The organism is Thermodesulfobacteriota bacterium (genome assembly GCA_035325995.1).
Classification (GTDB): domain Bacteria; phylum Desulfobacterota_D; class UBA1144; order Nemesobacterales; family UBA2774; genus JADLGH01.
The window spans coordinates 57672-115342 of record DAOKYU010000008.1; the positions used below are offsets into that span (position 1 = coordinate 57672).

Annotated in this window: 50 protein-coding genes and 2 tRNA genes (2 of these 52 cut by a window edge); 27 read left to right on the forward strand and 25 right to left on the reverse strand. The window is 57.0% G+C overall.

Annotation, left to right across the window (positions count from 1 at the left end; translation table 11 throughout):
• From ppdK to glyQ, 3 genes are all read right to left on the reverse strand, one after another.
• A protein-coding gene (gene ppdK, locus PKC29_11300) for a pyruvate, phosphate dikinase (protein ID HML96005.1) crosses the window boundary here: on the reverse strand, positions 1-2242 show its 5' portion. The gene continues 488 nt to the left of window position 1, outside the view; only the first 2242 of its 2730 coding nucleotides appear in the window; its start codon is at positions 2240-2242; its stop codon lies off the left edge, out of view.
• Between the two features lie 63 nt (positions 2243-2305).
• Positions 2306-4393, reverse strand: coding sequence for a glycine--tRNA ligase subunit beta (glyS, locus tag PKC29_11305; protein ID HML96006.1), 2088 nt, complete (start codon positions 4391-4393; stop codon positions 2306-2308).
• The gene (gene glyQ, locus PKC29_11310; GenBank protein ID HML96007.1) at positions 4378-5265 is read right to left on the reverse strand and encodes a glycine--tRNA ligase subunit alpha; all 888 of its coding nucleotides are present in this window, start codon (positions 5263-5265) and stop codon (positions 4378-4380) included. Before glyQ ends, glyS begins: the two co-directional genes overlap by 16 nt.
• A gap of 221 nt (positions 5266-5486) precedes the next feature.
• On the opposite strand from glyQ, the gene purM reads away from it, so the two are divergent.
• Positions 5487-6527 carry a phosphoribosylformylglycinamidine cyclo-ligase gene (purM, locus tag PKC29_11315; GenBank protein HML96008.1) on the forward strand — a complete coding sequence of 347 codons (1041 nt, stop codon included), beginning with the start codon at positions 5487-5489 and terminating at the stop codon, positions 6525-6527.
• A 9-nt stretch (positions 6528-6536) separates the two neighbouring features.
• Here the strand turns inward: purM and PKC29_11320 are convergent, their stop codons facing one another.
• From PKC29_11320 to trmFO, 8 genes are all read right to left on the reverse strand, one after another.
• Positions 6537-7535 (reverse strand): energy transducer TonB, encoded by a 999-nt coding sequence (locus PKC29_11320; protein HML96009.1) that lies wholly within the window; start codon positions 7533-7535, stop codon positions 6537-6539.
• Positions 7536-7578: 43 nt separating this feature from the next.
• Positions 7579-8406 (reverse strand): HAD-IIB family hydrolase, encoded by an 828-nt coding sequence (locus PKC29_11325; protein HML96010.1) that lies wholly within the window; start codon positions 8404-8406, stop codon positions 7579-7581.
• A complete protein-coding gene (locus tag PKC29_11330) occupies positions 8399-9607 on the reverse strand; it encodes a glycosyl transferase (protein ID HML96011.1) in 1209 nt (402 codons plus the stop codon). Before PKC29_11330 ends, PKC29_11325 begins: the two co-directional genes overlap by 8 nt.
• 111 nt (positions 9608-9718) lie before the next feature.
• Complete coding sequence (locus tag PKC29_11335) at positions 9719-10300, reverse strand: YqaA family protein (GenBank protein HML96012.1); 582 nt, start codon at positions 10298-10300, stop codon at positions 9719-9721.
• 2 nt (positions 10301-10302) lie between these two features.
• Positions 10303-11061 carry a 5'/3'-nucleotidase SurE gene (gene surE, locus PKC29_11340; protein HML96013.1) on the reverse strand — a complete coding sequence of 253 codons (759 nt, stop codon included), beginning with the start codon at positions 11059-11061 and terminating at the stop codon, positions 10303-10305.
• A gap of 108 nt (positions 11062-11169) precedes the next feature.
• A tRNA-Pro gene (locus PKC29_11345) sits at positions 11170-11246 on the reverse strand.
• A gap of 46 nt (positions 11247-11292) precedes the next feature.
• Positions 11293-11637, reverse strand: coding sequence for a MerR family transcriptional regulator (locus PKC29_11350; protein ID HML96014.1), 345 nt, complete (start codon positions 11635-11637; stop codon positions 11293-11295).
• An 88-nt stretch (positions 11638-11725) separates the two neighbouring features.
• On the reverse strand, positions 11726-13108 hold the full coding sequence (gene trmFO, locus PKC29_11355) for a methylenetetrahydrofolate--tRNA-(uracil(54)-C(5))-methyltransferase (FADH(2)-oxidizing) TrmFO (GenBank protein ID HML96015.1): 1383 nt from the start codon (positions 13106-13108) through the stop codon (positions 11726-11728).
• Positions 13109-13693: 585 nt separating this feature from the next.
• Here trmFO and pilB point away from each other — a divergent pair.
• The 5 genes from pilB to PKC29_11380 all read left to right on the forward strand — a co-directional run bounded on the left by pilB (position 13694) and on the right by PKC29_11380 (position 21038).
• Positions 13694-15448 (forward strand): type IV-A pilus assembly ATPase PilB, encoded by a 1755-nt coding sequence (pilB, locus tag PKC29_11360; GenBank protein ID HML96016.1) that lies wholly within the window; start codon positions 13694-13696, stop codon positions 15446-15448.
• 15 nt (positions 15449-15463) lie between these two features.
• Positions 15464-16564 (forward strand): type IV pilus twitching motility protein PilT, encoded by a 1101-nt coding sequence (locus PKC29_11365; GenBank protein ID HML96017.1) that lies wholly within the window; start codon positions 15464-15466, stop codon positions 16562-16564.
• 73 nt (positions 16565-16637) lie between these two features.
• Positions 16638-17852 carry a type II secretion system F family protein gene (locus PKC29_11370; protein ID HML96018.1) on the forward strand — a complete coding sequence of 405 codons (1215 nt, stop codon included), beginning with the start codon at positions 16638-16640 and terminating at the stop codon, positions 17850-17852.
• 104 nt (positions 17853-17956) lie between these two features.
• Positions 17957-19597 (forward strand): ATP-binding protein, encoded by a 1641-nt coding sequence (locus PKC29_11375; protein HML96019.1) that lies wholly within the window; start codon positions 17957-17959, stop codon positions 19595-19597.
• A 19-nt stretch (positions 19598-19616) separates the two neighbouring features.
• Positions 19617-21038 carry a sigma-54 dependent transcriptional regulator gene (locus PKC29_11380; protein ID HML96020.1) on the forward strand — a complete coding sequence of 474 codons (1422 nt, stop codon included), beginning with the start codon at positions 19617-19619 and terminating at the stop codon, positions 21036-21038.
• 37 nt (positions 21039-21075) lie between these two features.
• Here the strand turns inward: PKC29_11380 and PKC29_11385 are convergent, their stop codons facing one another.
• Both PKC29_11385 and miaB read right to left on the reverse strand, forming a co-directional pair.
• The gene (locus PKC29_11385; GenBank protein HML96021.1) at positions 21076-21552 is read right to left on the reverse strand and encodes a bifunctional nuclease family protein; all 477 of its coding nucleotides are present in this window, start codon (positions 21550-21552) and stop codon (positions 21076-21078) included.
• A gap of 19 nt (positions 21553-21571) precedes the next feature.
• Positions 21572-22879, reverse strand: coding sequence for a tRNA (N6-isopentenyl adenosine(37)-C2)-methylthiotransferase MiaB (miaB, locus tag PKC29_11390; GenBank protein HML96022.1), 1308 nt, complete (start codon positions 22877-22879; stop codon positions 21572-21574).
• Positions 22880-23078: 199 nt separating this feature from the next.
• Here miaB and PKC29_11395 point away from each other — a divergent pair, with 199 nt between their 5' ends.
• From PKC29_11395 to PKC29_11415, 5 genes are all read left to right on the forward strand, one after another.
• Complete coding sequence (locus PKC29_11395; GenBank protein HML96023.1) at positions 23079-24413, forward strand: MFS transporter; 1335 nt, start codon at positions 23079-23081, stop codon at positions 24411-24413.
• Between the two features lie 636 nt (positions 24414-25049).
• Positions 25050-26390 carry an outer membrane beta-barrel protein gene (locus PKC29_11400; protein HML96024.1) on the forward strand — a complete coding sequence of 447 codons (1341 nt, stop codon included), beginning with the start codon at positions 25050-25052 and terminating at the stop codon, positions 26388-26390.
• Between the two features lie 230 nt (positions 26391-26620).
• A tRNA-Phe gene (locus PKC29_11405) sits at positions 26621-26693 on the forward strand.
• 296 nt (positions 26694-26989) lie between these two features.
• Complete coding sequence (locus PKC29_11410) at positions 26990-28711, forward strand: multiheme c-type cytochrome (protein ID HML96025.1); 1722 nt, start codon at positions 26990-26992, stop codon at positions 28709-28711.
• A 168-nt stretch (positions 28712-28879) separates the two neighbouring features.
• A complete protein-coding gene (locus tag PKC29_11415; protein ID HML96026.1) occupies positions 28880-29467 on the forward strand; it encodes an HPP family protein in 588 nt (195 codons plus the stop codon).
• Positions 29468-29750: 283 nt separating this feature from the next.
• On the opposite strand, the gene PKC29_11420 is transcribed toward PKC29_11415, so the two are convergent.
• The 4 genes from PKC29_11420 to PKC29_11435 form a co-directional block, all read right to left on the reverse strand.
• The gene (locus tag PKC29_11420) at positions 29751-29966 is read right to left on the reverse strand and encodes a DUF2945 domain-containing protein (protein ID HML96027.1); all 216 of its coding nucleotides are present in this window, start codon (positions 29964-29966) and stop codon (positions 29751-29753) included.
• 42 nt (positions 29967-30008) lie between these two features.
• Positions 30009-30587, reverse strand: a complete 579-nt coding sequence (locus PKC29_11425; GenBank protein ID HML96028.1) for a DUF488 domain-containing protein — start codon at positions 30585-30587, stop codon at positions 30009-30011.
• Between the two features lie 325 nt (positions 30588-30912).
• A complete protein-coding gene (locus tag PKC29_11430; protein HML96029.1) occupies positions 30913-31131 on the reverse strand; it encodes a PepSY-associated TM helix domain-containing protein in 219 nt (72 codons plus the stop codon).
• 375 nt (positions 31132-31506) lie between these two features.
• Positions 31507-32475 carry a CbiX/SirB N-terminal domain-containing protein gene (locus PKC29_11435; GenBank protein ID HML96030.1) on the reverse strand — a complete coding sequence of 323 codons (969 nt, stop codon included), beginning with the start codon at positions 32473-32475 and terminating at the stop codon, positions 31507-31509.
• Positions 32476-32909: 434 nt separating this feature from the next.
• Here PKC29_11435 and PKC29_11440 point away from each other — a divergent pair, with 434 nt between their 5' ends.
• The 15 genes from PKC29_11440 to PKC29_11510 all read left to right on the forward strand — a co-directional run bounded on the left by PKC29_11440 (position 32910) and on the right by PKC29_11510 (position 45162).
• Positions 32910-33323 carry a helix-turn-helix transcriptional regulator gene (locus PKC29_11440; GenBank protein HML96031.1) on the forward strand — a complete coding sequence of 138 codons (414 nt, stop codon included), beginning with the start codon at positions 32910-32912 and terminating at the stop codon, positions 33321-33323.
• Positions 33314-34081, forward strand: a complete 768-nt coding sequence (locus tag PKC29_11445; protein HML96032.1) for a hypothetical protein — start codon at positions 33314-33316, stop codon at positions 34079-34081. The genes PKC29_11440 and PKC29_11445 overlap by 10 nt, the downstream gene beginning before the upstream one ends.
• The gene (locus PKC29_11450; protein HML96033.1) at positions 34078-34467 is read left to right on the forward strand and encodes a hypothetical protein; all 390 of its coding nucleotides are present in this window, start codon (positions 34078-34080) and stop codon (positions 34465-34467) included. Before PKC29_11445 ends, PKC29_11450 begins: the two co-directional genes overlap by 4 nt.
• A 452-nt stretch (positions 34468-34919) precedes the next feature.
• Positions 34920-35969 carry a type IV pilus assembly protein PilM gene (pilM, locus tag PKC29_11455; protein HML96034.1) on the forward strand — a complete coding sequence of 350 codons (1050 nt, stop codon included), beginning with the start codon at positions 34920-34922 and terminating at the stop codon, positions 35967-35969.
• Positions 35966-36580: a PilN domain-containing protein gene (locus PKC29_11460; protein ID HML96035.1), complete on the forward strand. Its 615-nt coding sequence runs from the start codon at positions 35966-35968 to the stop codon at positions 36578-36580. The genes pilM and PKC29_11460 overlap by 4 nt, the downstream gene beginning before the upstream one ends.
• Before the next feature lie 3 nt (positions 36581-36583).
• Positions 36584-37234, forward strand: coding sequence for a type 4a pilus biogenesis protein PilO (gene pilO / locus PKC29_11465; protein ID HML96036.1), 651 nt, complete (start codon positions 36584-36586; stop codon positions 37232-37234).
• A gap of 10 nt (positions 37235-37244) precedes the next feature.
• On the forward strand, positions 37245-37883 hold the full coding sequence (locus tag PKC29_11470; protein ID HML96037.1) for a pilus assembly protein PilP: 639 nt from the start codon (positions 37245-37247) through the stop codon (positions 37881-37883).
• 46 nt (positions 37884-37929) lie between these two features.
• Entirely contained in the window at positions 37930-39807 is a 1878-nt protein-coding gene (gene pilQ / locus PKC29_11475) for a type IV pilus secretin PilQ (protein ID HML96038.1), read from the forward strand.
• A 27-nt stretch (positions 39808-39834) separates the two neighbouring features.
• Positions 39835-40395: a hypothetical protein gene (locus tag PKC29_11480; GenBank protein ID HML96039.1), complete on the forward strand. Its 561-nt coding sequence runs from the start codon at positions 39835-39837 to the stop codon at positions 40393-40395.
• 30 nt (positions 40396-40425) lie between these two features.
• Positions 40426-41394 (forward strand): hypothetical protein, encoded by a 969-nt coding sequence (locus PKC29_11485; GenBank protein ID HML96040.1) that lies wholly within the window; start codon positions 40426-40428, stop codon positions 41392-41394.
• A 264-nt stretch (positions 41395-41658) separates the two neighbouring features.
• Positions 41659-41886: a type II toxin-antitoxin system HicB family antitoxin gene (locus tag PKC29_11490; GenBank protein HML96041.1), complete on the forward strand. Its 228-nt coding sequence runs from the start codon at positions 41659-41661 to the stop codon at positions 41884-41886.
• A 119-nt stretch (positions 41887-42005) separates the two neighbouring features.
• Complete coding sequence (locus PKC29_11495) at positions 42006-42245, forward strand: type II toxin-antitoxin system HicA family toxin (protein HML96042.1); 240 nt, start codon at positions 42006-42008, stop codon at positions 42243-42245.
• Positions 42246-42397: 152 nt separating this feature from the next.
• Positions 42398-44032 carry a methylmalonyl-CoA mutase family protein gene (locus PKC29_11500; GenBank protein ID HML96043.1) on the forward strand — a complete coding sequence of 545 codons (1635 nt, stop codon included), beginning with the start codon at positions 42398-42400 and terminating at the stop codon, positions 44030-44032.
• 71 nt (positions 44033-44103) lie between these two features.
• Positions 44104-44514: a cobalamin B12-binding domain-containing protein gene (locus PKC29_11505; protein ID HML96044.1), complete on the forward strand. Its 411-nt coding sequence runs from the start codon at positions 44104-44106 to the stop codon at positions 44512-44514.
• A 9-nt stretch (positions 44515-44523) separates the two neighbouring features.
• Positions 44524-45162, forward strand: a complete 639-nt coding sequence (locus tag PKC29_11510; protein ID HML96045.1) for a hypothetical protein — start codon at positions 44524-44526, stop codon at positions 45160-45162.
• 8 nt (positions 45163-45170) lie between these two features.
• On the opposite strand, the gene PKC29_11515 is transcribed toward PKC29_11510, so the two are convergent.
• Positions 45171-45365, reverse strand: coding sequence for a hypothetical protein (locus tag PKC29_11515; protein ID HML96046.1), 195 nt, complete (start codon positions 45363-45365; stop codon positions 45171-45173).
• Between the two features lie 249 nt (positions 45366-45614).
• Here PKC29_11515 and PKC29_11520 point away from each other — a divergent pair, with 249 nt between their 5' ends.
• Positions 45615-47525 (forward strand): VacB/RNase II family 3'-5' exoribonuclease, encoded by a 1911-nt coding sequence (locus tag PKC29_11520; protein ID HML96047.1) that lies wholly within the window; start codon positions 45615-45617, stop codon positions 47523-47525.
• Positions 47526-47744: 219 nt separating this feature from the next.
• Here PKC29_11520 and PKC29_11525 read toward each other — a convergent pair whose 3' ends face one another.
• The 7 genes from PKC29_11525 to PKC29_11555 all read right to left on the reverse strand — a co-directional run.
• Positions 47745-48569 (reverse strand): hypothetical protein, encoded by an 825-nt coding sequence (locus tag PKC29_11525; GenBank protein HML96048.1) that lies wholly within the window; start codon positions 48567-48569, stop codon positions 47745-47747.
• Positions 48570-48602: 33 nt separating this feature from the next.
• Positions 48603-48803 carry a hypothetical protein gene (locus tag PKC29_11530; protein HML96049.1) on the reverse strand — a complete coding sequence of 67 codons (201 nt, stop codon included), beginning with the start codon at positions 48801-48803 and terminating at the stop codon, positions 48603-48605.
• A gap of 27 nt (positions 48804-48830) precedes the next feature.
• A complete protein-coding gene (locus PKC29_11535; protein HML96050.1) occupies positions 48831-50768 on the reverse strand; it encodes an alkaline phosphatase family protein in 1938 nt (645 codons plus the stop codon).
• Positions 50769-50856: 88 nt separating this feature from the next.
• On the reverse strand, positions 50857-52983 hold the full coding sequence (locus tag PKC29_11540) for an alkaline phosphatase family protein (GenBank protein HML96051.1): 2127 nt from the start codon (positions 52981-52983) through the stop codon (positions 50857-50859).
• A gap of 81 nt (positions 52984-53064) precedes the next feature.
• On the reverse strand, positions 53065-55125 hold the full coding sequence (locus PKC29_11545) for a sulfatase-like hydrolase/transferase (GenBank protein HML96052.1): 2061 nt from the start codon (positions 55123-55125) through the stop codon (positions 53065-53067).
• A gap of 106 nt (positions 55126-55231) precedes the next feature.
• A complete protein-coding gene (locus tag PKC29_11550) occupies positions 55232-56668 on the reverse strand; it encodes an alkaline phosphatase family protein (GenBank protein ID HML96053.1) in 1437 nt (478 codons plus the stop codon).
• Positions 56665-57671, reverse strand: partial view of a S8 family serine peptidase gene (locus PKC29_11555; protein ID HML96054.1) — the 3' portion only. Its footprint extends 919 nt past the window's final position; 1007 of the gene's 1926 nt are visible here — the last part of the coding sequence; the start codon falls outside the window, past its right edge; its stop codon occupies positions 56665-56667. The genes PKC29_11550 and PKC29_11555 overlap by 4 nt, the downstream gene beginning before the upstream one ends.

Here is a 57671-nt window from a genome sequence, read left to right on the forward strand (position 1 = left end):
CTTCTATAACGTCCTTCTGTGACTTCATCTCGGTAACCATCGACACGAGCGGCACCATTATCTCCGGCAGCACCTTTTCGCCCTCCTCGGCCACCTCTCTCGCGGCCTCCAGAATAGCCCTCGCCTGCATCCTCGTGATGTCCGGGATCAGTATTCCGAGCCTGCATCCCCTGAGCCCGAGCATGGGGTTGAATTCGTGTAGCTCCTCCACCCTTTCCAGGAGGAGTCTTTTCTTTTCGAGAAGATGGGACGATCCCTTCTTACGCTCCAGCTCTTTTATTTCGAGCTTGAGCTCGTCACGCTTTGGAAGGAACTCGTGGAGCGGCGGATCGAGGAGCCTTATTGTAACCGGGTACCCCTTCATGTTCCTGAAGAGCTCCTTGAAGTCCTTCTTCTGCATCGGGAGGAGCTTCGCAAGGTACTTGGCCCTCTCCTCGGGCGTCTGCGAGAGGATCATGTCCTGCATTATGCCTATCCTGTCCTTGGCGAAGAACATGTGCTCCGTCCTGCAGAGCCCTATGCCCTCGGCCCCGAACCTGTAGGCTATCTTCGTATCCTCCGGGGTGTCGGCGTTCGTCCTTACGCCGATGGTCCTTGTCTTGTCGGCCCATCCGAGTATCGTCGAGAATATCCGGTAATTCTCCGATTCCTCGGGCCTGAGCTTGTCCTCCACCACCTGTATTATGTCCGACGGTATCACGGGGACGTGGCCCGAATACACCTTGCCCACGAACCCGTCGAGGGATATGTAATCCCCCTCCTTCACCTTATACTCGCCCGAGTGGAAACACTTCTTCTTCTCGTCGATTATTATGTCCTCTGCCCCGACGATACATACCTTCCCCATCTGCCTTCCGACGACGGCCGCGTGGCTCGTCCTTCCGCCCCTGGCGGTGAGGACTCCCTCGGACGCCGCCATTCCCTTTATGTCGTCGGCGCTCGTCTCTTTCCTGACGAGTATCACCTTAAACCCCTCTCCCCTCATCTTTACCGCTGTGTCGGCGTCGAGCGCCACCTTTCCGGATACCGCTCCGGGCGATGCCGCGAGCCCGCTCGCGATCTCGCTCTGCTTCTCCCTGGCGACAGGGTCGAATATCGGGAAGAGGAACTGCTCCAAATGCTCGGGCTCTATCCTCGTCAAGGCCTCTTCCTTTGTAATGAGCTTTTCCTTTACCATGTCGTATGCAATTCGGAGGGCGGCGAGGCCGGTCCTCTTTCCGTTACGCGTCTGGAGGAAATAAAGCTTTCCCTTCTCTATGGTGAACTCGAAGTCCTGCATGTCCTTGAAATGATTTTCGAGTATCTTCGCGATCTTCACCAGCTCCTTGTAAACCTTGGGAAGCTCGCGCTCGAGCTCCTCTATGTGCTTGGGCGTCCTTATTCCGGCGACGAGGTCCTCGCCCTGTGCGTTCATGAGGCACTCGGCGTAAAGGCTCTTCTCGCCGGTGGCGGGGTCCCTAGTAAAGCCGACCCCCGTTCCCGAATCGTCGCTCATGTTGCCGAACACCATCGCCTGCACGTTCGCGGCCGTGCCTATGTCGTCCGGTATGCCGTACTGCTTCCTGTAAAAGATCGCCCTCTGGTTGTTCCACGAGAGGAACACGGCGTTTATCGCCATGTAGAGCTGGTCCAGGGGGCTCTGGGGGAAGTCCTTTTTCGTCTTCGACTTCACGAGCTGCTTCGATTTCTTTATCACTTCCTTTACGACTTCAGGGGTGAGCCTGGTGTCGTCCTTTATGCCCGCCTTCCTTTTCACCTCGTCGAATATGTGCTCGAACTCCTCCTTGTCTATTCCCAGGACGACGTCCGAGAACATCTGGACGAGCCTTCTATAGGCGTCCCACACGAACAGCGGGTTATCGGTCTTCCGCGAAAGCCTTTCGGCCGTCTCGTCGTTGAGCCCGAGGTTAAGTATCGTATCCATCATTCCCGGCATGGAGAACTTCGCCCCCGAGCGGACCGAAACGAGAAGAGGGTTGTCCGGGTCGCCGAACTTCTTGTCTATCAGCTTTTCGAACTTCCCGAGGTTCTGCTCTATCTCCTTTACGATCCCCGCCGGCAGCTTCCCGCCGTTATCGTAGAATTCCTTGCACGCTTCGGTGCTTATCGTGAATCCCGGAGGCACGGGTATGCCTATCCTGGTCATCTCGGCCAGGCCGGCGCCCTTGCCGCCGAGGAGGTCCTTCATATCCCCCTTTCCTTCAGCCTTTCCGTTTCCGAATAGATATACGAATTTCTTCATTGCCGCTTCCTTCTGGTATAGAGTTTGATTTTAAGCCCTGTGGTTAATCCATAGTTTTCTCTTTTACGTGCTCAGCTTCGAGAAATCGGCTATCGTGAAAAAGAGCTCCCTGATTTCCCCGAGCATCGAAAGCCTGTTCCGTTTCAAATCCTCGTTCTTGTCCATGACCATCACGTTGTCGAAGAACCTGTCGACGGGCTCCTTGAGGTTCTTCATAACGGCCAGTGCGCCTTTATAATCCCTTTCGGCTATCCTTTCCCCGGCCCCGCTCCGCGCGGACTCGAAAGAAGTAAAGAGCTCCCTTTCGACGGGCTCCGCGAAAAGCGCTTCGCTCACTTCGCCCGCGGGTTGCCCCTTTACGATATTCACGACGCGCTTGAATGCAATACCGAGCGATTCGAAATCCGGGGCGCTCCTGAATTCCGCGAGCGCCTCTATCTTTCTCCTGGTCTCGACCATGTCGCCGAACCCCGCGCTTATAACTGCATCAACGACGTCCTGCGGAAAGCCGTCCGCGATCATGAGGTTCCGGAACCTCTCCCTCACGAAATCCATTATCCCGCCGAGGGTCTCGTCCCCCTTCCCGCCGAACTTCCCTCCTGCGCGGTCCTCTATCGCCCTTATCCCGGCCCTGAAAAGGGCCTCCGGGTCGAGGGCGAATCCTTTTTCGAGAACTATATTTATTATTCCTATCGCCTGCCGCCTGAGCGCGTAGGGGTCCGAAGCCCCCGTCGGCACTAGGCCGGCAATGAAGCACGCCGATATCGTGTCGGCCTTGTCGGCGATGCTGAGTATCGATCCCGTAATCGTCTCCGGGAGGTCCCCTGCGCGCGAGGTCGGCATGTACTGCTCTTCTATCGCCCTCGCTACTTCCTCTTTTTCGCCGGCGAGCCTCGCGTAGTATTTCCCCATGATGCCCTGGAGCTCCGGGAACTCGAAGACCATCTGCGTCGCGAGGTCGGCCTTCGACAGCTCGGCCGCGCGCACTGCATCGGCGGCCGCCTCTTCGTGCCCGATCGATTCCGCTATCGCTCCGGCGAGCTCTTTCAGCCTTTCGGTCTTGTCGTAATAGCTTCCGATCTCCGAGAGGAAAACCATTCCCTTGAGCTTTTCGAGGCATGATTCGAGCCCCGTGTTCCTGTCTTCGTCGTAAAAGAACCTCGCGTCGGTGAACCTCGCCCTTATGACCCTCTCGTTGCCTTTCGAAACGACGCCGCTGTCTTTAACCCTGGTTCCCGAAACGAATATAAAATGCGGAAGGAGCTTCTCCGGCTCCGCCTTTGAGAATACCGCGAAATATTTTTGGTGGTTCTTCATAACGCTTATGAGAACCTCTTTCGGGAGCTCGAGGAAATCCTTCTCGAAATCCCCCTTCAGAACGACGGGATACTCTACGAGATAATTCACCGTTTCTAAGAGCTCCGGGTCGTCCTCGACTGTCCCGCCTATAGACTCCGCGAGCCTCCTCACGTCTTCCCTGATTATGCCCTTCCTCTTCTCCTGATCTAAAACGACGAACCCCTCTTCGAGCCCGCGGGAATAATCCTCCCACCCTGCTGCCTTAAAGGGCCTCGGGCTTATGAACCTGTGCCCGCGGCTTTTATTCCCGCTCTTCACGTCGCCGAGCGCGAACGAAATCGTCTTCCCGCCGCAAACGGCCAGGATCCACCTTATCGGCCTTGCGAAGGTTACGTCCCCGTCTCCCCACTTCATCGATTTTCTAAAAGGTATTGATGTGATTATTTCAGGTAACAGCTGTTTGAGTATTGCGTCGGTTTTTTGTCCCTTGACCTGCCTTATCACCGCCAGAAGCTCGCCTTTGTCCCTTCTCACTCGGACGAGGTCGCCCACGTCCACGCCCTGTGATTTCGCGAACCCGAGTGTCGCCTTCGTCGGGTTCCCCTCCGCGTCGAAAGCTATCCTCACGGGCGGCCCGTAGGACTCGACGGCCCTGTCCTCCTGCTTTTCGGTGAGCCCCGTCACTCTTAAGACGAGCCTCCTCGGCGTGCCGAAGGCCTCGGCGGCCTCGAACGGAACGGCGCTTTCCCCGAGCTTCCTCGCCGCTATGGAAGCCAGGCTCTCTATCGCGTCGTTCATGAATCCCGCAGGAATTTCTTCTGTCCCTATCTCCAGTATCAGCTCTTTGCCCATGGATCTTTTAAAGCCAGGGGATATCCCATCGCCTCCCTTTGTCTCAGGTATCCCTCGGCGCACATCTTCGCGAGTGCCCTCACCTTTCCTATGTACGATGCCCTCTCGGCGACGCCTATAGCGCCCCGGGCGTCCAGCAGATTAAACGTATGCGAGCATTTAAGACAGTAGTCGTACGCAGGAAGGGGCAGCTCCTTTTGCGCCAGCTTCCTCGACTCGGCTTCGAATTTATCGAAAAGGTCCCGGAGCATCCCCGGGTCCGATTCCTGAAAGTTATACGTCGAAAATTCGTACTCGTCCCTGTGGTGTATCTCGCCGTATGTAACCCCTTTCGTCCATTCGAGGTCGTACACGCTCTCGACCCCCTGGAGGTACATGGCGATCCTCTCCGTCCCGTACGTAAGCTCGGCGGAAACGGGCTTTAAGTCTATGCCCCCCGCCTGCTGAAAGTACGTGAACTGCGTTATCTCCATGCCGTCGAGCCACACTTCCCACCCGAGCCCCCACGCTCCCAGCGTCGGCGACTCCCAGTCGTCCTCGACGAACCTTATGTCGTGCGCGAGCGGGTCTATCCCCAGGTGCCGGAGGCTGTCGAGGTAGAGCTCCTGGACGTTATCGGGCGACGGCTTTATTATCACCTGGAACTGGTAGTAGTGCTGAAGCCTGTTCGGGTTCTCCCCGTACCGCCCGTCCGTCGGGCGCCTCGATGGCTCCACGTAAGCCACGTACCACGGCTCAGGGCCGAGACACCGGAGGAACGTCGCGGGGTGAAAGGTCCCCGCTCCCTTCTCCGTGTCGTAGGGCTGCACTATGATGCACCCTTTTTTCGCCCAGTAGCTCTGGAGTGAAAGTATCAGTTCCTGAAAAGTCATCTATAAAACCCTATCGGATAAAATCCTTCCTTCCCGAAAAAATTCGACGGAAAATAATACCATTATATAAATTTTTTGGAAATCCATAGCGAAGACAATCTTCATCACCGGCCGGAATGCGGCGTTTTTCATTCCATGAAACCGGGCGGCCGGGCCGTTCTGATTCTCTCCCCGGTTCCTCGTAGACAAACCCCGCCCCTCAGGTATCTTTCAAACCCGTCATGGCGAAGACGACGTACAAAAGCTCAGGGGTCGATATAGACGCCGGAAACCTCTTCGTCGAGCTCATAAAACCGCTCGCGAAATCGACTTCCAACAAGAACGTCCTCGGTAAAATAGGGGGTTTCTCGGGCGCTTACGAGCTGCCCTTGGGCAGGTATAAAAAGCCGGTGCTCATGGCGGCGACAGACGGCGTCGGCACGAAGCTCAAAATAGCCTTCATGACGGGCAGGCTGGACACTGTCGGCATAGACCTCGTCGCCATGAACGTGAACGACCTCGTCGCATGCGGCGCCAAGCCTCTATTCTTTCTGGATTACCTCGCAACCTCGAATCTAAAACCGAAAGAAGCCGCCGAGATTATAAAAGGCATAGTCGCGGGCTGCAAGGCAGCCGGGTGTGCGCTCCTCGGGGGCGAGACGGCCGAAATGCCCGGGTTCTATAAAAACGGCGAGTTCGACCTCGCGGGCTTCGCGGTCGGCGTTATCGACAAGGACGATATTATAGACGGCTCCCGCGTAAAGGCCGGCGACGCCGTGATAGGCCTCCCGTCGAGCGGCCTTCACTCGAACGGCTACTCCCTTGCAAGGAAGGTCCTCCTCGAAAGGAAAAAGCACGAGCTCTCCGATACGCCCGGGCCGCTCTCGCGCACCCTCGGCGAGGAGCTCCTCGAACCCACGCGCATATACGTAAAAACGATTCTCAAGCTGAGGCGGGAATTTCAGATTAACGCCGCCGCGCACATCACCGGCGGCGGCCTCCTCGAAAATATCCCCCGCGTGCTTCCCAAAGGGTGCGCCGCCTCGCTCGATTCCTCCAAATGGAAGATGCCCCCCGTTATGGACCTCATCGAAAGGGAAGGGCGGATCGAGCGCGAAGAGATGCTCCGTACGTTTAACTGCGGCGTCGGGATGATAATCGTGGTGCCTTCCGAAACTGCGGCCGCGGTTTTGAAGAAGCTCCGCGGCATGAAGGAAAAGGCCTCGGTCATAGGCGAGATAATAAAGAAACGCCCGCGCGGCGCGGGCGTAATCGTGTCGTAGTTATCAGCCCTACCTTATAAACCCGCCGAACTCGTATATGAACGTGGCCTTTATGTTAAGGACCTCGAGCGAGCCCCACGCTTCGGGGAAGGGGGCGAAAGGCGACGCCGCCCTTATGGCCCGCATCGCCTCCTGGTCGAGCCGCGCGTATCCCGAGGATCTCAAGAGCTCTATATTTGCCAGCTCCCCGTTCCTCTTTATGGTGAAGACGAGGTACAACTGGCCCTGCTCCCCGCGTATGCGCGATTCCTGCGGGTATCCCCAGACGCCCTCTATCTGCCTCTTCAGCTTGGCGAAGTAAGAGATGTACTTATACTCCGTCGTGCTGAGCTCGACGGTATCCTCTCTCTTGTTGACGTCTCTCGCGCCCAGGTAGTCCTGCGTGTTCCTCGATTCCTGGGGAAACGTGCTCGGAACGCCGCTGAAAAGGTCCTCCCTCGTTATCTCCGAGGGGTCCTTCGTCGGCGTCTTTTCCCGCGCCGGTTCCTTCGTGGTGGTTTCTTTCTTGAGCTCTTCACGCGGGAGCGCCGCCAGCGCATCCTTTCTCATCTGCTCCTCTTTCTCTACCTGCTTCTTCACTTCCTCGCGCTTGGCGACCTTGGCTTCGGGCTTCTTTTCCGGCTTCTTTTCGACGGGTTTTTCTTTCTTTACCTGGGGCTTCGGCTGTGGTGCGGGGGGGACGGCCGGCACAGGCTGCGCCGGTACGGACGGGGCTCTCTTCGTAAACTTGTCGCGCGTCTTTTCTTCGGGCGCGTCGTGAGACCTCTCCGCGAGACGCTTCGTCTCCTTGGGAGGCTTCGTCTCCTTTTCTTTCGGGACCGGTATATCGGTTATTTCGATGTATTCAGGCTGCTTTTTTTCTTCCTTGGCGACCTTCGGAGCCAAATCCAGCTGGTGGATGACAAAAAATATGAGTAAAAGCAGGTGAAACAGGACGGAGCCGATAATAAAAGGCAGGAGATCGCCCTTTTTCTTCCGCCGCTTGTGCCTTATGTGTATCTGCCTCACGGATTATAATGATACCACTGGGTATTCCCCGATTCTATTGTCCTCAGGGCTCTTTTTCACTAAAGTTGACAATCAGCTTTAATATCGCGGAGTTCCATCCACGGGGCCCCGGGGCGTCCGCGACGGCCATCCCGGTGATGCTGACCCTCTCGTCGTATCCCCCGTCCGGCTTCCGGACGAGAATCGGTATGTCCACCGTCTTCAGCATCGGGAGGTCGTTCAGGCTGTCCCCGATTCCTACGGTCTCGACGACGCCCCATTCCTTCACGTACAGCCCCTTCAGTATGGAAACGGCCTTCCCCTTGTCGCTTTGCCCCAGTATGTGATGGAATCTCCCGCCCTGCGTATGCCTGAGCCCGCGTTTTTCGATTTCGCGGATGACGGTCTCCTCCGCCTCGCTGCCCCCGCCGACGACGAACGGCTCCCCGTATTCCCGCTCCCTGACGAGTCCGGCGTCCTCTTTGCCGAGCCCCGTGAGCTTCACCACTTCCTCGACGCCCATATCCGAGACGCCCCTTATCTCCATGCCGGTCCCGCGGCGTATATCCCCGAGCGCCCGGGCGAGCTCCGCGTGCGGGGTCCCGAGCTCGATTACGAGATACCCGTCTTCCTTCCTGTCGTATACGAAATCCCCGCCGAAATATCCCTCGGGGACGAATATGGCGCCGCCGTTCTCGGAAATGAACGGGTCGTCGTTCCCCGCAAGCCGCCTCCACTTCTCTATCTCGGCCCTGGTCTTGCTCGTAGTGAATACGACGGGGATGTTCTCCGATTCGAGCGCCGCCAATGCCTCCCGGGCGGGCTCGAACGAGTACGTATCGTGGTCGAGCAGCGTTCCGTCGAGGTCCGTGAACAGGACGAGCCTAGGCATTGTCCTTCTCTACGGCGTCCTTAAGCTGATCGAGTATGTCGGGAATTGCCGAAGTGACCCTGCTCCAGTTCGGGATGAGCGGCGAGCCCAGCGGGTCTTCGAGGAACTGATGGCTCGCGATCCTTATCCCCTTGGCGAACGTCTCCACGGCGAGCCCCTCGTCGTGCCTGTCGAAGAAAAGGCCGTTTATGGCTGCGTCGTCCTCGTACATCTTTATAGTGTCCTGCGCGATCTTAAGATAAGTGACGAGAAGCGTGTTGAATATGTTGTCCGAGAATACGACCCCCTCGGACGAAAGCGTCCTGAAGAGCGACTGCGATATGTCTGCGCACATCTTGAGGAGCCCCCCCTTCTGGTCGTCGGGCGAGACTTCCTGGTGCTTGTGGTCGTAATTGTCCGCAAGGTCCACCTGGCACACCCTCTTTAAGGAAACGTTCCTGAACACCTCCGCGAGCGAGCCCACTTCGAGCCCCCAGTCGGCCGGGATCCTGTTCACCCTCACGAGGTCCGTCCTCATCGAGAACTCCCCGGCCAGCGGATACCTGAAGCTGTCCAGGTATTCCAGGAACGGCAGGTGCCCGAATATCTTTTTAAGCGCCCTCACGACGGGGGATATAAAAAGCCGGGTCACCCTTCCGAACATCCTGTCCGTAACCCTCGAATAGTAGCCCTTACAGAACTCGTAATCCATGTTCGGGTTCGCGAGCGGGTAACAGAGCCTCGCCAGAAGCTCGCGCGAATACGTCAGGATGTCGCAGTCGTGAAGGGCTATCACCTCGCTCTTCTCGCCGGCGAGGACGTATCCGTACGCTATCCACGCGGCCCTTCCTTTTCCGGGGTCGCCCGCATGAAGACGGTTCTCTTTCAGGAGATTGAATACGGACGTCATCCTCTCCCCGTCGTCCCATATTATCTTGTAGTTCTGGGGCAGGATCGAAAAATAATCCTGCGCGTGCCTGAACTCGGCCTCGTTCGCCCTTCCGAGCGTTATGACTATTTCGTTCAGGTATTTAACGTCCTTGAGCTTCTTCAATATGTCCTTGAGAGCTTTTCTCTTGAGCTCCGAGTAAAGGCACGGGAGGACGAGCGCGACGGGCCGCGTCTCGCAAAACTCTTCGAGCTCCTCTTCGAGCTGTGAAACGTTGTTCCTGTTAAGCCTGTGAAGTGTCGAAATCCTTTCCGATTGATAAAAGTCACTCATTCTAGTTGCCTCCGGACGTAGAAGGATAACATATACGTTATGGCCACCGTAACTTTTTCAGTGTTTCGGCCGAAATGGGGAGAATTAAAATTCCCGCACGGCGGGGGTTTGTCAAAATAAATATTTGACGCCGACGAGTCCGAGAACGAGAAGAACGAAGAAAAGTGTAACCAGTAAATTGAAATACTTGTCTATAAATGATTTTATGCCGGAGCCGAAGAAGTATATAAGCCCCGCTTCGAGAAAGAACCTCGCCGACCTCCCTATAACCGAGGCCGCTATCAGGGCAGCGAGGCTTATCTGGAACACCCCTGCGGTAACCGTAAAAACCTTGTACGGAATTGGAGTAACCGCCGCGGTAAGTACGGCGATAAAGGCGTTATTCTCATACTGCGTCCCGACGAGCTCGAACACCTCGCGGCTGAAAACGTATGCAAAGAAGAAATCGTCGACGAGCTCCCATATCGCCCATCCTATGAGATAACCGAATATGCCTCCCAGGACGGACATCGCCGAGCATATGGCGGCGTACCTGAAAGACCTCTCGGGCTTCCCCATGCAAAGGGCCATGAGCAGAGGATCCGGCGGAACCGGAAAAATCGAAGACTCGACGAACGATACCAGGGACAGCGCCGGCACCCCGTACCTCGTATCCGCCCACGCCAGCACCCAGTCGTATATCCTTCTTATCATGCTCAGGGCCTTTCGGGCAGGTCCCCCCTCAATTTGTCCAGAAATCCGTAATCCGTAAGGTCGAGGCTTATGGGGGTCACCGACACGTATCCGCTCTTGACGGCCGTTATGTCCGAGTTCTCTATGTCTACCGACCCGAGCTCGTACCCGCCGATCCAGTAATACTTCTTCCCGCGCGGGTCCACCTTCTCCACTATCGGCTCGCCGTAGATCCGCTTTCCCTGTCTCGTCACGAGCACGCCCCTTATGTCGCCCTGCGGCATGTGCGGCACGTTCACGTTAAGTATCGTCGCCGGCGGAAGCTTCGAGCGGAGAACGTACTCCGCTATGAGCTTCGAATAATAGGCCGCCGCCTCGAAATTAAAGTCCACCTTCGTCGCGAGCGAAACGGCAATAGACGGCACACCCAGGAGCGCACCCTCCATCGCTGCGCTCACGGTCCCCGAATACGTTATGTCGTCCCCCAGGTTCTCGCCCTTGTTTATCCCCGAGACGACGATATCGATTTTGCGGTCCTTGAGTATTCCGTTAACGGCGATGTTGATACAATCCGTCGGCGTCCCGTCCACTGTATAAACGTTGTCCGATATACGTTCTATCCTGAGCGGCCGGTAAAGGCTCAGCGAATGGCTCACGGCGCTCTGGTCCCTGTCCGGAGCGACCACGAACACCTCGCCCAGGTCCTTTAAAGTCTCGTGCAGCTTGTGAAGTCCTTCCGAATTTATTCCGTCGTCGTTAGATATAAGTATAGTGGGCGGCATGGCTGTTTCCGGCAAAGGCTCGGCCTAAAGCAATAGAAAATACACAATTACCCTCACGGGGCAAGTGCCGTGCGCGTAAATACTTTAACTCTCACTGAAAATATATCGTGGTCGGGGTGGCCGGAATCGAACCGGCGACCCTCGGCACCCCATGCCGATGCGCTACCAAGCTGCGCTACACCCCGCCTGATTAAACTGGATAGCCTGAGTTATAAAGGGGAAAACGAAACTTCATCCAAGATTCTGCTTTATGGACTTCAGCTCGCCCAGGATCTCATGCAGCAGAACGTTGACCTTCGTGCTGACCCGTTTCTGGCTGGCCTCTTCCTTGAGCTTTTTCTTCGCCCCGGCTATGGTGAAGTTCTGATCGTAAAGCATATTCTTGATCTTTATGATCGTGTGAATAGCTTCCCTGTCGTATAGCCTCTGGGACTTTCTCCTGATAGGCGCGATCTCCTCGAACTCGCTCTCCCAGTACCTGAGCACGTAGGGTTTTATTCCCGTGAAATCGCTCACTTCACCTATCCGGAAGTATATTTTATCCGGAAGACTGACTTCCGCCCTGTTCTGAAGCATAATGTAAAAATTAGACCACTTTATTATAAATGTCAAGTAAAGTTTATGAATTCCCTGAAGTCTTGAAAGCCCCCGCAGCCGCGTTTTTTCAGCTTTGGCTTACGCTCGTAAACCTCGCTCGCGACTGACTTAATTCGCTCTCCTGGGCATGGGCGAAGCCGCCTATCGCAAAGAGCGCCCTCTCGGCCACGGCCCCCTTCCTCTCCGCCTTCCGCACCTTCCCCGGAAGGGCCGGGAAGAGTCCGAAATTGATGTTCATGGGCTGGAATTTCTTAATGCCCGCATCTGTTATGTAACCGAGGAGCGACCCTATCGCCGTCTCCCTCGGCGGCACGGTCGGCTCTCTCCCCGAAGCGAGCCTCGCGGCGTTTATCCCCGCTATTATTCCCATGGCTGCCGATTCCGCATACCCCTCGACGCCGACGATCTGCCCCGCGAAAAACAGCATGGGGTCCGTCTTCGTCTGGAGCGTCGGCCGGAGAAGCGCGGGCGAATTAATATATGTGTTCCTGTGAACGCTCCCGTATCTCATGAACTCTGCGTTCTCGAGCCCGGGGATCATCCTGAATATGCGCCTCTGCTCGGGATACCTGAGCTTCGTCTGAAACCCGACGATGTTGAACATCGTCCCCTCCGGGTTCTCGGCCCGGAGCTGAATCACGGCAAAGGGCGTCTTCCCCGTCCGGGGGTCCTTAAGGCCGACGGGCTTTGCGGGCCCGAATCTCAGCGTATCGATTCCCCTCTCGACAATAACCTCGACGGGAAGGCAGCTCTCGAAATATATCCCCTTCTCGAAGTCCCTGGTCTCTATCTTCTCCGCGTTCGCAAGCTCCCGGACGAGCCTGTAATACTCCTCGCTGTCCAGGGGGCAGTTTAGATAATCCCCCTCTTCGGTCTCCCCGTCCTCGTAGCGGGACGCCCTGAAGACCTTCGTGTAGTCTATCGACTCCGCGTCCACGATGGGCGATATCGCGTCGTAAAAATAAAGGTCCGGCCCTTCCGACATCCCCCTTATTCTTTCCGAAAGGGCCTCCGACGTTAGCGGTCCCGTGGCAATAATATGCGGCCGCGTGAGATGCCCGGGTATCTCGGTGAATTCCTCCCTCACGAGCTCTATGAGCGGCTCCGCTTCTATCCTCTCCGTTATATATTCGGCAAACCTGACCCTGTCCACGGCAAGCGCCTTCCCCGCCGGGACGCGCGTCCTGTCGGCCGCCTCTATGACGAGAGAGCCGAGCCTCCTCATCTCCTCCTTCAGTATGCCGCTCGCGTTCTCCATTGAATCCGACTTGAGGGAATTGCTGCACACCAGCTCCCCGAGGTCCCCGGTGCTGTGCGCGGGCGACATCGTCCCCGGTCTCATCTCGTAGAGCCTGACGCCGATCCCGGCCTTCGCGGCCTGGTTCGCGGCCTCCACCCCGGCGAGCCCGCCGCCGGCTATAACGATCTTCGCTTCGGACATGGCGTTTATTCTACCTGACCCGGATCGGCCTCATCACGGGCTATTCTCTATCGCCGCCGGCATTAAAAGGCCCTGTTTAAAATTTGTCCATCCCCCTCCCAAAAGCGCCTTGTGCTCGGTTGAAACGCAGCATTTGTGACAATTTGAGGACCGTTTCCCACAATATTTGTCATATGAAACACCTGCCGGAGCCGTACGGCGGGGGAAAGCCATGGTAAGGTATTGTTATTATAGAAACTTGTATTCTTTAAGACGGGGCGGCGAGCTTTGGCATATAATTTGCTAAAATATCATAATATATTGCGCTTTCAGCACGGATTGACATTAAAACGTAATAACAGTATACAATGTCATGGGATGGTGAATTGGAAGAATGACTTATAAAACCATGGATGGGAAGCCGGGGCTGTAGAGGCAGGTGCTCACAAAATCGACAAAAGGCTTCCGTGGCGTGCCGAAACCGCCGGGCCGCATCCGCCGTTAATCCCCGTCAGGGCGTTCTCACCATCCCGCTGATTAATCCGTACGGCTCCGGCCGCGCAAAAGCGCCGGCGAAAGACACGTAAACGAGTGCAAGAGAATTACAGGATTCCGATGAAGGAACAACGAGTAAGCGCACAGATGGGCGACATACTGATCAAGGAAGACGTCATCAACCTCGATCAGCTCAAGACCGCCATACAGGAACAGAGGGAAACGGGCAAGAGGCTGGGCGAAACCCTCCTCAATCTCGGCTACATAGACGAGCACCAGCTCGTCGCCTACCTCAGCAAGCAGTATGGCGTTCCCGCAATCAACCTCGACCAGTTCGACATATCCCACGACATACTGAAGTCCGTAACCAGGGAAACGGCGATAAAGCACAAGCTCATTCCCATAAGCAAATCGGGCTCGACGCTCGTCGTCGCGATGTCCGACCCGTCCAACATATTCGCCGTCGACGACCTCAAATTCGCCACCGGGAACAACATCGAAGTCGTGGTCACGTCCGAAAGGTCGATACGTAACGCCATAGAAAGGTTCTACGGCTCCCAGCAGGAATGGGAGGACGCCCAAAAGGCCCGCGAGAGCACGGCGGCGGTAGACAGGCTCCTCGGCGACCTCGACGATTTCCTCATCGAGATAAGCGGCGAGGAAAACATAGACATAAACGACCTCGAAAAGGCTTCCGAGGAAGCCCCGGTCATAAAGCTCGTAAACCACCTTCTCATGGATTCCATAAGGAAGGGCGCGAGCGACATACACATCGAGCCCTACGAAAAGGAGCTCCGCGTAAGGTACAGGATAGACGGCGTCCTCTACGACATCATGCGCCCGCCGCTAAAGCTCAAGAACGCGGTCACGTCCAGGATAAAGGTCATGTCCAACCTCGACATCGCCGAAAGGAGGCTTCCCCAGGACGGGCGAATAAAAGTGAAGCTCGGCCAGGGGAGGACGATGGAATACAGGGTATCCGTCGTCCCGACGCTCTTCGGCGAAAAGGTCGTAATGAGGATTCTCGACAAGGAATCCCTGAAGCTCGACCTCACCAAGCTCGGTTTCTACGACCAGCAGCTCGACGTATTCAAGAAATCCATATACCAGCCCTACGGCATGGTCCTCATAACCGGTCCCACGGGGAGCGGTAAAACGACCACCCTCTACTCCTCTCTAATGGACCTTAACCGTACGGACGTCAACATCTCCACGGCCGAAGACCCGGTCGAGTACAGCCTTCCCGGCATAAACCAGGTCCAGGTGCACGAAGAGATAGGTCTCACTTTCGCCTCCTGCCTGAGGTCGTTTCTAAGGCAGGACCCCGACGTCATACTCGTCGGCGAAATAAGGGACTACGAAACGGCCGAGATAGCGATAAAATCGGCGCTCACCGGGCACCTCGTCCTCTCGACCCTCCACACGAACGACGCGCCGTCCACGATAACGAGGCTCCTCAACATGGGCGTCGAGCCCTTCCTCGTAACGGCGTCGCTTAACTCCATCGTTGCGCAGAGGCTCGTCAGGGTCGCGTGCTCCTCCTGCAAGCAGCAGGTTGACGTCCCTCCGCAGCTGCTCATCGACCTCGGCGTTTCGCCCAAGGACGTTTCCGATTTCGTCGTCTACAAGGGCGTGGGCGAGGGGTGCAAGACGTGCTCCGGCACGGGCTACAAGGGCCGCCTCGCGGTGTTCGAAGTGATGGAGATAAACGAGGAGCTCAAGGAATTCATACTGAGCGGCGCCTCGGCTCTCGAAATAAAACGCGAGGCCATAAGGCAGGGGATGATGACCTTAAGGCAAAGCGCACTCGTAAAGCTCAAGCAGGGCATAACCACCATAGAAGAAGTAGTGAGGAACACGGCCGCCGATGACTGATCGGAGAATATATAAATGGGACTCGCAATAGATAAACTCTTAAAACTCGTTGTAGAGAACGGAGCGTCCGACCTTCACATCACGGCGGGCGTCCCGCCGATGTTGAGGATCGACGGCAAGCTCGTGCCCGTAAAGCACCCTCCGCTCACCCCGCAGGAAACCAAGGACATCTGCTACAGCGTGCTGACGGACATGCAGAAGCACAGGTTCGAGGAGAACTGGGAGCTCGACTTCTCCTTCGGCCTCGAGAGCCTCGGGCGTTTCCGCGGCAACGTATTCACGCAAAAGGGCGCGGTAGCCGGGGCGTTCAGGCTCCTCCCGTTCGTCCTCAAGAGCTACCAGGACCTGGGCCTCCCGCCCGTTCTCGCCGAGCTCGCACGAAAGCCGCGTGGCCTCATACTCGTAACCGGGCCCACCGGCTCGGGCAAGACGACCACCCTCGCGAGCGTCGTCGACCAGGTAAATAAAGAGCGCCACGAGCACATAGTAACCATAGAAGACCCTATAGAATACGTATTCGACCACAAGAACTGCATAGTGAACCAGCGAGAAGTCGGGAGCGACACCAAGAGCTTCGCGAACGCGCTGAAGAGCGTCCTCCGCGAAGACCCGGACGTCGTTCTCATCGGCGAGCTCCGCGACCTCGAAACGATAAAGATAGCGCTCACGCTCTCCGAGACGGGGCACCTCACGCTGGCGACGCTTCACACGAACACGGCTGTCCAGACGATTAACCGCGTCATCGACGTCTTCCCGCCCCACGAGCAGTCCCAGGTAAGGGCGCAGCTCTCCTTCGTCCTCGAAGGCATACTCTGCCAGACCCTCATTCCGAAGATAGGCGGCGGCAGGGTGCTTGCGGTCGAAGTGCTCGTCCCCAACCCGGCCATACGTAACCTCATCCGCGAGGACAAGGTCCACCAGATCTACTCCCAGCAGCAGATAGGCCAGGAAAAATGGAAGATGCAGACCTTGAACCAGTCCCTCACCGACCTCTACATGAGGAGGCTCATAACCCTCGAAGACGCCGTTTCCAAGTCACAGGAGCCGGACGAGATAAAACGCATGATCTCCGAGCGCTCCTCCGGCGATGGGGGAAAGGAAAGGGCTGCGAGGTGAGGGATAAGATGCTCCATTCCTTCGTCACGAGTTTATCCCCCGATTTCCCGAAACGCCGGGGGAGGGTGCGCTGATGCCCGTATTCGTCTGGCAGGGAAGGGCTGCGGGCGTCCTAAAGAAGGGCGAGATGGAGGCCCCCAGCAAGTCCGCTGTACTGGCGCGTCTCCGCCAGATGCAGATACAGCCCATCCCGAACCGCATAAAGGAAAAGGGAAAGCTCTTCGATTTCGCGCTCGCGCTGGGCGGCGTCTCGACGAGGGACCTCGTCGTCTTCACGCGCCAGCTCTCGACGATGATAGACGCAGGTCTTCCTCTCGTCCGCGGGCTCGACATCATAGCCTCACAGAACCCCAATAAAAAATTCAAGGAAATAGTGACGAGGGTAAAGGAAGACGTCGAGGGCGGCTCCACGTTCGCCGAGGCCCTCGGCAAGCATCCGAAGGTCTTCAGCAACCTCTACACGCAGCTCATAAGGGCGGGCGAGACGGGCGGCGTTCTCGACGTCATTCTCCAGAGGCTCGCCACGTATCTCGAAAAGATGGATTCCATAAAACGGAAGATAAAAGGGGCGATGATCTACCCCTCCATCGTCATCAGCGTCGCCATACTCGTCCTCGCAATCGTCATAATATTCGTGGTCCCGGTCTTCGCCGAAATGTTCAAGGACATGGGGACGTCCCTCCCCGCCCTGACCCAGGCGGTCGTGGACCTCAGCTTCTTCATACGGCACAACATACTCTACATACTGATCGCGGTCGCGGCCGTATTCTTCTTCACGGGATTCCTGTACAGCAGGTCCTACAGGGCGAGGAGGATATTCGACGCGTTTCTCTTAAAGCTCTGGCTCGTCGGGCCGCTCATGCTGAAAACGATAGTATCCCGGTTCTGCCGCACGCTCGCCACGCTCACGGCCGGCGGTATCGCGATACTCGACGGCCTCGAGATAACCGCCCGGGCCTCGGGAAATATCATCACCGAAGAGGCCATAATGGACGCCAGGAAGGCCGTCAGCGAGGGCCAGACCCTCGCCGAGCCGCTCATGGCGAGGCCCAAGCTCTTCCCGCCGATGGTGGTCCAGATGATTTCGGTCGGCGAGCAGACGGGTGCCCTCGAAGACATGCTTAACAAAATCGCCGATTTCTACGAGGAGGAGGTTGATATCGCCGTCGCGTCCCTGCTTTCGGCGCTCGAGCCCCTCATGATAACTTTCCTCGGCGCCACGGTCGGCGTCATAGTCGTTTCCATGTACCTGCCTATGTTCAAACTCATATCGGCGATGGCGGGATGAGCGCGCCGATTTCCGTGCGGGACGGTTCATGTCTGATGCATGTAGTCAACAGTAACCGCGTGCCGCTTTTTCGGCGGCCCGGATTGCAGGTGTCGGGGTAAAAGATGAGAGTTCTTCAGGGCCCGGAAGCCGGGCTTAAAAGCGCGGTAGTCTTGAGGGTCATAGTGACCACGATACTGCTCGGCTCGGGGGCCGCGATCTACTACGGCAAGGGGGCGAGGCAGGAGGCGTTTTACCTCGCCGTCGTGGTGGCCGCGGTATATTTCCTGAGCCTCGTGTATCTCCTCCTCCTGCCCCTCGTTTCCCGGTACCAGGCGGTCTTCAAGATAACGCAGATAGTATTCGACATGGCCCTCGCGTCCGTCGTGGTTTACATGACAGGGGGCAGGACGAGCCCATTCATATTCCTTTACGTCCTCATAATAATCTATTCGAGCATAATCCTTAACAAGACGGCCAGCTACGTCACGGCTCTCGCGTCCGGGGTCATATACATCCTCATAGTCTTCACCAGGATGCGGCTCGAGATGCCCCCCGGGGCCGGGCATACGCTCCGGGATTCCATCTCCATGTGGGGCGAGGTAGGGCTCGTCTCGACATATTTCCACCTCACCGGCTTTCTCCTGATAGCCATACTCGCCGGTTACCTGTCCGAGCGGTTCAGCACAGCCGGAAAGGAGCTCGGCGAAAGCGAGCGCAGCCTCGAGATGCTCCGGAACCTCCACGAATACATCCTCCAGAGCCTGACGAGCGGCGTCATCACGCTCGACCTCCAGGGGAAGATCATATCGGTCAACAAAACAGGGCTCGAAATCCTCGGCATAGGCAGCGAGGGCGAAATCTACGGAAAACACCTCGGCGATTACATGTCGGGCCTTCACTTCGAGGACCTCATCGCGAGGAAAAGGGAGCAGATGCTCTACACGACCCCGGGCGGCGGAAAGCTCACGCTCGGCTTCTCGTCCTCGGACCTCAAGGACCCCGAGGGCACGACACAGGGATACATCATAATCTTCCAGGACCTCACCGAGGTAAAAGAGCTCGAAGACAGGCTCAGGACGTCCGAGAAAATGGCCCTACTAGGCCAGCTCGCCGCGGGCCTCGCGCACGAGCTCCGAAACCCCCTCTCGGCCATCAGCGGCGCCGTCGAAATCCTTAGCGCCGAGGTAAAACCGACGGAAGAGAATCTCCGCCTTTCCAGGATGGCCACGCAGGAGGTCGAAAGGCTCAACCTCCTCGTCGAGGACTTCCTTATATTGACCATGCCCATACAAAAGCTGACGGCCTCCGTCGACCTCGGCCTCATAGTCGCCGATACGGCCGAGTCCTTCATCAAGACCATAAGGCGAAGCAACATCGAAATAATAAACGAGGTACAGACCGGCATCTACGTCCAGGCCGACTCCTACAAGCTTAAACAGGCGCTCTGGAACCTGCTTACGAACTCCGTCGACGCCATGCCCGTTGGCGGCTCGATAACAATCAAATCGAGCGTCGAGGACGGGAGCGTCGTGATAGAAATCACCGACGAGGGGAAGGGCATAGACGAGCGCCTCATATCCAGGATATTCGATCCCTTTTTCACGACGAAAGAAGTCGGCACGGGGCTCGGTCTTGCAATTGTACAAAAGGTTATAGAAGGTTATAATGGAAAGATAAACGTAGTAAGCTCCCAGGGAAAAGGGGCTACTTTCGTTATAACTTTGCCCCGATTTGAAGAGGCGCCTTCAGATGTTATCCATTGACCCGAACCGGAGGTTCTAGATGTCGGAGAATGAAAGCCGTATCCTGGTCGTAGACGACGAGCCGGGAATGCGCGAATTCCTCGAAATCATGCTGCAAAAGGACGGCTACAACGTCGATACGGCGGCCGACGGTCCGGAGGCGATAGACAAAATAGAGCAGAGCCTTTTCGATCTGGCCATAGTGGACATCCAGATGCCCATACTGAACGGCATCGAGGTCTTAAAGAAGGTCAGCGAAAAGAGCCCCGACACGACGGTCATCATGGTCACCGCCTACGCTTCGCACGAAACCGCGATCGAGGCCATGAAGCTCGGCGCCTACGACTACATCACGAAGCCGTTCAAGATCGACGAGATAAAGCTCGTAATAAAAAAGGCCCTCGACAAGAAGAAGCTCGAGCGCGAGAACACGCGGCTACGTAAAGAGCTCGAAACCCAGTACGGCTTCGGCAACATAATCGGCAGGAGCCCCGCCATAGTAAAGGTCTTCGAGCTCATAAAAAGGGTGGCGGAGCTCAACGTCAGCGTTCTCATCACCGGCGAAAGCGGCACGGGCAAGGAGCTCGTCGCCCGCGCGGTCCACTACAGCGGCTCCCGCCGCGACAGGCCCTTCGTCCCCGTAAACTGCGGGGCCATTCCCGAGGCGCTCATGGAGAGCGAGCTCTTCGGGTACAAAAAAGGGGCCTTCACCGGCGCGATGAAGGACAAAAAAGGGTTATTCGAAGAGGCCCATACGGGGACGATATTCCTCGACGAGATAGGCGACCTCCCGCTTCACCTCCAGGTAAAGCTCCTCCGCGTTCTCGAAGACAAGAAGGTAAGGCCGCTGGGCGGCACCGACGCCGTAACGGTCGACGTCAGGGTTATAGCCGCAACCAACAAAAAGCTCGAGGAAGAGGTCACGGCCGGCAGGTTCAGGGAAGACCTGTTCTACAGGCTCAACGTTATAAAAATAATCCTCCCGGGGCTCAGGGAAAGGCGGATAGACGTCTCCCCGCTCGCCATACACTTCATAAACAAGTACTCCCTCGAAATGGGGAAGGACATACGGGGCATATCGCCCAAGGCGCTCGAAGTCCTCGAAAACTACCACTACCCGGGCAACGTGCGTGAGCTCGAAAACATCATAGCCCGCTGCGTCGCGCTCGAATCGTCCAACGTCATCAGGCAGGAAACCCTCCCTCAGCTCGTTACGGGCAAGGACTACCTCGACCTCGATACCAGCTTTTCGTCCAACTCCAGCCTCGACACCCTTCTCGGCGACGTCGAAAGGAAGATGATCGAAAAGGCGCTCCGTACGACGAACGGCAACAAAACCGAAGCCGCGAGGCTCCTCGGGATCACGCTCCGGTCCCTCCGGTACAGGCTCGCGAAGCACGAGCTCGACGACGACAACGAAGGCGAGGTCGATTCCATGGTCGACGAAGCCGGAGAGCTTTAAAGTCTTGGGGCAGGGAAGACGGCGGGGAAAATCCGGATCACATCTTGTACTTCCCGAAGTCTCCTTCGGGGATCTTCTCTAAAAGCTCGTTAAGCTTTTCCTTGTCCTCGTCTATCTCGATTTTCTTCGATTTTTCGAGGACCTCCTCGTTAACGAAAATAGGCGAGTCGGTTCTTAAGGCTACCGCTATTGCGTCGCTCGGCCGTGAATCGAGCGAGTACTCTTCGTTGTCCCTCTTTAAGTAAATCCTGGCGTAAAACGTGTCGTCCCTAAGGTCCGTCACCTCGATCTTGGTCACGACGAATTTTAATTTTTCCAGAAGATTCTTTATCAGGTCGTGGGTGATCGGGCGCACGCGCGGAGTCTTTTCGAGCTCCATCGCTATGGAGCTCGCCTCCATGAAGCCTATCCATATCGGAAGTGTTTTTTCGTTCCCGGTGTCTTTCAGTATAACTATCGGGGTGTTCGTAAACGGGTCCAGTGCTATTCCGGACACTTTCATCAGAAGAAACATTCGACACCTCCTTTATAAATTATACCGATAGTTCCCCCCGAATGGAATTGGAAAGACCCTCGCTTATCCTCACACGGACAACGCTTCCGACGAGAGAGGCAGGGCCTTTGAAGTTGGCGATCCTGTTGTGACTTGTCCTTCCGCTGACGGATTCAGGGTCGTGTTTGCTCAGCCCCTCGACGAGAACCTCCTCCGTCTTTCCAACCCTCTCCACGTTCTTTCTGAGCGTGATTTCCTTCTGAAAGGCCTGGAGCTCCATGAGCCTCGCGCCCGCCGTTTCGTCGGGTATCGCCTCTTCTTTCGGAAGCCCGGCGGCCGGTGTCCCCGGGCGGGGAGAGAACTTGAACGAGAACGAGCTCTCGAACTCCACCTCCCTCATGAGGTCCATAGTGTCCTCGAAGTCGCGGTCGGTCTCCCCCGGGTATCCGACGATGATGTCCGTCGATATCGCCAGGTCCGGAACGGCGTCCTTTAGCCGCTTCACGGTATCCGAAAACCACTCCCTCGTGTAGGTCCTCTTCATAAGGGCGAGCACCCTGTTCGAGCCCGACTGCACCGGGAGATGTATGTGCCTGCAGACCTTGTCCACGTCCCTCATCGCGTCTATCATTCTCTTCGTGATGTCCCTCGGGTAGGACGTGGTGAACCTTATCCTCTCGAGGCCGTCTATGTCGGCGGCGGCCCTTAGGAGGTCGCCGAACTTGTACCCGTTCTCCTTCCACGAATTCACTGTCTGGCCGACGAACGTGATTTCCCTGACGCCCTTCGCGGCGAGATTCCCGGCCTCCCGCAATATCTCGGCGAGCGGCCTGTTCACTTCGTCCCCCCGGACGTGCGGCACTATGCAATACGAGCACTTCTTGTTGCACCCCTGCTGCACGGACACGAAGGCTGTCACCTTCCCTTCCCTGTGATAGGGCTCGACCTCGAACAGCTCTTCCACGTCGTACGAGGTCTCGACGGGCCTCTCCTTCGCCTGCTCTATACGCGATATAAGCTCCGGGAGCCTCGGTATCGCCCTCGGCCCGAGGACGAAATCGAGGTGCGGTATCTTCTGGAGGAGCCTGTCCCCGTAAAGCTGCGCCACGCAGCCCGCGACCCCTAAAATCATGTCCGGCTTGCTCGCCTTCAAATGCTTGTACTTCCCGAGCCCGCTGAAGGCCTTCTGGTCGGCCTTGTCCCTTATGGCGCACGTATTCACGATAACGATGTCCGCCTCTTCGGGGGTATCCACGGGCCTCCCGCCGACGGCATTCCGTATCCTGTCCGAGTCGTACTCGTTCATCTGGCAGCCGTACGTTTCTATGTATATGAGCTTATTCCGCATGTGCCTCAAATTTAACGTTGACCCGCCGGCAAGTCAAGAAAAGAACAGGGGTGAGAAACCGGCGGTTATGATGTACTTTATAAACTATATTCTATATATATAACGGCCCGGCCCCGGGGCCGTAAGGGATTGACACTTTTTCGGAAATTTAGTACGATGGAAAAACACTTGTCAGGCACTGGATGATTGGAGAAACGATATGAGCGACGGCCGGTCCGGAGCCGCCCCCGGGGGCGGCGGGTTATTTGCGTGGCGTAAGGATATCGACAAAGACCAGTGGCGCGCTTTTATCGCCGCGTTCATGGGCTGGACGCTCGACGCGATGGATCTACTCCTCTTCGCCTTCGCCGTAGCGTCCGTCGGCAAAGTATTCAACCTGTCGGAAGCCGAGGTCGGCGCCCTTTTCTCCGTAACCCTCTTCGCGTCCGCTTTCGGCGGCGCTCTCTTCGGCATAATATCCGACTACGTCGGCAGGGTAAGGGCCCTCACGTACACGATAATACTGTATTCAATCTTCACAGGCATAAGCGCCTTCTCCCCGAACGTCGCGTTCCTCCTCGTATGCCGCGCCATACTCGGCCTCGGCATGGGCGGCGAATGGGCCTCGGGGGAAGTCCTCGTCGCCGAAAAGTGGCCCAGGGAGCACAGGGGCAAGGTCATCGGCATGGTTCAGAGCGGCTGGGGCCTGGGCTACATCCTGGCCGCTATACTCGCAACGCTCATAATCCCGACATTCAAGGAAGGGGTTTCGTACACGGTCCCCGTTCTGAACGTCACCCTCGACGGTCTCGACCTCGGCTGGAGGATCCTCTTCTTCATAGGCGTCGCGCCCGCTTTCCTCGTCTTTTACATACGACGGCATCTCGACGAGCCCGATGTCTGGAAGGAGAACAAGGTCCACAGGGACGAAGGCAGGCACACAGAGCAGGGGCACGGGTTTACGCTCGGGCAGATATTCGCGCCCGACCTCATACGCTACACGATTACGGCGTGTCTACTAACGAGCCTCTGCATGATTGCATACTGGGGCCTTTATTTCTGGCTCCCCCAGTTCCTGGCCAGCGACAAGGGCATAGGCCTCGATACGAAGGGCTTTCTGTGGATTATCCCGATCAATATCGGCGCGTTCATAGGCTGTAACACTTTCGGATTTTTCAGCGACAAGTTCGGAAGAAGGCCGGTTTTTGTCGGCTACCTTCTCGTAATGGCGGTCCTCGTCTGGTTCTTCGGCCACGCCCGGAGCATAGAGGCCGTTATCGTGCTCGGCCCGCTGATCGGCTTTTTCGGCACGGGCTTTTACTCCGGCTTCGGCGCCATATTCTCCGAGATATTCCCCACGCGCGCCCGCGGCACGGCCCAGGGCTTTTGCTACAACGTCGGGAGGGGCGTATCCGCAGTAGCCCCCCCGCTTATAGGCTACCTCGTCGGGGCCTACGGCTTTGCGACCGGCCTCACGGCCGTGTCCGTTTTCGCCGTGGCCGCGGCCCTGGTCGTCCTCACCCTTCCCGAAACGAAGGGCAAGGCCCTCGACTGACGCTTTCCCTTGAGCGTTCTCGTGTTTACCGTCGTACAGGGGCGCCGCTCCGGTCTTTCCCATCCGTGCGCTTTACCCGCCTCTCCGTCGATCGTTCCATCACTGCTGGCAATCGGCTTCGCCCGTCGTCGCCGTTCGTGCCTCCTCCGGCCCGAGGCCCCGTTTGTCCGACTCCCCGTCGGGAAGGACGAAGTGCCCATAAATCAAACCTGCGTGCTCAATAACTAGGCTGCAGTTACACCTGATTTTCCGGTCGGGAAATTTACTCTCCAGAATTATTCAAGTCATTCCAGTCGGATAACCGGCATATGTCCTTTCCCGATTTTTCGCTGTTTAAATGGCATAGCGCTTGCAAAAATTAATCGCAATGCGGATTCGACATCCCGGTCGGTAAACACGCGGTTAAAGGGATTCAATCGAAGATGATTGGATGGCGCGGATGTTCCGGACAATCCGTCCCGTGGAGGGCTGGCTGGTTAGTGGAGGGCTGGCTGATTAACCGTTGCCGACGGAGGTTGATTAGAAGGTGGACGATGGTTGCATGAACTGCCGGGACGGGCTTATCTCGGGCCTTTTCGTTTCAGGCTCCGCGATACCAAAGGTGACTAAATTAACTTAAAGGAGGGCATGTGAGATATGAAAAGGTTCACGATTATGTTTCTGATCTTAACAGCCATATCGTACCTTTGTCTGGACAAATCATTTGCACAGAGCAGCAGCGAGATGGAAATCCAGCAGCTCAAGCAGATGATACAGGAGAACAGCAAGCAGAACGAAGAGCTCATGAGGAGGATACAGCAGCTCGAGTCCGATAACGCTGCCAAGGATGCGGAGTTCGAGAAGTTCATGACCGCGCAGGAGGCCAAGGACCTCAAGTACGACGGTATCATGACCTTCTTCGATTCGATCGACCTCGGATTTGCCGTAGATACGACCTATCAGTACGTATTTAACCGCGGAGTAACGGACAGCCTCCAGTTAAGGGCCCTTTACCCCGACAACCAGCAGTTCTCCCTGAACGCCTTCACCATATCGGTGTCCAAGACACCGACGATGGACGGCGGCCTTATGGACCTTCTCGGCTTCAGGGCCGACATTCTCTTCGGCGAGCAGGCGGCCGAGCTCGGCGGCGACGGCTTCGACAGCGACGTCGTAGACCCGTACCAGGCCTACCTGAACGTGCTTGCGCCGATAGGCACCGGCCTCAACATCTACGCCGGACGTTTCGTAACACTCGCGGGCTACGAGGTGATCGAGGGCTACAAGAACCCGAACATCTCGCGTGGCATCCTCTTCGGCTACGCGCTCCCGTTCACCCACACCGGTATAAGGTTCGGCTATACGGCGGGAATGATCACGCTCACCGCCGGTCTTAACAACGGCTGGGACCAGGTCCAGGAGCTGAACGACTCCCCGACGATAGAAAGCCAGATAGCTTTCGACTACTCCGGCGACACGATCACGAGCGCATGGGTAGGCGTCACGGGCATTTTCGGCAAGGAGCCGAGCGGCCTCGGGTTCGGCGGAGAGGGATGGCGCGAGCTCATAACCGCAGTCGCCAGCGTCACCTTGTTCGACAAGCTCACTCTCGTCGCCGACGCCGACTTCGGCTGGCAGCAGGACGTCGTGTTCGACGAGTTCGGGAACGAAGAGGGAGTAACCTGGTGGGGTATCGCGGGTTACGTCATCGTCGATCCGCACCCGGCCGTCACACTGGCGCTCAGGGGTGAATATTTCGACGACAAAGACGGCTACAGAACGGGGCTCGCACAGAAACTCTTCGAGTTCACGCCGACTATTGCTTTGAAACCCTTCAAGGGGCTCATCGCCAACAACAAGTACCTCGACAATTTCGAGGCCAGGGCCGAGTTCAGGTGGGACCACTCCGACGAGCGTTACTTCATCACCAAGGACGACGGCCTGAAGAAGGATCAGTACGGTATTATGGGACAGCTCCTCTACTGGATAGAGCTGTAATAATCTGAAAAAGACCGGAGACGGGATTTAAAGTTCTCATCTCTCAATATCTCCTTTGTGTGGGCGGGGGGAGAACGGCAACGGGCTTCATGCTGTTCTCCCCTTTTTGCTTCACACAAAGGAGTTTTTCTTCCCCTTGCCTGGAAATTTATCGTTGGGTAAAATAGAATCCGCTTTTTGGATGAACTTTGATGGTTTTAATCCAGGGCCCGATTCCAGTAAACATCTATGCCCGGATAGCTCAGTCGGTAGAGCAGAGGACTGAAAATCCTCGTGTCGGCGGTTCAATTCCGTCTCCGGGCATACCTGTTCCACTGCGGTATTACATCCCCCTGAGCAATACCTGCTTACTGCTCACGTTGTCAATTCTCACCGTGGATCACAGAAGCTTTCTCTCTCTGAATATTGACAGAAATTAATCGCCCCGCTCGATCCAAATTGAGACGGCGCTCACCCCTCGTCGGGCGCCGGTTCTGCCCCGCCCGCGGCGAGCTTTAAACGGCGTCCCCGTCCAAACGGCGGTGTATACATCCTGCCCCTCTGGAAAAAGGAAAATTTCTACCTTCAAATCCGCCGCAAATTTTGTTAAGATGGAAACAATGCTAAGGAAATGGGCCTCGTCGGGTATGGTCGGCTCGCTCCTCTCTCTTCTCCTGCTCTTAATTTTGCTCACTGTCCCCTCGGGAGCCGACGATGACGCGACGGACGGTAATACGCTTTTCATATCCAGGGGGTGCCTGGGCTGCCACGGCGTAAGCGGCCGCGGCGGCGTGGGGCCGTCGCTTGCGCACACGACGCTCACGCTCGATACATTCCTGAGCCAGGTTCGAAAGCCGAGGGACATAATGCCCCCCTTCCCCCCACAGGCGGTCAGCGACGAAGACGTGCGCGAGATTTACGCGTACCTTAAAAAAGTCCCCCCGCCGCCGGAGAGGCTGCAAAAGGACATCCCTCAGGGCGTGCTCGACCCCGAATCGTGCGCCCCTTGCCACAAGACGCTCCACCCCGAGCTCGTGAGCCAGTTCGAGTCGGGCGCTATGGGGCTCGAGGGCGCTCAGAATCCACTCGTCGATTTCCCCCTCAAGCAGCTGACGTGCGCCAACTGCCACGGGACCGACCACGACGTCATAATGGCGTCGAGAGGGAGGGTCCCCGAAACCACGTGCGCGGCGTGCCACGCACAGATCTACAAGGAGCACGTCCTCGACGCGGGGCATTCTTACGGCCCCGGCCCCGGCGGCCTCGGAATAAACTGGGAGCGCAACATAGGAGTGCCCAACTACAAGCAGATGCCGAGGAAGGTCATGCAGATGGGCTGCGACCCGTGCCACGCCCAGGCCGGAGCGACGAACGCCGAATACTGGAGCGAGAAGCAGATGAAATACATTGACACGAGCAGCCTCGATTACCGTAACGGATGCATCGCCTGCCATACTCGCCACTCCTTTAACCTCGAAGAGGCGCGGAAGCCCGAGGCGTGCTACACATGCCACATGGGCCCCGACCATCCGAACTACGAGGCGTACATGAGCTCGAAGCACGGCTCTATATACACCGCCCGCGGTGACTCGTGGGACTGGACGGTGCCTCTCGCCGAGGCCGGGTACGACACGCCCACGTGCTCCTACTGTCACATGCTCTACGTGGACGGGGACGGCAAGAGGCACACGAGCCACAACATGACTCGGAAGATTATCTGGGGCATGGGCACGCAGGCCTCCGACGGCGAGCTCGTCGACATAACGCTCGAGCCCGAAAATCAGACGAAACGGAACGAAATGATAAAGGTCTGTATGTCATGCCATTCCGAGGACAAGGCGCGGTACTATCTCGAATCGGCCGACGCGCACAAGCTCGCGGGTGACGCCCTCGTCGTCGAGGCGAGGGGCATACTGCAGGGTCTCTACGACGACGGGCTCATCAAGCCGAGCCACGGCCAGATGGCCGCTGGTCTCCTGCCCGGCCCGCGGTTCACGGCGATCGACATACCGGGCGGGTTCGCCCAGCACTGGCCCGCGGGCCTTTATTTCAACGTCGCCTCGATCGAGCGCGAATACTTCGACATGTTCTTCTTCTCGAACCTTAAATCCTACAAGGGGGCTTTCCACATGAGCCCCGATTATGCGTGGTGGTACGGCTACGCCGATGTGCTCGGCCACCTGGCGAGGATACGCGACGAGGCGTGGAGCCTCCGGGACGCGAAGGCGACCAGGGACAAGACGCTCTTCATGATCTTCACCGGGCCGCTCATGGTGCTCGCCGTCCTCGGAGCCGTCTATTTCGGCTGGCGCACGTGGAGGAGGCGCCGCCCGGCGAAATAGGCGAAACAGCTCGAATGCCGTCCGGGATCTTTTCAAGGCCCCGCTTTCATAATCGGCGCAGCCCCGGCGGCAGGCTTCCGGGTTTCTCTTCCGCAGTGATCGTGGTCATTGCCGTCGATTCCATTCTGGCATAGAATTTCGTATCGGCTTCGAGGGAGGGCTCCTGTAATGGAAGAGAAATCCGGCAGAGAGATAAGGGAACTTTTCGGACGATTGCGTCTCCCGGGATTGATCGAGCGTTTCCCGGCGCGAATTGTCTGGGCCCTTTTCGTATTCGTCAACGGATTCGTCACATGCGCGATTCTCGCCTGGATGGCGATGGCGTGGAAAACCACTTTCATATTTCCCTCTCTCGGTCCGACGGCATTTATGGTGTTCTTCACTCCGGCTTCCGCCGCGGCAAGTCCCCGTAACGCTATCCTTGGTCACGCCATAGGTATTTTGTGCGGCTACGGCGCTCTTTGGCTGACCGGCCTGGTGGATGCAGCGCCCGCAACCGTGACAGGCGTGCACGATCCCCGCATCGTCGCCGCGGCGGTCTCGCTCGCGACTACCGGGGCGTTCATGATTCTGTTCGATGTCGTGCATCCCCCGGCGGCGGCGACTACATTGATCATCTCCCTCGGCATAATCACGGCGCCCGTTCACCTGCTCATCATAGAGCTCGCAGTCGTCGTGCTGGCGATACAGGCCATAGTGGTGAACCGGATTGCCGGTGTGGACTACCCGGTCTGGGCCAGGCGCGTTTCGCCCTGAAGCTCCCGCGGTCCGGCGTTCCACACGAGGTTTTCCGGGTCTCCGGCCCGTGTATACATGCACATTCGAACGCGGTCGCCGGTCTCGTTCTCGCTACCTTTTGCAATTGCGTGCCGGAACGCGCACCCTTGGCGGCGGTGTTCCGCTATCGAAACGTCGAAACTATCCATGCCGGCCTTGGTGCGCCTTCGGGACCGTAAGTCATGGTATTTTGGAGATGTGCGCTCGATTGCCGCGTCTTTATGAACGAGGCGGTGTCGGTCCCTGGAGAATTATTCTCCATTTAATCTTCGATCTTCGTAAGCGCCGAGCCCTTGTGCGCCGCTACATGGTCCGACTTATGGCTTTTGATTTCATACTGCGGCTCGTCTTCCGTAGCGTGATGCGTGTAACCCTTATAATCGAAATCCTTCGTGTGCACTTTAATAATCGTGCCCGAAACCCTTCCCGCCTCCGAGTTCCAGCTTACGTTATCGCCCACTTTAAACTTTGCAGCCATGTTATCGCCCCCCATGTAGATTTTGTTTCCGTCGTCGGATGTTTACCTGTCGAACAAGCCTCCGTCCGAATAATAAACGCGGCGTCCCTCGACGCGCGCCGGCGAGGTATAAGCATGCTCTTCCGCCTTGCCTACAGCCATTATATGCAGCACCCGCCAGCCCCTCGCTTTCAAATAATCCGACACCATCGAGCGGTGACAGCGCCACCATACGGCTTCCGAGCACATGTAAGCCGCCGGCTGTTCTAACGCGATCCCTTCGAGCGCCCGCGCCGCCTTTTCGAAATCCTTCGTCTCCATATAATCCGCGTACCCGCGGAATGATTCGTTCCGCCAGCGGCTGTTCTTCGAATCCTTCCGCACCTTTCTCCGCCCTCCCAAATCCTCCATGTGGACGTAGCCTATTCCGGCTTTTTGCAATTCGGCGGTCAGGTTCTCCTTGTTAAAGTGTGGGTATTTCCGCGAGCCGGGAAACTGCCTTATGTCCACCAGGACCGTGACGCCGAAGGACTTCAGCATCGCCGTGAGCTCTTCCATGCTGTGCGTGGAGTGCCCGACGGTATATATGGTATTCTGGTCCGAGGCTTTCACGTCCCGGCTCCCTTTTCCCCTTATCCGCATCCCTGCCGCGGCTTTCCGCCCCTCGCTCCTCCCCGGCGGTCTCACCTCCCGGGTTACGCGGAGTGCCGTTTCGGCATATTCACCCTGGGAACGAAGAAGGGCGTTCCGCTTCGCCCCTCTTTGCATATACTTCCTGTTAAATACAGGTTATCTATTGACAGGCTTTGGTGTCAAGCTGCGAAATCCGCCTCGGAACGGTGACGATCTGCCGCGTCCTGTCTTTCAAACGGAACCGTGGAATCGTATCAACCACGAGAAGTACGCTATCAGTCCGGCCGCACGGGCCCTCCGGCGTCTTTATGCTCATTGCGTCGCCCGGACCTCGCTAAATGATCTCGTAAACGATGAGCGCTATCAGGGGCGGCAGCACCCCGAATCCTATCAGCCACTTGCCCCTCCCCGTTATCCCGTATCTCCCCTTCAGTATGAAAAGCCCCGTTACGTTGATCGTGATGAGCATGACGGCGAACACGTCCGAGGCCCATCTCCAGCCCTTGGCGCTGTTCCGGTGTAGGACGTTCGCATGGGTGTAGGACGTTCGCATGATAGAACAGGGGCCGCCTGTAAAGCTTCTCGTATATCCCGGTACCGGTGCTCAGGTTCAGATGGAGCGAGCCGTTATCGTAATATATCTTGACCTGGTCCGGCGTCGGCATGTCGTAAACCTTAAACGATTCTTCGCCGACCAGCTTGCCGAAGCCGTGGACCAGCTCGTCGTTCAGCTCCGCCACGGAGTGCTTCCCGGATATCTTCACCGCTTCTCTATGTATCACGAAATCCGGATTCCAGTCGTTTATGTGGTTGAGGGCGATGCCGGATATACAGTAGACGATGATGAGAGAAGAAAGAAAATAGCCGAGGTCTCGGTGAACTGCAATGTTGAGCTTCCTTATTTTCATTGCCACATCTTTCCCAGTTGTCAGATATCTTCGGCGGCCCCGACCCGGATCTTACCCGCGTATTCACGGGAAACGTCTATCACCCACCGCTCTATGTTTTTGTCCGGCAGTATCGCGTCTGGTTTATATACGACCCTCTTTTCCGGGTCGCGGACATTCGAAACCCCGCCGCCGATAATTTTCACCTGAAACGTTTCATCGAAAGCCACGAGGACGGGAATCACGATCGCCGCCCGCTTCTTCTTGAGCACCCTGTTGATCGCGTCCGTCGTTTTGCCCGGGTCGTAACGCGCGATATGCCCGCACCAGCCGTAGGCGTGCTCGGTGATACCTTTCTCTCTCTTCACGTATTCGGCGACTTCATCGAACAGCTCGCCCCATTCTCTTTCGTACAATTCGTCGCCGTATCCGATAAGGACGAGCCCCTCGTTCCCGGCATCGGTGGAAAGGGTCTCCACTCGTCTCAGCACGTTCTTTTGCAGGATGCCGGTAAAGTCGAGAAGCGGGGCGATGTAGATTCTTGCCTTCGGAGCGTATCTTTCTATTTTTTCTATTTTCAACATCTCCATCGACGCGGGGTCTTCCTTCTGCCCGATAATGGTGGGTATGTCGTCGAACGAGTGGGGGCTTACGGTAAGGAATATCGGAATGACCACTATGTCAGTGAATCCCTCGGCATCGTATTCCTTGAGACGCGTGGCTATGGAGGGCTCGTTGTACTCCATAAAAGCGGTTTTTATTCCCTCTGCCGTACCGCCGCCGAGAACGTCCTCCCTCACGCCGGCTTCGAGGTCCAGAAGGGCTTGTCTCCACGCTTCCGACCGCGAGCCGTGGTTGACGAGAAGGACGCCGATTTTCTTTCCCCCGGGTGCGTGATCAGGCTGCTGCTCTTCCTTGTTGCATGAGAGAATGGAAAAGAAGAGAGCGCAAAAGATCACCGTGAGTGACAGCGCACGCGTGAAACGTGTAATGATGCCGGCGTCGTTCATTATCGTTATCTCCCGTTATTCGTATTTTGTCTTACTCCCGGAAGCCGAGTCCAACTTCCGGGGTCATGCACAGCCCCGAGAGCCCGGGCTCGCGGGCCGTATAACTTCCGGCTATTCAGTCGTTCCGGGGCATGTCTTTTCGAGCTGCGGAAACGTATAAATTCATTTCGGGGAGGATGCGTAATAATATGAAAATGATAATCATTATCAGTATTGATGCCCGGCTCGAAGGTGTCAATATTTATCGGTAAAGTTATCGGTTCGGGAGCGCTACGGCGCTCGCCGATACGCATAGCGGGCGGCTTATACCGGCGTCAGGCAATCCTGCTCGATTATATCTAAATAAAGCCTTGCCTTTACCTCTCTCCATAATGTAAAATTAAGTGAACCATTCTGTTCAAAATACCGATTTCCATAATTTTTTGGAGGCACTAATGAGATTTGGCGATTACCTGAAGAGCAAAAGGAAACAGCGTAATATTACACAGGAAGACCTTGCCCGGGCGCTTAACGTTTCAAGTGTTTTCATCCACCAGCTCGAAACGGGCAAGGTAGACGCCCCATCCATCGAGAGATGCAGCCAGATAGCATCGATACTGGAAGTAAACATCGACGAGCTATGGACGGTCGCAAAGAAAGAACGCCTCAAGAGATTCATGGAAAAAGAGGACATTACCGACGACAGCTTCGAGGTCCTCACCGATGCCGAGAAGGCCCTCATTAATCTTTACAGGAGCCTCGACCACGACATGCGGAGGGATTTCGGCGGTATGATTTTCATGCTCCTCAGACATTCACAGGACGAAGGAGTCCAGGAGATACTGGAAGAATTCATTAAATGCGCTTAATGGGAAGGTTTTCGACAATCCTTAAGGCCGTGGGAATAGAGCTATGCATTCTCGCTCTCATAGGACTCGTGTTCCTTTTTCAGTTCAACAAGGCCAAGGAAGAGTTCGTAGTCAAGACAAGGGCCATCTCCGAAACGATCGGCGACCTCGCCAGCGACTTCTACGCCGAGGAAGGCAAGCAGCCCACCAGCGGCGAGTTCTACCATTTCCTCGACAAGCGCCTCGGCCGGAAGAAGCTCTTCAACACCTTCGAGATAGCCCCCAAGTTCTTCAGCGTCGTCTTCAAGAAAGACGTCGAGGCCAACCTCGCCGGCGACGGGCTGTTCATGAAGGAGTTCTATCCCGAAGACGGCTACACGGTCAAGGACTTTAACGGCATAATCTCCGTATCGGTGCCGTTCTCGTCCCAGGCCCAGTCCGAGCCCTTCGGGATCGTAAAGATAGATTCCGACACCAAGGCCATATTGAAAAAGGTCTTCGCGGACAACTATCTCCTCTACGCCGCGATGCTCATAGTTTTGAACAACCAGGCCTTCATCTTCTATCTCCTCATGAGGAAGAAAAAGGAGATAGTATTCGAGAAAGGATATTTGAAGGAGCACTCCATCGGGGCGCTCAAGATAATGCATAAGGTCCTCGGCGACATCATAGAGGACCACAAGACCGACCGCGTCGACGGTGACGACCCTGCAAAGAAGCAGGAATCCGGCAAGAACGTCATATCCATATCCGAGCTCGCCGAAAAGAGAAAGCAATGAAAAAGCTGCTGTTTTCCATATTCCTGCTCCTTTTCGTGATTCTCGCCGGCTGCGACAGCCCCGAGAAGAACGGCGTCGTCGAGCTCGACGGCCCGATACTCGAGAGCATCGACGCCGACGGCAACCTCGAATTCAACGGGGCGGTCATAAACACCAGCGACCAGCCCGTCCGCTCCGTCTACGTAGTGATAGTTCTCAAGGACAAGGGCGGCAACATAATAGAAGCCAACTCCGTTTCACTCTTCGAAGAAGATATGAACGCCCTCCTTTATCCGTCCGAAAGGGCGTTCTTCAAGATGTCGGTCGCCTCTAATCCCAACAGGGTCTTTTCGAGAGAGGTCGAAATATACTACGAAGATCCCAACGAGACGCCTCCTCCATCCTAAAAGCTGGAGAGTTACTTTAAGGTTTTCCTCCATCCTTCCCCCGGCGCCCGCCTGAAAAGCATTCCCCGACAGGAAATCGCGCCGTTTAAATAGCTCAAATCGTGGTCTAAGTTTTAATTCTAAGCTATAACAACATATCAAAATTCGCTATAGCTTCATTCCTGCCTAAACGAACGGCGCCATTTTGCCGGTGATGGTAAAGCCGCGGGAAAACCGCTCCTGCCGCTTCTTTCCCCTCGGCTGCGCTCTAATTCCCTCTACTCACTGCAAAATATATCCGGTCATGCCGCTTTATCCAGCGGCTGGGCTTGCGTCTGCACTCGGATTCGCTTTATATTAAGTATTACAATATCATACTGACTACAATTAAAGAGGTCTTTGATATTTTTATAGAAGTATTGCAAAAAGTTCAAAGAAGTGGTTAAATTGGTATTGTAACTTGGGAGGAATACTTGTTTTTAAGTAAGAAAGAACTCGTAGGACTCGACATCGGCTCCAATAGCGTGAAGCTCCTTGAGCTGAAATCGGTGAAGAGCGGGTATCAGCTTAAGAATATCGGCGAGGCAATTTTGCCGAGGGATGCGGTCGTAAACAAGATCATAAACAACTACGACGCGGTCTCGGAAACCATAGCCTCTCTCTTCGGCGACCTCAGGGTGAAAACCAGGAACGCCGCCATATCCATTTCCGGCCATTCGGTGATAATAAAAAAGGTAAGCCTTCCCAAGATGTCCGAAAACGAGCTCAGGGAATCCATCCCCTGGGAGCTGGAGCAATACATCCCCCAGAGCATTCACGACGTCAACTACGACTACCAGGTAATGCCGGGCGAAACGCCGGAGGGCAACATCGACGTCCTCATAGTCGCGGCGAAGAAGGACGTTACGAACTCCTACGTCTCCGTGGTGAGAGAGGCGGGGCTCAATCCCGTCGTGGTCGACGTAGACGTCTTCGCTCTCGAAAACATGTACATGGTGAACTACCCCGAATCCGAAGGGCTCGTATCCCTCGTCAACATCGGCGCCTCGGTCACGAATATCAACATCCTCAAGGACGGGGTCTCCGTCTTCACGAGGGACATAACAACCGGCGGCAACATCTACACCGAATGGATAATGAAGGAAACCGACGCCGCCTTCGAAGAGGCCGAGCTTCTGAAGACCTCCATGAAAGACGGCGAGTCTCCCCCCGAGCTCGAAAAGGTCACAGGAGAATTCGTGGACATGATATCCGGCGAGATAAAAAGAACGCTCGACTTCTTCTCGTCCACGCTCTGGACAAGCAAGGTGAACCGGATACTCATAGGCGGCGGATCGTCGGGCGTAGCCGGTCTCAGGGATACACTCTCCGACATAACCGACGCCGCGGTGGATTTCATGAACCCCTTCAGGAACGTCGCCTACGACCCCAACGATTTCGATCCCGAATACATACAGTCGATAGCCCCCAAGATGAGCGTGGCCATGGGGCTCGCTTCGAGGAAGCCGGGGGACAACAAATGATAAGGATCAACCTCATACCGGAACCCGAAAAGCGGGACGTGCGTGGTGTGGGGCAGCTCGTCCTCGGGCTCCTGGTTATAGTTGCGCTGTTCGCTGTGCTGGCTGCGCTCCACGTCATGCAGGGCAGGCGGATAGAAGAGGTGAACCGCAAGATCGCCCGCGCCGAAAAGCGCATCGAGGAGCTCGAAACGATAAAGGAAAAGGTGGACGACTTCAAGGCGAAGAACGAAGAGCTCAACAGGCGTATAGACATAATCAAGGTCCTCGAAAGTAACCGCACCGGGCCTCTCTTCGTCATGGACGCCCTCGCGGAAGCCATACCCAACAAGGCATGGCTCGATGAATTCACCGAAAAAGGGCTTCAGGCGAGGCTCGTCGGAATAGCCGACAACGAATTCACGGTGGCCGATTTCATGAAGTCGCTCGAATCCTCTCCCTACTTCGTATCCGTCGAGCTCGGAGTGATAAAAAAGACCGAGATACGAAAGCTCGACCTCAGGAATTTCATTATCAACGCGAAGCTCGACTACGCCGGTAAAAAGAAAACGGAGGCGGCCGAAACCGGGTCTGTGGCGCCCGAAGCGCCCGACACCGCCAAAAAGGGCCGATAGACGATGGCTTTTTACGACGAAATATCCGAAAGGTTAAGCGAGCAGCCGGTTCACGTAAAGCTCGTTCTCCTTCTTGTAATCGTCGGGGTCGTATCCGCGGCCTACTGGTACTTCTACTGGTCTCCGGGCCGGGAGACGCTCGAGCGCGCCCAAAGGAAGCTCGCCTCCGAGCAAAAGAAGATAAAAGAGTACGAGGCCATAGCCGCCGAGCTCCCCGCCTTCGAAAAGGAGTTCGACAGGCTCGGCAGGGAATTCGAGCTCATATCCTTAAAGCTCCCCAAGGAAAAGGAGATACCGGCCCTCATAGACAGCGTTTATTCCGAGATATCCGGCTCCAGCCTCGATTCCATAATCTTCCAGCCGCAGGGGCAGGTGGCCAGGGAGATATACGCCGAGATACCGATACAGATGGAGGTCATAGGCGGCTATTTCAATCTCGCCGATTTCTTCGACCGCATTTCGAGGCTTCCGAGGATTGTGAACGTGAGGGACCTCGTCCTCTCGCGTACGGACGTAAAGGGAAACAACGTCATACTCAACGCGAAATTCAGCGTCGTAACCTTCAGGCTCCTCCCCCAGCCCGAAACCCCGCCAGCCGGCGAAAAGGGCAAGGGCAAGGCCAGGGGAAAATCGAAGAAGAGAAGTACCAAATAAGAGAAATAACATGAGATTGCTTAAGGCCGAACATATCCCCGCGCTGGTGCTGCTCCTGGCGATAATTCTTTCCGGGACCCTTCCGTCCTATTCGCAGGGTGGGGAAGAAAACACCATAGGCGAGGGCATGGAAGTCATAAGATCCGCCCGCGAGAACGCGCCGCCGATGCCCGGCTCCGAGGCCGAGCCCCCTTCCGGCGCCGGTGCTCCCCCGGGCGAGCCTGCATCCGGGACCGATAGATCGCTCGAGGAAAGGGCGAGCGCCATACAGCCCGTCGCGGGCGACAGGCCCCCTTACGATCCCGCCGGAAAGAGGGATCCCTTCAAGCCCTTCATAAAGCTCGTGGACATCCCGGCGGCCGGTCCCGCGCCGGTGGTCGTCCCGCCGATACAGAGATACTCCCTCGATCAGTTCAGGATATCCGGCATCGTCTGGATGAGCGGGAAGCCCCGGGCGATGGTCGTCGACCCCGAGGGCAACACCTACTTCCTCGGTGACGGCGACAGGATAGGCAACAAGGAAGGAGAGATACTCGAAGTGAGGGAGAACGGCCTCCTGGTCGAGGAGACCATAAGGTCCGAAGACGTCTACGGCGAAGTAAAGGTCGAAACGAAAAAATCCGTTCTCGCATTCGAAGACGGTCAATGACGGACGATTGAAATAAAGGAGGAAGATTTAGAAGGAGGATGGATTAATGAGAACCCTGTTCATAAAGGTCACCCTGCTCATTGTCTGTGTGCTGTCCACGGCGTCGTACGCCCGGGGCAGCGCGCCCCGGTCAAATTACGAAAACGACTCATTAACAGGTCCGGAATCCCCGGCGGCACAGGCGGACGGCGCCGCCCGAATCCAGGTGGCGCAGGCCCGGGCGGTCAATGCCTCCGACCGGTTTAACCACGTCGAGAGCATAGGCTTCGAAGTCGATAAGGGGATGGGGATCGTCACTATAGGCACGGCTTCCCCGATTCAATACGAGAGGCTCGCGGACGAGGACAAAAAGGTGAGCCTCAAGCTCTCGAACGTGATACTCGCCGACAAGTTCCAGGTTTCGAGGGACGTAAGCGACTTCGACAGCCCCATAAACTTCATCTCCTCGTTCAGGGACCCGATAAAGCCGAGCGACATCATAGTGGTAATCGAGCTAAAAGAATCCCGCGTCCCGGTAAACGTAAGCCAGAGCGGGAACCGGCTCGTGCTTAACTTCGGGGAGTCCCGGGCCGTCCGGGCCGCGAGCGAGCAGCAGGTCGATGTCTCGGTGCACCCCGAAGACCTCTACGCCTTCGACTTCAGGCTCACTTCCATGCCCGGGGCCGTAAAAACGTACAAGGGGCAGCTCGTCTCCTTCGATTTCAAGGACGCCGACATAAGGGACGTGCTGAGGATTATCTCCGACATAAGCGGCCTCAACATGATCATAGCCAGTAACGTCGCCGGCACGGTAACGCTCAAGCTCACTAACGTCCCCTGGGACCAGGCCCTCGACGTCATACTCGAAGACGCCGGTCTCGGCGCCTTCCTCGACGGCAACGTCCTCAGGATAGCGCCCCTCGCCACGCTCCAGGCCCGCCAGCGCGCGGTAAGGAAGACGGTGGAGACCAACGAAGAGCTCGAGCCCCTCATCACGCGCCAGGTCTTCGTCAACTACGCGACGGCGGCCGAGCTCATCCCCCTCGTCGATCCGCTTCTAAGCGACAGGGGCGAGCTCAGGGTGGACACCAGGACGAACAGCATTCTTATAAACGACACGGCGGTCAGGGCCGGGCAGATAGAGTCCCTCGTCGAGGACCTCGACACGAGGACCCCCCAGGTGCTCATAGAATCGCGGATTGTGCAGGCCACGCTCAACTTCACCCGCGAGCTCGGCATACAGTGGGGCTTCGATTACAGGGCCTCGGCCGCGACAGGCAACCCGACGGGCGCAACGTTTCCGTCGAGCGTCGAAGTCGGCGGCACCACTGTCGGCAGCCCGTTCGGCACCACGGGAGACAACTTCATTATCGACCTCCCGGCGGCTGCGGGCCCGGGCTCGGGCGGCGTTATGGGTATCGTCCTCGGGAGCCTTACGGGTGCGTTCGACCTCGACCTCCGGCTCTCCGCCCTTGAGCAAAGGGGCGACGGCCGAATCCTTTCTTCACCGAAGGTGCTGACGCTCGAAAACACGCCGGCGAGGATAGAGCAGGGCGTTTCGATCCCGTTTCTCTCCGTTTCCGCCGCGGGCACGCAGACCCAGTTCGTCGACGCCACGCTCAGCCTTTCCGTAACCCCCCAGGTGACGAACGACAACCGGATACTCATGGAGATAGTCGTAACCGACAACTCCCCCGACCCTGCGCTCACGGGCGCGGGAGGCCAGCCTTCCATAAGAAGGAACGAGGCCACGACGCAGGTCCTGGCGAGCGACGGCGAAACCATAGTCATAGGCGGCATATTCACGCGCCGAATGGACGAGACGAACAACGGGCTTCCCTGGTTTTCGCGGCTCCCCCTCCTCGGATGGCTCTTCCAGAACAACAGGACGAACGACGAGAGAAGGGAGCTCATAGTATTCATAACACCGAGGATCATCAGGTAAAAGACAGATATCCTGGAGGATGGTTTGATGAGAAGGAAATTAATAGGACAATTGGTATTCCCGGCGCTCGTTGCCGTGTTCCTCGCGGCGGGTCTAGCCGCAGGCGGCTGCGGGTCGAATCCCCCGTTCGCGCCCTTCGGCTCGACGATAGAGATACTGAACCCGCCCGAAGATATCAACATCGGGCTCAACGCCATAACGCAGATTCTCGTACGGGCCCAGGTGCTCGGCCCAGACGAGGAGCCCCTCAACGACGTGCGGGTGATTTGGGATTTGTCATTTGCCGACCAGAATTCGTTCGTGATAGATACCAACGGGGACGGTATCGCCGACGCGAAGGCGCTTCAGCTCGTCGATAACGGCGCGTGCTCGCCGCAGCAGTGTGCGTCGACATCCATAACCGAATGGTTCAGCATGGGGGCGCTCGTGGATTCGCCTTTCGATGTTCTCACCGACAACCGCGGCATGGCCTTCGTGCTCCTTCTGATAGGCGACGCGGTAATCGACCCCGCGACGCTTTCCGCGTCCACAGACAGCGGCGCTATAGATATAGTGACCTTCTCGGTGAACGCTGACCTCGGGGAGTAGATGTTATTCCGGCAAGGAGGATGGATACAGATGATGCTTAACAGGATGTTCAAACGCAAATCCGTAAAGGTAATCTCCATACTGACGTTTCTCGGGCTCATGGTTTTGTCGCAGCACGCCTGCGTCGACAGCCTCGACAGCGGCGACGAGTCCGAAAACCCGGTAAACACGTTCATCATGAACATGAGCGCGAACCCGAACACCGTATTCGGGAACGCCTCCGAGGAATCCTTCATACAGGTGGATACGCTCCTCGTTCCGGACGGCTCGGAAATAGATTACGAGATAACCTTTTCGAGTAGCGGCCTCCCTCCGGCGCTAAGGGGATGCCTCTTCGACAGCAGCGGCACTGTAATAAACAACGAGGCCTTCGTTAATTATCTCTCGGGCGTCCTCGTCGGCATAAACGAAACGGCCTCTATAAATATCTCGGCTACCGTCAGGCTCGCCGACGGCCGGAGCGAGAGCGATTTCACGACGCTTACGCTCGATGGCGTCGGCCTCGTAGCGGCGACGCCCGGGCCCGACACCGACCCGATAATCGTGCCCCATCCGTCTACGACCCCGGCGCCTACGAACATCGCCGTCCCGCTCACCTTCCAGTCCGTGGGTTTAGAGCCCGGAACACTCGTCGAGATATCGCTCAGCAATCCCGACATCGGCTCACTTAACGGCGGCGGCGACCCCGAGATCGGCGACGCTATCTACGTCGCCCCGATACTCGGCAACGTAAACTCTGGCCAGTTCTTCGTCCAGTATAACGCCTTCGTCGGACAGGCCGGCACACAGATTATACTTGCCAGGACCCAGATTCAGATTCCGCCGGAATTCATAACCCTCTGTCCCCTCATAGCTGAGGAAGACGGACTTATCGAAGTTGTGGTCATTATAACCCAGGAAGTCGCCGCACCGCCCACGCCGGGGCCGACCCCCGGGCCTGACGACGGCGGCGGCGACGGCAGCTCCGGACCTACGATACCGCCGGATGTTATAGAATAGAAAAACTTCGGAGCCTGTCCCCGCGTGGGGCAGGCCCTCTCCGGGGCCGGACGCACGAAGCCCGCGCCCGACTCCGGAGACTCTTTTACCGCCCCCGCCAGGCCGTAGGCTTAACGGAGCGTATGAGATCGATATGGATGTCATATAAGGATTGGGGGAGTAAGTCCGGCTTGACTTACCGTCTGCATGTTGTTTACCTTTATATGTTGGTTGGCTTCGGGGAGTGTTTTTTACCGGCAATAATACAATTCAGGAAGGATAATCATGGAGAGACAGTTCAAGATAATTGTTGAAAAGCATCCGGATGTCTATGTGGCATATCCGATCGGCTTGAAGGGAGTTGTCGTCGGTGAGGGCGATACGTATGAGGATGCTTTGACGGACGTGAAATCCGCTATCCGGTTCCACATAGAAACCTTCGGTGAGGATGTTTTAACTGACGAATCACCTGTTTTAGAAGTGTTTTTAGCCGAGGCCGGGGTAGGTCTTTAAATATATCGCCGTCTCAATATCCCAAATAAGTTCCATTTTATTGAGCTTTGTGTTCCGTTTTCTGAATTCTCGTAGAAATTGCTTGACATTCCTTTGGTTCCAATTTAATGGAATATCTCATGACTAAATTTCCTGTCGATGCGCCGAAGGCGAGGGTAATAAAAACGCTGGAGCTTCTCGGTTTCCTTCTTATTCGGGAGCGAGAGCACATAGCAATGCTGAGGGAAAATCCTGACGGGACACGGACGCCTCTGACAATACCTAATCATGCGAGAATCAAAGGCTCGACTCCAAGAAGTGTTTGCACACAGGCTGGAATATCGAGGGACGAATTCCTCAAAGCGTATGAGCAAGTGTGATAGGGTATTTCTTGCACATTCCGTTTGACTTAACCCTGCCCTCTTTTTACCATTTATAAATGGGGGGTATGCCGTCTCGGTTTGCGGGCGTGCATATAATTTTGAGGGGGTCACAAATGTCAGTCCGGGAATCGGATCTCGATAAGAAAAAAATGGCAAGGGAGCGCTGGGAAAGGGATTATGCCCGCGCTCATAAGCGCGACGCCGACTTCACCACGATATCCGGCATGGACTTGCCGCCTCTCGCAGACTCGGGCGACCTCGCGGGTTTCGACCCCGAATCCGAAATAGGCTACCCCGGCCGGTTCCCCTACACCCGCGGCATACACAGCACTATGTACAGGAGCCGACTCTGGACTATGCGCCAGTTCGCAGGCTTCGGCACACCGGAAGACACTAACAGAAGATTCAAATACCTCCTCGGCCACGGCCAGACCGGCCTCAGCACGGCCTTCGACATGCCCACCCTAATGGGCTACGACTGCGACAGCCCCATGGCGCGCGGCGAGGTCGGGAGGGAAGGGGTCTCGGTCTCGTCCCTTGAAGACATGGAAACACTTTTCGACGGAATAAACCTCGATCAGGTAACGACGTCCATGACCGTCAACTGCAGCGCGAGCATAATTTTCGCCATGTACCTCGTCATGGCCGAAAAGAAAGGCGTAAGCCGGGACAGGCTCCGCGGCACACTCCAGAACGACATGCTGAAGGAATTCATAGCCCAGCGCGAATGGATATCCCCGCCCGGCCCGTCGGTCAAGATCGTCATCGACGTAATCGAATTCTGCGCGCGCCGCGTCAAGGGCTGGCACCCGGTCTCTATCTCCGGCTACCACATCCGTGAGGCGGGCTCCACCGCAGTACAGGAGCTGGCGTTCACCATCGCCGACGGCATAGGCTACGTCGAGGAAAGCATAAAGCGGGGCCTCGACGTAGATGATTTCGCCCCGCGTCTCTCCTTCTTCTTTAACGTCCACAACGACTTCCTCGAAGAGGTCGCCAAGTTCAGGGCGGCCCGCCGCATGTGGGCGAAGATCATGCGTGACAGGTTCGGAGCGAGAGACCCGAAGTCTCTCACGCTCAAAACCCACGCCCAGACGGCAGGCGCGAGCCTCACGGCGCAGCAGCCTGTAAACAACGTCGCCCGAGTTACAATACAGGCCCTCGCTGCGGTCCTCGGAGGCACCCAGTCCCTCCACACGAACTCCATGGACGAGACGCTCGCCCTCCCGACGGAAGAGGCCGCCACGGTCGCGCTCAGGACGCAGCAGATAATCGCCGAGGAAAGCGGAGTCGCTAATACGATAGACCCCTTCGGCGGAAGCTACCTCATGGAATCCCTCACGAGCCGCATCGAAAAGGAGGCCTTCGACTACATAGACAAGATCGACCGCATGGGCGGCATAATAGCGGCGATAGAAGAGGGTTATCCCCAAAAGGAAATAGCCGACGCCGCCTACAAGTACCAGCGCGAGCTCGACACCGGAATAAAAACCATAGTCGGCGTCAACAGGTACGTCCACGAGGACGAGGAAGTTCCGATTCCGCTCCTCAAAATAGAGGACGAGGTCGAAGAGGCCCAGAGACAAAAACTAACTGTCCTCAAGCGCCGACGCGACAACAAGGCTGTAAAGGCCCGGCTTGAAGACATACTCCTCGCCGCGCGTAGAGGCGACAACCTGATGCCGTTCATCATAGACGCCGTCCGTGACCACGCCACCCTCGGCGAGATAAGCGACATATTCCGCGAGGCCTACGGCGTCTACCGCGACCCGGGGTATTTCTAATTTCGCTGGCAATGCCTTTTAAACTCTCCACAAATCGCGTAACCTCATACCTTGATAAAGGGTCTAAAGAGATGGAACAGGAAAACAGGTTAAGAATTCTTATCGGCAAGGCCGGCCTCGACGGACACGACAGGGGGGTAAAGATAGTAGCGAGGGCCCTTCGTGACGCCGGGTTCGAGGTCATCTACACCGGCCTTCACAACTCCCCGGAGGCCATCGTCGAAACGGCGCTACAGGAAGACGTCGACGCCGTCGGGCTAAGCATCCTTTCCGGCGCCCACAACTACCTCTTCCCGGAGATAATCCGCCTCCTCGAAGAGAAGGGCCTCGGCGACATCACGGTCTTCGGCGGGGGTATTATCCCGAAGGAAGACATAGAAGGACTCAAGCAAAAGGGAGTAAAAGCGGTATTCGAGCCCGGGACGTCCACGGACGAGATCATAAGCTGGGTAAGGGAGAACGTCTCCCCGAGGGCTCTTTAGCCTGATGTAATGAAGTGCGTAAGCTGCAGTAATAGGAAAGGCAAGCGGCATTGCCCTGCGCTCGGCGGCTCCATATGCGCCGTCTGCTGCGGAGAGAAAAGGGGGGTTGAAATCAACTGCCCGCCCGATTGCGTTTACTACGTCGAGGGCCAGAAGCAGCACCAGCTCAAGGTAATGCACCAGAGGGTCAAAAAAGAGGGCGGCAGAAGCTACGTCCGCCGGGCCGAGCTCTATAACCGTAACCCCGAAATCTTCGCCCGTATCGAAAAGCTCTTCGCCGATTCCTACAGGGCCAACAGGAATCTCACGAACAAAGACGTCGCCTCGGGCCTCGAGCTCGCCAAAAATACGCTCGACACCGAAAAGAAGGGCCTCATCTACCAGCACCAGGGCGAGAACTCCTACGCCAACGATCTCTCGACGAATATCCTTATCGCGATAACCGACTACAAGGACAATCCCAAGATCACGGGAGAAAGGGTAGACCTCGACTTCGCCATAAAGGTCATAGACGAGTTTTTAAGGGAAGCGCGGTTCTACGTCGAGAACGACCCGAATCCCCGGAGCTACCTCGTACACATCTTACGCTACCACCCCGGGGAAGCGCCCGCACAAAGGCAGGCGGGGGGGATTATAATCACGCCCTGACTTTGTCGTTAATGGTTGTCTTTTCCGGCGGAGGGGACGGTGTTGATGATCGCTGAAACTATAAACGCTACGACGGCCACGATTGCGAGGTACTTGAAAAACCTCGACCAGTCCATGCTTATTCCGAGATAAAAACCGACGCCTACGAAGCTGAAAAGTATCAGGCATACGAAAATAGCGCCCGGCAGGTTCTTCCTTAACATAAGAGTCCAACTCCTTCTTCTCTATATTTATTCGGCCAGAAAGCATGATTTTATCTGAATCCTCGCCCCTCTTCAACCTTTTGTCAACTGCGGCCGCATCGTCCCCGCCCGGGCTCGAAAACGACGGGGATTGCGATTCGGTGATATAAAGTGTAACCTAGACACTAATAATCATTGATATGCAGGTAATAATTGCTCCTACTCGTTAATCGCCGTCCGTAAATGAGAGTCCCCAAACCTAAAGAAATAATGCGCCTCCTCAAAGGCTCTAATTTCAGGCCCATGAGGCCGAAGGAGATTTCCAGGCGCCTCGGCGTCCCCAAGGAAGGAAAGGCCCTTCTCAAGAAGATCCTTCGGAAGATGGTGCGTGACGGCAAGATAGGAAGGGCCGACGGGGGCTACGTCGCCGCCGGCTCACCGGCCGCGGCCGTAAACGACTCCGGAAGGAAGTCCCCGGAACCCGTCCTCCCCACGGCCCCCACGACGGCCCCGATAAAGGGCATGCTCAAGGGCGGGAAGATTCTCGGCAAGTTCGTCAAGACCGGGAAGACCGGGAAGATAATTCTCAAGGACGACCGGGTGCCTCACATCCCGCTCAGAATAGATGAGATAAAGAACCTCCGGAACTACAGCCTGGTCGTTTACGAGGTCAGTAACCGTGTCTCGCCCAGCCGCAAGATCAACGGACGCATTGTCGAAGTCCTCGGAAAGGCGGGCGACCTCGAAGCCGAGAAGAAGGGGATTATAAGAGAATACGGCCTCTCCGAGGAATTCCCGTCCGATGTCATGCGCGAGCTCGCGCACGTTCCCGACGAAATCCCCGAAAGCGAAATCAGGAAAAGGACAGACCTCCGGGACGAAATCATATTCACTATCGACAGCGACGACGCAAAGGACTTCGACGACGCTGTAGGCATCACGAAGACCCACTTCGGCTACAGGCTCCTCGTCTCTATAGCCGACGTCTCGTATTACGTCCCCCTCGGCGGCGAGATAGACAACGAGGCCCTTAACCGCGCGACGAGCGTCTACATGCCCGACAGGGTGGTGCCGATGCTCCCCGAAAAGCTCTCGAACGACCTCTGCAGCCTCGTGCCCTATAAGGACAGGCTCACGAAGACCGTCGAGATCGACTTCAACCGTAAGGGCCAGATGATGAGCTCCAAGGTCTATAACAGCGTTATCAGGAGCGCCGCCCGCCTCACGTACACGCGCGTCGCCGGCGTCCTCGAAGACGGCGAGGAATCCGCCATAGACAAGCACGTCGTCGAAAAGCTCCTCGTCATGCGCGAGCTCTTCCGGCTCATAAGGGTCAGGCGCAGCGAAAAGGGAGAGCTCAACTTCGACATCCCCGAGCCCGATCTCATCCGCGACGAGCTCGGACGCACGGTCGACGTCGTCAGGACGCAGCGCAACATGGCCCACGTCCTGATCGAGGAATTCATGATAGCGGCCAACACGGCGGTGGCCACGCAAACCTGCCGCCTCCAGATACCGTCCATCTACAGGATCCACGAGCGGCCCGACATCGAATCCCTGATCGAGCTCTCCGAGGGCCTGAAGAAGCTCGGCTACACGCTCCCCGCCGACGGCAAAATAACGACGCTCGACCTCCAGCGCGTCATCAACAAGAGCCGCGGCCGGCCCAACGAAGTGGCGGTCAACATGCTCATACTCCGCTCGCTCAAGCGTGCTATATACTCGACACAGGAAGAGGGGCACTTCGGGCTCTCTATAAAGCACTACTCCCACTTCACGTCGCCCATACGCCGCTATCCCGACCTCATCGTCCACAGGATTATGAACTCGGTCATGAAAAAGGGCTCGCCGCCCTACGATAAGGAATCGCTCGACTGGATGGCCGAGCACTCGTCGAAAAAAGAGCGCTACGCCGACGAAATCGAAAGGGAGGCAATAAACCTCGAACGGGCCTATCTGATGAAGTCCTACGTCGGCAAGGAATTCGAAGGAGTCGTCCTGAGCGTCCTCCCGTTCGGAATGTTCGTCGAGGTGAAGGGGATATTCGTCGAAGGGCTCGTCCCGCGTGACAGCGTCCCCAACTGGAGAAAACGCTGGTTCGACATCGGCCAGATCGTCAACGTTAAAGTTACCGAGGCCGACGTCGAAAAGAGAAGAATCACACTCAACCTCGTCCCCTAAGCGGCACGGACTGTGTCCGCTGACATCCGACGGACGCATCGTCGCTGCTGCCATCAATTCTTCGCGCTTCCTTTGCTGTTAATCTCCGTCCATTACAACGTCGTAAAACCACACTATGTGTGCCATTTTGAGTGAAAGCAAGAAATCTTCTATTATCCCCCCTTGGAAAAAGGGGGGAACAAGGGGGGATTTAATTGAATTGATTCAGTATCCGTTTTTTTAAATCTCCACCCCGAAAAGCCCCTTCAAGGCGAACCCGAAAACTATAGACAGCACGAACACTATAACGAGCCAGTGAACCCTGAATCCGAGCGCGCTCACCTCCGCCGCCGGATACCCGACGGTAATCTCCTCGACGAGGGGATTCTCCGGGATCGGCCTGTTCCCCGGGTTCATCAATATATTCCACGCGCCGCCGGTATACGCCGCCGGCGAAAGCTGCGCTATCCCGCCGCCGCCGACGACAACCTTCCTCGTAAAGCTCTCCCCGTCCGCGTTAAACGTCAGAGTATGCTCCCCCGGCTCCGCGGCCCTTATCCTCCAGTCTATCCTCTCCTGCTCCGGCACCCTCAGCGCCGGCGTCTCCACTTCTATCCCCGGCCCGGCTTCGAGCGTCACGCTCGACATCACGTCCCCGCCCGGCGCGAGCTTCACCGATACGACGGCCCGCTCCCCGGGCTCAAGGGCCCTGTGCCCGTACCAGCTGTCGAGCTGTATCAGTATCAGCCCGAGCGGTATTATCATGAACAGCATCGGCTTTACGGCGTGCTTTATGTACTTCATATTCTCCCGCAGGATGCTCCTCTGCGCGGAGAGCACCATGCCGACCTCGTCCTTGAAAAGGCTGAGCTCGTACACGTACGCCCTTATCTTTTTCTTCGCCTCCGCTATCGCCGGCTGGTTCGAGGTGTACCTGAATATGACGAGCATCAGGACGCCGATAAGTAGCGAAAAGAACGCCAGCGACCACACGGGGTCAATGCCCCTGAACGGATAAACGAGCATGCCGAAAAGCCCGCTCAACGCGGAATTAACGTATTCCATCTATTCCCTGCCGACCATCCAAACTTACGCCGCCTATTCTATATACCCGAGGCCCTTAAGCCTCCTGGCCACCTTCTCCTCGTCCTCGGGAGTAGCGCCCCCTCCCTTTCTCAGCTCCTTTTCGAGCGTGTGGGCGATGAACTCCTCCACCGACGTATAGCCGGCCTCCTCCGCGTATTTCCTGCACCTTTCCAATAAATCCTTATCCAGCTTAACCTTTGGTCCGCCGAACATATAAAGCCCTCCTCCTGGATTCTCTTCTCATTCCCCAGCCCCCACTTCGAATACATTATTCCCCGTCATCCCCTCCTGCTTCTCTATACCGAACTCTCCCAGGATTGTGGGCGCAAGGTCGCGCAGGGTAGGGTGCTCCGCGGCTATCTTCTTGTTCGACAGGAGTATCCCCGGCACGAGGGCCGCCTCTATTAAATGATCGCCGCTCCACTTCTGCTTATTGTCCCTCAGAATCTCCTTCGGAAAGCTCCCGAGCACGGTCTCCCACGACGCCCGGTACCCGCTGTTGTATCCTATCACGAGGTCGGGCGCATCCTCCAAAAACGGCCCGCTGTAAATATCCTCCGCCCTGTATATCTTCGTTATAACCTGCTTTGCGTTCTTGGGGTCCTTTACGGCAAGGAGCTTTTCCGTTATCTCTTCGAGTATCGCATCCCTCTCCTCCTCCGTGACAACCCCTCCCGCTTCACGTCCCTTCATGTTCAGGTAGAGCCCGTTGAACCCGACGCCGTAGGCGCGCGTCCCCTTCCAGTCGACGTTCTGGAAAAACTCGCTCTCCGTGTCGTCCGTAAGGGTGACGTATCCCTCCCTCGCCAGCCACGTGTTCAGGTTGAACGCCCTGTAAAAGGGCGCGAATCCGTGGTCCGAGAGAACTATCAGGGTAGTGTTTTCGTCCACCACGCCGAGCACTCGCCCGAGCACGGCGTCCATCTCGACGTAGGCGTTTTCTATGACGGCCCGGAGCTTGCCCGCCGACTCGTACGCCGGGTGCTTCGGGTCCATCGTCCGCCAGAACATGTGCGAAAGCTGATCCACCCTCCCAATGTAAAAGAAAAGAAGGCCCGAATGGAATCTCCCGAGCTCCAGCTCCAGCATGTCCGTCTCTTCCCCGAAAACGATATCCGTCTGCTGAAGGAACTCCCCGTCCGCGAGTACGTCCTCCGAAAGGGCCTTCGAATCCTCGGGAATGCCCTGCGTGTAATAGAGCCCGATCTCGTCGGCGACCTCTTCGGAATAATCCTCGGGCGACGATATCGGAAGGGCGGGGGACGACGGGTCTATGTTCACGGGCGTCACGTAGAGCTTGAATCCCGGCCTGATCTCCTTCAGATAGAACCTCACTATCCCGCTCGCGCTCTGGAGATAAGGCACCATCTCGTAATTTATTTTCACCCAATCGCTCCACTCCCCCTCTTTGAGTATTATCTCCTTTCCCTGGACGTCTATCTTCGCCACCGGGCTTTCGGGGTCTATGTATACCACGAAATCCACCTTGCTCTGGGGCGCATCCTTGAGGAAGGTATTCGGAGGCCCCGGGAGCGACGCCGCCACCCTGTTCGCCCTGACCTTTGCCCTGAAAGCCTTCCCCCCGGAGAGCTTCCGGTCGGGGTCTATCTTCTCGTCGGTATAATACGAATATGTCCCGTACGTCCCCTGCATGTCGGGCGTTCCCATCCCCGAGAGCTGCCTCGCCCCGTCCTTCACAGTCGGGAAATTTGCGGGCACCCTGAACACCGTAGCCTTTACGCCGCGCTCCGTAAGATACTCCCAGAAGGCCTTCCCTCGCCTGAGGAGCGACACCTTCCCCGAGGACAGCGGTATAACCCACTTCCCGACTGTAACGGTTTTCTCCGGCGGCTCCGCGCTCGACGTCGAGAGGTACGGGAACATCGTTCCCGGCTCCCTGTGTATGAAATCGAATATTCCGTGCCCTCCCGGGTTCATGCCGGTTATAAAATCCGACCACGCGACAGGGCTCTGCGGGGGCATGCTCGTCCCGAGCTCCTTGAAATTCCCTTCCTCGGCCAGCTTCTCGAAGTTAGGCAGCTTCCCCTCCTGCATCAGCCTCGTCAGTATCTTCGGGTCCATGCCGTCGAAGCCTATCACTATCACCTTCCTCTCCCCCGGCGCGGCCCCCGCTTTCGGGCTGTCCCCGCTCCCGCATCCGAGCGTAGCCGTGAGCATAAACACCGCCGCCGCAATCGCCGCCCGTGCCGCCGTCCTTCCCCGGTAAATTCGTTCGATATAAGTGCGCATAATAATAGTCCGTTCCCTACGCCCTCTGCCTCTCCTTCTCCTCTTCCGGCTCCGCGCCGGCATTGCCGAATAACGGGCTTCCCTTCATGTACGCCGGCACGCCCACTCCGAACATCGTAAGGACGGTCGGCGCTATGTCGTTTAAATGCGGGTTCTGCTTCACGATCCTCCGGTTAGAGAATATCACTCCCGGCACTATCTTCGGATCGACGCAGTGGTCCCCGCTCCAGTGCTTCGTATTGTCCTCGAACACTTCCTCCGTAACCTTCCCCACGGCGCACGTCCACGAGCTCCTGTAGCCCGCGTTGTATCCGATCAATAAATCCGGGGCGTCGTGCTTGTACGGGCCGGTCTGCGACCTCTCGGTGTCTATCACTTCCCTAATAGCCACCTCTCCCCCGTCCCTGATACCGGTGAGCTTCCCCATGATCTCCTGCTTCAGGCCTTCGACATCGCTGCCTTCCTCGACAATGCCCGACGCCTCTCTTCCCTTCCTGTTTATGAATATCCCCGCGAGCCCGAGCGAAAACGCCCGCGTCCTCTCCCAGTCAACGCCGTCGAACCAGTCCCCGCTCACCGATTTGCCGTCCTTGAGCGCGAGGTACCCGTTCCTGTAAAGCCACGTGTTCAGGTTCACGCCCCTCCTGAACTGCGTAAACCCGTGGTCGGATATGACCATCAGCGCGGTCTTCTCGTCCGTCCTTTCGAGCGCCTTCCCTATGAGGCCGTCCATCTTCACGTATAGCTCCTCGACGACGTTCCTGTACTTTTCTACCTCCTTCCCCCTGTTTGCCGGGTGGCTCTCGTCGAGACACCTGAAGAACATGTGCTGCACCCTGTCCGTCGTGTCGAAGACGCACGCGCAAACCCCCTTCGGTGTCTTGTCGAGCGCGGTGAAGAACATCTTCTCCCTCTCCTCGTAAAGTAAATACGCCTGCTCTAAAAACGCATCCTCGTCTATGACGCCCTCGTTGAGCGCCCACGTATCCTCCGCGAGCCCCAGGGTGCCGAACGGCCCGTTCAGCTTCGCGAGGTATATCGAATATATGAAGGGATGCGAAATCGGCAGCGCGGGCTCCTCCGGGTCTATGTTAATCGGCGTCACGTACATATCGAATTCGGGCGCGAGGCTGTTTATGTAGAACCTGCATATACCCTTCACCTTAATCCCGAGCCCTGCCGGGAACGAAACCCTCACCCACGGCGAATACGCCCTCGGCGAAAGCTCTATACTCTGCCCGGATACCTCGATCACCGCTTTCCCGGCCGAGGCGTCGATCTTTATCTTCAGCGGAATCCTGATCTCCCCGCCGTCCTTGACGAGCGAGTTCTCGGGGCCGTGAAGATATGTTTCGACGACGCCGTCCCTTGCCTCGACTCTCCTGCTCACCCCGCCCGTTTCCGCCCCGGCCCTGCCGGCGTTTTCGGTATAATGCGCGAACATCCCCTGCGATCCCATGAGGTCCGGCACGCACATGCCCGAGAGCATGACGCCGTTAAACTTCTCGGGCGGGAACGTTATCGGCACCCTCAATATCGAGCTGAAGATTCCCTTCTCTCCGAGTATCTTCCAGAAGGGTTTTCCTTTCCGGAGGAGCTTCATCTTCGGTCTTTCGAGCGGAATCATGTACTTCCCGATGGGGAGCACTTTCGAAGCCTTCCCTATCTCGGCCGAGGTCAGCATCGGCTGGTACGTGCACGGGTCACGCGTTATGAAGTCGAATATGTTGTGGTGCGAAGGATCGACGCCCGTCATGAACGACGACCATGCCACGGGCGATATGGAAGGATAGGTCGTCCCGAGCGAAGTGAAAGTCCCCGACTCCGCGAGCCTCGCGAAGTTCGGCAGCTTCCCCTCGGTCATGAACTTCCGGGCGAGCCCCGGGTCCATGCCGTCGAGCCCTATTATTATAACCCTCTTCACGCTCCCGCCCTTCGGCCCTCCCTTTCTAAGGAGCGCCCTCACGACGTACCGCATCGGCCAGGAGACGAGATAAAAAAGCGCGAGCGCGAACGTCAGTATCAGTACCAGGAACGACGAAAGGAAGGCGAAGCCCGCGCCCGGCCCTATGTATGCGAAGGCCGGCGACGCCCACGATGAAAATACCGTAACTATGACTGCGAAAAGTAAAACACTCCGCACGCAATACCTCATACGATTTATCCCTGTCGGAATCGCCCCCGCCCTGTGCCCGGAACCGGCTCCAGCGAATCCGCGGCAGGCTCACTGCAAGTAATTAAGAGCCTTGAGCTGCTCCTTCTTTTCGTTGTCGAGATCCACCTTTCCGGCTTCCGAAACCCCGAGATCCTTTCCCGCCTTTCCCGCTTTCTCCCTGTCCTCGGATAAAAGCAATCTCCCCTTGCCCGCGAGCCCGCCGTTCCGGGTCAGCGGCAGACGTTCCTGTTCTCCCGGGTCGGTCTTGAGGTCATAGAGCTCCTCTTGCCCCGAAACCGTGCCGCGTATGAATTTGCTCCCTCCGAATACGACGCTCTCCTTGTCCTCGTAATATAAAACCCCGGTGCTCGTGATAGGAGGCTTCGAGTATGCGGCCGGGCTCTCGTCCAGAAGCGGCGTCAGCGATTCCGCCATCATCGAATCGCTTCCGTACTCTACGCCCACGACGTCCAGCACCGTCGCCGGAATGCTCCTCGTGCTGACCTCCTCTCTCCGCCTCTCGCCCGACTTCATGCCCGGGAGCTTTATGACGAGCGGCACGCCGATTACCTCGTTATAAAGCGAGTGTCCGTGCTCGTAACCGCCGTGGTCCCAGAACTCCTCCCCGTGGTCGCTCGTGAATATAATCAGCGCGTCGTCGTAAATTCCATATTGCTTTAGCGCCGCGATGAAGCGCCCGAGCTCGTGGTCCACGTATCTCACCTCGGCGTCGTAGAGCTCCCTTATCCACTTCCTCTGCGCCTCGCTCGGAGAAAAATGCCCCGACCTCACGTTCCTCGCGCTCTCGAATACGTACCCTATGCCGTCGTCCTTTACGGCGTCCTTCGATATGTACTCCCGGGGCGGGGCATACGGTATGTGCGGGTCGTAATAATGGAGCCAGAGGAAAAAATCCCTGTCCCTGTTCTCCTCTAGCCACTTAACCGAAATATCGGTCAGCTCCTTCGTAGACGTGTAATTCTTGAGGTACCCCGGGAAAGCGATATTCACGACCGTCGCCCCGAACGAATTTATGGCCTTCTGCCGCTTCGGATGATAGTCGTACTCCATAAAACCCTGATCGACGTTATATTCCGGATGGAGGAAAAAGTTGTCGATAATTGCGGCGGTGTGATACCCCGAGTCTCTCAGGCGCTCGGCGAGCGTCGTGAACTCGTCCGGCAGCATGGAGTCGGCCCTGGCCGTTTTGTGCACCGTCACCGGGAGCCCGGTCATGATCGACGAAAAGGACGGCAGCGTCCACGACGACGAAGAATAAGCATTCTCGAACAGCTCCCCGTCCGAGGCAAAGCCGTCTATCGTCGGCGTCTCGACCCTCGCGCTGCCGTAAGCCGAAAGCGCGTCCTTCCTCAGTGTGTCTACGGTTATCAGTATCACGTGGCTTACGTCGTGGTCCGCCGTCTCTTCCGCCCGAGAGACGTCGGCCTCGTACGATTCCCTGGTCAGGAGAAAGGTTACGGGCGAAACGAGCAGCGCACAGATAGTGAGCATGACGAGCGGGAATGTCGGGCTGATTCCGCTTTTCGAGAGTCTCACGAACACGGCCAGCGTTAAAAACAGGACGATGAAAAACCCGAGCGACAGCTCGTATCCCGTGTACCTCCCGAACTTCGCGAGCCATACGGACACCATTATCTCGATTGAAAGCACGGGCAGGAACAGGCTCAAAAAAGACCCGATAGCGGCGCCCTGCCTCAGCTTGTCTATCCTGGCGGCGACGAGATAGGTAAGCGCCGCGATTGCCGCCGACACGGCGAGAAACGCGGCGAGCTCCCACGCATAGCTCCTCCCCCACGTGTTGAAAAGGTCGTAGTTAAGCGATACGAGGAGCATCGTAACCCCGATGAAGACCCCGAGGGATACGGCGGCCGGAACGCTCCCGAGTCCGAAGCGCCTCGAAACCGGTCTCCCAACGGCAAGCCACAGAACGGCGAACGCAACGAGAAAGACCCCGGCGCTTACGGCTATTGTAAGAAGCGCCGATCTGAACAACGGAAACTGGAGGTATGTTTTTACGATTCCGATGGATACGTCGAGAATCGAAAATATTATGGCGAGCGAAAGCGCCGCTATGGGCACCCTTTTATCTGAACGAGCGGCTTGTTCCATGCTTTGCTGATATACGGCCCTGTTGAAATACAGCTTCCCGTACGGCCGGAGCCGTTCTCATCGATTCTGAGCTTGCCCGGAAAGTTCTCCCTGGATATTTTAACTATTATAACCAATTCCCTATCTTCTTTAACAGGTTTTTTATGCCGCCCCCGGGTGCCGCCGTAAGGCTCTTTCCGGCTATGTTCTCCGGCGGATCCATTCCGAACAGGTTCAGCACGGTCGGCGCAACGTCGTATATGCTCATGCCATCCCTCGGGCCGGGCGCTATCCGCCCCTCCCTGCACCCCGCGTCGTTCAGGACGAACACCCCGTGCCAGTCGTGGTTCGCATCGTCAGAGCCCGTATCGTTCTCGAACGTGTGGATGTTCCCCGTCCCGACGCTCCCGGCCGACCGCCACGCGAGGTCCCCGAAATACACGATAAGGTCCGGCGGGATTCCGTTCGTTTCCATGTACACGTCCCCCGGCTTTATAGCCTTCGAGCCGAGGTTCTTCCCGTCGGGGTCCGTTATCGCCTCTATCTTCGAGATCAGCTCGTCCCTTAATTTCTCGTAGTCCGCCGGGTCCACGGTCCCCCGGGGCTCCCTTCCGCGAACGTTAATAAAAAGCCGCCCGTAATATCCGCCGTCCCCCCACGCCTTCGTCCGGTCCCAGTCTATCTCCACGTCGGCTATCTTAGTCTGCGTCTTCGGATATTCCTTTAGGACGAGATACCCCTCCTTTATGAGCCACTCGTTGAAACACACCGCGCCGTCCATCTTGCAAGCGCCGTGGTCCGACACGAGTATCACCGCCGTCCCTTCCGGGACGAGCGACAGTATCTCGCCTATTTCCCTGTCGCAGTATTTGTAATATTCCTTTATCGAATCCTCGAACGGGTTTCCGGGCACGTACCTCCTGTGCGCCGGGTCGATAAAGCTCCAGAAGCCGTGATGTATCCTGTCGGTCCCCATCTCGACCATCATGAAGAAGTCCCACGGCTTCGTCTTGAGAAGGTGCTTCGCCACCTTAAAATGCTTTTCGGTCTTCTCGTATATACGCCCGAGGAGGGCCTCCTTGTCGTCGGTCCTGAAGTCCTCGACGTCGAGCACGTACCCCCCCGACACCTCCTCAACTTCATCCTTGAGCGGCACGGGATACGTGTAATTGCTTTCGGTAGACGGGGCGAGGAACCCGCTCACGACGCACCCGTTCACGGGCTTCGGCGGATAGGTCTGCGGCACGCCGAGGAGAATCACCTTCTTCCCCGCGCGGGACAAGATGTCCCACACGCGGCCGCACTTCACCGAATTCGCATTGGCTATGCCGTACGCCCCGTACGAATAATCGGTCCTGTTCCGAAAGCCGTAATACCCGAGCTGCCCCGGGTCCTTCCCGCTCATCATCACCGCCCACGCCGGGACGGTTATCGGCGGATGACAGGAAAGAAGGGGCCCGTAGGCCCCTCCCTCTATGAGTCTTTTTATGTTGGGAAGCTCGTCCTTCCACCCGAATACGAATTCCGGGTCGGCGCAGTCGAGCCCTATGACGAGAAGCTTCATCTGCTCCTTCTTCTCCCGAGCGCTCCGAGTCCCAGGAGCGCGGCCGGGGCGAACATTATCAGCATGTTCACGGCGTTCCCGGCGAGGCCTGCCGCCGCACCCGGTATGGAGCATCCGCCGCCGCCCCCGCCGTTACCCGGAGGATTCGTGGGCTCGGGAGTAGACGTCGGGACAGGCGTGGGAGACGGCGTCGGTGATTCGCCCACGGCCTCTTCCACCGCCGTAAACGCGTTAATGGCTCCGTATCCCGTCTCGTAATTAAATCCGGTCCCGTCGGTAGTGGTTATAAGAATTTCCCTCACCTGCTCCGGCGGCGCACCGGGCCCACCGAGCGCTTCCAGCACCAGCGCGGCCACGCCCGCGGCGTGCGGCGCGGCTGCCGAGGTCCCGGCGAACGGGCTGAACCCGGGCACGGTGGTCGAAACCCTGTTGGGCGCCGTCAGCGTCGGCGTATCCCTTTCTTCCAGGACGGGCGCCAGCCTTTCCGAGCCGAGGCCGCTGAGCGCCGTCGTATCGACGGGCCCGAAATATATGGTCGACGGGCCGCGCGAGCTGAAGAAGTCGAGCTCGCCTTCCAGGTCCGTCGCCCCGACCGCTATGACCAGCGGATTCGCCGCGTGCCCGTAAACGCTGTCGGCAGAAACGTTATACTCCGTCGGCGTCCCGCTGACGTTGACCAGTATTTCGAGGTCCTGCGCCTCTCCGCTCGCTTTATCTATTACGACTTCGAAAGACCCGGGCTCGTCGCCTATGTTCTGAACCTGCGCCACTTCGACAGGGATATCCGCTCCGACGCTGACCCCTGTGTCTATTATGTCGAGGGTTTCCGAATCGAGCAGGTAAAGGTCGTAGTCGTCGGTAACGGATCCGTAGGGGTTACTCCAGTGGAGTATTATGACCGACCTCTGTCCGGCCCCGAGCTGAAACGTCATGCCGCCGTCGCTCTCCTCGCCGGCCCTCGCGCCGAAGTCGTGAAGGTTATTCCCCGGGTCCTCGGGGTCTA

Excerpts from the sequence above, each read along its gene's own strand:
- glyS (HML96006.1), bottom strand. The coding sequence starts at position 4,393 with ATGGGCAAAGAGCTGATACTGGAGATAGGGACAGAAGAAATTCCTGCG.
- glyQ (HML96007.1), bottom strand. The coding sequence starts at position 5,265 with ATGACTTTTCAGGAACTGATACTTTCACTCCAGAGCTACTGGGCGAAA.
- purM (HML96008.1), top strand. The coding sequence starts at position 5,487 with ATGGCGAAGACGACGTACAAAAGCTCAGGGGTCGATATAGACGCCGGA.
- PKC29_11325 (HML96010.1), bottom strand. The coding sequence starts at position 8,406 with ATGCCTAGGCTCGTCCTGTTCACGGACCTCGACGGAACGCTGCTCGAC.
- PKC29_11330 (HML96011.1), bottom strand. The coding sequence starts at position 9,607 with ATGAGTGACTTTTATCAATCGGAAAGGATTTCGACACTTCACAGGCTT.
- PKC29_11335 (HML96012.1), bottom strand. The coding sequence starts at position 10,300 with ATGATAAGAAGGATATACGACTGGGTGCTGGCGTGGGCGGATACGAGG.
- surE (HML96013.1), bottom strand. The coding sequence starts at position 11,061 with ATGCCGCCCACTATACTTATATCTAACGACGACGGAATAAATTCGGAA.
- PKC29_11350 (HML96014.1), bottom strand. The coding sequence starts at position 11,637 with ATGCTTCAGAACAGGGCGGAAGTCAGTCTTCCGGATAAAATATACTTC.
- pilB (HML96016.1), top strand. The coding sequence starts at position 13,694 with ATGAAGGAACAACGAGTAAGCGCACAGATGGGCGACATACTGATCAAG.
- PKC29_11365 (HML96017.1), top strand. The coding sequence starts at position 15,464 with ATGGGACTCGCAATAGATAAACTCTTAAAACTCGTTGTAGAGAACGGA.
- PKC29_11370 (HML96018.1), top strand. The coding sequence starts at position 16,638 with ATGCCCGTATTCGTCTGGCAGGGAAGGGCTGCGGGCGTCCTAAAGAAG.
- PKC29_11375 (HML96019.1), top strand. The coding sequence starts at position 17,957 with ATGAGAGTTCTTCAGGGCCCGGAAGCCGGGCTTAAAAGCGCGGTAGTC.
- PKC29_11380 (HML96020.1), top strand. The coding sequence starts at position 19,617 with ATGTCGGAGAATGAAAGCCGTATCCTGGTCGTAGACGACGAGCCGGGA.
- PKC29_11385 (HML96021.1), bottom strand. The coding sequence starts at position 21,552 with ATGTTTCTTCTGATGAAAGTGTCCGGAATAGCACTGGACCCGTTTACG.
- miaB (HML96022.1), bottom strand. The coding sequence starts at position 22,879 with ATGCGGAATAAGCTCATATACATAGAAACGTACGGCTGCCAGATGAAC.
- PKC29_11395 (HML96023.1), top strand. The coding sequence starts at position 23,079 with ATGAGCGACGGCCGGTCCGGAGCCGCCCCCGGGGGCGGCGGGTTATTT.
- PKC29_11400 (HML96024.1), top strand. The coding sequence starts at position 25,050 with ATGAAAAGGTTCACGATTATGTTTCTGATCTTAACAGCCATATCGTAC.
- PKC29_11410 (HML96025.1), top strand. The coding sequence starts at position 26,990 with ATGCTAAGGAAATGGGCCTCGTCGGGTATGGTCGGCTCGCTCCTCTCT.
- PKC29_11415 (HML96026.1), top strand. The coding sequence starts at position 28,880 with ATGGAAGAGAAATCCGGCAGAGAGATAAGGGAACTTTTCGGACGATTG.
- PKC29_11420 (HML96027.1), bottom strand. The coding sequence starts at position 29,966 with ATGGCTGCAAAGTTTAAAGTGGGCGATAACGTAAGCTGGAACTCGGAG.
- PKC29_11425 (HML96028.1), bottom strand. The coding sequence starts at position 30,587 with ATGCGGATAAGGGGAAAAGGGAGCCGGGACGTGAAAGCCTCGGACCAG.
- PKC29_11430 (HML96029.1), bottom strand. The coding sequence starts at position 31,131 with ATGCGAACGTCCTACACCCATGCGAACGTCCTACACCGGAACAGCGCC.
- PKC29_11435 (HML96030.1), bottom strand. The coding sequence starts at position 32,475 with ATGAACGACGCCGGCATCATTACACGTTTCACGCGTGCGCTGTCACTC.
- PKC29_11440 (HML96031.1), top strand. The coding sequence starts at position 32,910 with ATGAGATTTGGCGATTACCTGAAGAGCAAAAGGAAACAGCGTAATATT.
- PKC29_11445 (HML96032.1), top strand. The coding sequence starts at position 33,314 with ATGCGCTTAATGGGAAGGTTTTCGACAATCCTTAAGGCCGTGGGAATA.
- PKC29_11450 (HML96033.1), top strand. The coding sequence starts at position 34,078 with ATGAAAAAGCTGCTGTTTTCCATATTCCTGCTCCTTTTCGTGATTCTC.
- PKC29_11460 (HML96035.1), top strand. The coding sequence starts at position 35,966 with ATGATAAGGATCAACCTCATACCGGAACCCGAAAAGCGGGACGTGCGT.
- pilO (HML96036.1), top strand. The coding sequence starts at position 36,584 with ATGGCTTTTTACGACGAAATATCCGAAAGGTTAAGCGAGCAGCCGGTT.
- PKC29_11470 (HML96037.1), top strand. The coding sequence starts at position 37,245 with ATGAGATTGCTTAAGGCCGAACATATCCCCGCGCTGGTGCTGCTCCTG.
- pilQ (HML96038.1), top strand. The coding sequence starts at position 37,930 with ATGAGAACCCTGTTCATAAAGGTCACCCTGCTCATTGTCTGTGTGCTG.
- PKC29_11480 (HML96039.1), top strand. The coding sequence starts at position 39,835 with ATGAGAAGGAAATTAATAGGACAATTGGTATTCCCGGCGCTCGTTGCC.
- PKC29_11485 (HML96040.1), top strand. The coding sequence starts at position 40,426 with ATGATGCTTAACAGGATGTTCAAACGCAAATCCGTAAAGGTAATCTCC.
- PKC29_11490 (HML96041.1), top strand. The coding sequence starts at position 41,659 with ATGGAGAGACAGTTCAAGATAATTGTTGAAAAGCATCCGGATGTCTAT.
- PKC29_11495 (HML96042.1), top strand. The coding sequence starts at position 42,006 with ATGACTAAATTTCCTGTCGATGCGCCGAAGGCGAGGGTAATAAAAACG.
- PKC29_11500 (HML96043.1), top strand. The coding sequence starts at position 42,398 with ATGGCAAGGGAGCGCTGGGAAAGGGATTATGCCCGCGCTCATAAGCGC.
- PKC29_11505 (HML96044.1), top strand. The coding sequence starts at position 44,104 with ATGGAACAGGAAAACAGGTTAAGAATTCTTATCGGCAAGGCCGGCCTC.
- PKC29_11510 (HML96045.1), top strand. The coding sequence starts at position 44,524 with ATGAAGTGCGTAAGCTGCAGTAATAGGAAAGGCAAGCGGCATTGCCCT.
- PKC29_11515 (HML96046.1), bottom strand. The coding sequence starts at position 45,365 with ATGTTAAGGAAGAACCTGCCGGGCGCTATTTTCGTATGCCTGATACTT.
- PKC29_11520 (HML96047.1), top strand. The coding sequence starts at position 45,615 with ATGCGCCTCCTCAAAGGCTCTAATTTCAGGCCCATGAGGCCGAAGGAG.
- PKC29_11525 (HML96048.1), bottom strand. The coding sequence starts at position 48,569 with ATGGAATACGTTAATTCCGCGTTGAGCGGGCTTTTCGGCATGCTCGTT.
- PKC29_11530 (HML96049.1), bottom strand. The coding sequence starts at position 48,803 with ATGTTCGGCGGACCAAAGGTTAAGCTGGATAAGGATTTATTGGAAAGG.
- PKC29_11535 (HML96050.1), bottom strand. The coding sequence starts at position 50,768 with ATGCTCACGGCTACGCTCGGATGCGGGAGCGGGGACAGCCCGAAAGCG.
- PKC29_11545 (HML96052.1), bottom strand. The coding sequence starts at position 55,125 with ATGGAACAAGCCGCTCGTTCAGATAAAAGGGTGCCCATAGCGGCGCTT.
- PKC29_11550 (HML96053.1), bottom strand. The coding sequence starts at position 56,668 with ATGAAGCTTCTCGTCATAGGGCTCGACTGCGCCGACCCGGAATTCGTA.